Below are 57,671 nucleotides of genomic sequence, written 5' to 3' on the forward strand. Positions count from 1 at the left end.
CCGATGGTGCCGACGTTGACGTGTGGCTTTTTGCGTTCAAACTTGGCCTTTGCCATGGGTATTTCCTCTTTTTTTGGTGAATAATCAATAGAAGCTCTTTTATGACTCATAATAGAATAAAACCATTATGAACTTAGAGCTATCAATCGTACGAACCACTATTTAAAAAATGCTTCGAACTAATTTTTGTATCCGTTATTATACGCTGACTTCGATTAAATAGTCATACATCTCTCAAACGAAATCAATTTTCTCTATTATCTTGATAATCAGAGTTCAACCAATTACAACATTACTTACAATCAATTCAATATATAGAGCTTACTGAATTAACTGGCTGGCATCATCAAACAATCTGTAAAATCAGTTAACATATGAAAAAGCAAACCAGTGCCAATAATATTAAAAGGCTTACGAAAAAAGAGTAAAACAAAATACACCAGCATCGCATAATACGTATGTAGCGGATGAAAATTAATGCTACACCTATTTGCTTGAAAGATTGGGTTTGCAACTAAATGGTCTAAATCCACCAACATCGTCGCTAACAAAATCAGATATGCTTTTTTCCACTCTTTTTTAAAAAATATTAACGCAATCACAAGAGGAAAGCCAAAGTGCAAAAAATAATGTATGAATGTCTGCATCTTCGCCTACCAGTTTCAACTCTTTTTATATGAAAGTATCAAAACCACTGTTTTCTTAATATGCTGACAGCACTAAAAGGCAACACCTTGGTGTCACCTTCAAATCATTACTTGCCACACTATACTTCTATTTATAATTTTCAATATTTTATAATTTCAATGCAGAGTTGTGTAAAAATAGCAATACAAACACAAAAAGCTTAAATAATAAATGGAGCTCATATTGAGAATTGAACTCAAGACCTCTCCCTTACCAAGGGAGTGCTCTACCGCTGAGCTATATGAGCGTATTCTAGTCAACCAGTAGATTGCACTAAAAAAAATATCACGATACAGCAATAACAAACTGACTGTCGTGATGTATTATTAATGATTTTCGCGATGGTGTATATATGGAGCGGGTGGCGGGAATCGAACCCGCGTCATTAGCTTGGAAGGCTAAGGTGTTACCATTATACCACACCCGCAATTGCTCTTATTCAAAGAGACTCTAATCGAGAGTCATCAAGTATATAGAGCATGCTTGGCGCTATGACAAACTTAGAAAATATGGTGGTGGGAGAAGGATTCGAACCTTCGAAGCTTTCGCGACAGATTTACAGTCTGTTGGGTTTGACCGCTCCCCAATCCCACCTTAGGTTGCTTTTAACAAAAATGACTTTTGTTTAAGACAAATTCATAAAAAGCTACTTTGAAAGAGATGGTGCCGACTGCCGGGATCGAACTGGCGACCTACTGATTACAAGTCAGTTGCTCTACCAACTGAGCTAAGTCGGCTTGTTCTCTCAAAGTGGTGGCTATTCTATCAAATATCTTGCGAGACGCAAGCTCTTTTTTACCTTTTTTATGATTATTTTGATGAAAATTTTCAAACACTTGATTATATTGCTATTTTTTCTGAAAGAAATATGGTTTTTCCACTTATGATAGTTCGCATTTTTCTTTATGCAATATTTAATACATGCCCAAGCTATTTTTGCTGCTAGGATAATTTTTCACGCTTGCTCTCCTTGTGCAGGCAAAAGCTATGAAAACTCATCTTAGCAGTATAGTATTCATTTTATAGCGCCTTAACTGTAGCACGGCACCTAGAAGCAAATATTGACTACACGCCGCCCATGTTAAATAACCATAGCGCCAATCCGATAATAAGAATGGCAAGGAATACCCATATAAACCAACCGCCACTGGGCTTTTTCTCTGCCTGTTCTGCATTCGCTGGGTTAGTGATTGCCTGATCCATCGCATTGTTGCCTTCAGTACCAAGATCACGAGACTGACCTAGATTGGCCGTTCCCGAAAATTGCGCAGTGGCAGCCTGCTTAGCACGTAAGACATCAGGGTCAGCTTCTTCTTGTAGTTCCGTTCTTGTCGTCTTGTCATGTTCGGGCGCAACCACCGGCTCCTTCTGTACTGCTGGCTCTTTCACCGATGGCTCACTATCAGCGGAGTCTGTCGGGGCAGTCTCAGTCGCTATTGCAGCTTCATGCGGCATTTCTGGCGACGGCGTCTGTGATGCGGTTGGGTTTGTAGCCACTGTATTATCTATTGTAGGTAATAGCTCTTCGATATTGGTTTTTTTCACGATAGTTTCCTCAATGCCTTGTTCTTCAACAACGTGTTCTTCAACAGCATGTTTCTCGACCGTCGATTTAGCCATGACTGTTTCAGCGTCAACATTAGTCTCAGCCACTGGCTCCTCTGTCATCACTGGCGCTAATGGCTCATTCTCCGTAGCATCACTAGGCGCATTCACCTGAAAGCTAAAACTTGCAAAAGCAAGCGTGTCATTCACTTGTAAAAGACTCGACTTATTGCCCTCGATACGTTGCTCATTGATAAACGTACCATTTGATGAGTCTAAATCCTTCACATACAACTGACCATCCAATAGGCTGAGCACTGCATGATTGCGCGATACTTGCTTGCTTCCAAGCACCACATCATTATCACTGCCACGACCGACCGACAAGCTTTCAGTAACGGTCAATGTGAGGTCACCGAGCGCCTCTGTTAACGCATTAAGCTGCCAATTATCTGTTTCTACTGTCGTACGCACACTATCTGTTTGGTTCATCATCCTGTAACTCCTTGATTTTATATCAAATTTTAAATACTTTTAGGCAGTCATTGCCAATTTTAAGGGATTTTACGGTTATTTTAATATTTGCCATCATAGGTTATATCATACCTGTCTAAGCTATTTCGGTATAAAGCGCGGTTTTATAACGCCTTCAAGCTTACTATAAGGGATGCTAAGCGTGGGCATACCATAGGCATAAGGGCCGATAGAGTAATGCTGATAACGAATATCAATGCCTTTATCCGTCAATGTCACATTATCACTTAAGGTAAAGGGCCAGTTTTTCTCATAGCTGTTGACGTCTTCATCAACCGTTTTGACCCACGTTTTATAGGCATCATAAGCGAGTGCTTTAAAGCGAGGCTTTTGCCCTACTATCAGCATATCATCGAGTTTTACTTGGGTTTTAGTAGTGATATCAAATATAAAATGCTCACTGTAAGACATACCATGAGCACCGCCCGTATATGAATAAGAGTCGATTTCAAACAACTCAAACTCGTTGACATGACCCAAATAGTTAGGTTTTACTATCAGTTCATATGGCCATTGCCTGTCTGCTGGTTGCTCGACAAATTGTGAATGAATAAAACCATTAATAGCAGATTCGACGTCTGCTTGATTGTTTTTTTTCTTGATTGGTGCTGATTCAGTTGGTTTGCTATTAACGACGAAGTCATTGATACGCGTATTGATAATATTGTTTATCGAGTCATGATTGGTCTTAAGATATTTAACTTCAATGACTGGACAGTTTGCACGCTCAGTACAGACTTTTTGTATGTTCTCGGGCAACTGATACTCAAGATAAGTGGTGGTACTAATGACACTGTTTGCATTTGTGGTCATGCTGACGGCTCCTACCAGCAAACCACTAGCCACGAGCTCCATCAGGCGCATATGACGTCCTCTCATTGATAAAGGTGTCGCCATTAATGGCTTATTGATATCGGATTGATTGGCCGCGTCCATATACCCTCTTTTTTTAAAATAAAATGTTACTTAGGGCGTGTTTGATAATTCAACCATGGCACTGACAGAGACTATTTTTTAGGCGATTCGAAGATAAAAATAGTGAGTATAGTCATTCTATACGTCTATTTTTAGCAATGAAGTGGCAAAAAAGAGTCCTGTCCCCTGCTTTTATTATTGGGGCTGATGCTAAAACTGCCCCATACGGTGTTGCAAGTCTCGCTAAGGTATTAACATTATCGTCGACTTGCGCCTTGTCTGGAACAGTTTTAGATATCAGCAGTGCCTATTTGTGAATATCAAACACGCCCTAATATTCTACCGTAACCATTACGACCTATTGTAGGAACACTGTTCGTGTTTTTAAGAGGGTAGTCTCTACTGAACACATCCCCTCATATTATTGATACGCAACGTTTAAGACGTAAATTATAGCCAACAAAAAAGACACGGCTGGCGTGTCTTTTTGTTAATATACTGTGCAATAGTGGGTTTTAATGCTCACGTGTACTGCTAAAAGTCACTTCTGGGTAACGGTCTTGCATCAACTGCAAATTCACCCGCGATGGCGCAAGATACGTTAAGTGACCACCGCCATCTAGCGATAATTGGTCATGCGCTTTTTTCTTAAATTTAGCCAGCACCACTTCATCATCACAGTGAATCCAGCGTACTGTGGCAATTGAGACTGGCTCAAAGATACATTGTACTTTGTATTCTTCTTTGAGACGATGGGCGACCACTTCAAACTGTAGCACACCGACTGCTCCCAAGATTAAATCATTATTAATCTGCGGCATAAATACCTGCGTGGCACCCTCTTCACTTAACTGTTGTAGCCCTTTTTGTAGTGCTTTGGACTTAAGTGGATCTTTTAAAACCACACGGCGGAACAACTCAGGCGCAAAATGCGGAATACCAGTAAAGCTCAACTCTTCGCCTTCAGTGAAGCTGTCACCGATAGAGATGGTGCCATGATTGTGCAAACCAATAATATCACCCGGATAGGCTTCTTCTAGCGCCTCGCGGTCACCTGCTAAGAAGGTCAGAGCGTCGGCAATACGTACGTCTTTACCCAGACGCACGTGCTTCATTTTCATGCCCTTCTCGTACTTACCAGAGCACACGCGTAAAAAAGCAATGCGGTCACGGTGACGTGGATCCATATTGGCCTGAATCTTAAAGACAAAACCCGTAAAATCAGCCTCGGTTGCTGCAACCTCACGCTCTTGCGTGGGATGTGCTTTTGGCGGTGGTGCGTATTTAACCAATGTATCGAGTACCATGTTGACACCGAAATTACCCAATGCCGTACCAAACAAAACTGGTGTCATCTCGCCAGCCAAAAACGCCTCAACGCTGAACTCTTCTAGCGCCATCTGTACCAGCTCAAGCGACTCCTCAAAGGCGTCAAACATCAGCTGTCCTAGACGTTCACGGATATCTGGATAATCATAGCCCCCGCGGGTCTCAGAGACGGTCATTTTGCCGCCATTACCTTTTTCATAAAAGTAAGTTTTATTTTCGGTCAAATGATACACACCAACAAAATCTTGGCCCATACCGATAGGCCAAGTCACTGGGATACATTTGATTTTTAGCACCGCTTCGATCTCACTGAGCAGCTCAAGCGGTTCACGAATCTGACGATCCAACTTGTTAACGAACGAGATGATTGGCGTGTCACGCATGCGACAAACTTCCATCAATTTAATGGTTCGTTCTTCGACGCCTTTTGCACCATCCACCATCATCAGTGCACTATCCACTGCTGTCAAAGTACGATAAGTATCTTCGCTAAAATCAGCGTGACCTGGAGTATCTAATAGGTTTACCATGTGGCCTTGATAAGGAAACTGCATGACAGAAGTGGTGATAGAAATACCACGTTCTTGCTCCATACTCATCCAATCTGAAGTAGCATGACGATCAGTCTTACGGCCTTTTACTTCGCCCACTACCTGAATCGCCTGTCCCCATAACAAAAGCTTTTCGGTCATGGTGGTTTTACCCGCATCAGGATGCGAGATGATAGCAAAGGTACGGCGTTTGGACACTTCTTTGGCTAACTTTTTTGGATCTACGCTCATAGTTTTTGGCTTCAACGGTTGTGTCATTTAGAAGTCAATCTAAATAAATAAGATAAATAATGGACGTATTGTAGCGGATTTAGCGTAACGGTGCAGAATTAGCGCATAAAAAAACACTCTCTATTTATCCAATAAAGAGTGTTAGTGGCTTTTCTGAGGTCAATAATAGCGTCTGATTTGCTCCGCTAAGAAATCTCCTGCGACTTCATTGACTATCGTACAATCCACCACACCACGAATACTGTTGGTATTTGGATCTGTAGTACCTTTGGCAACATAATTCGCCTCATAAATATCATCGGCATATTCGACACCATTGTATTGATAAGCAGGCTGATTTTGGTATTCAAAGAACGTCACTTGTGCCGCTTTTTGCTGGTTGCCAAATCCCACACTTAACTCAGAGGTTCTATGATCTCTATCGTCACTAAAGCGTTGTTTGGCAGCATCAATCCATTTATTGATCGAGTCATAACCTGTTTTGTTTTTTTCATTGAATGCTAAAAACGAGCGGGCACTTGTGACCACTGGAATATAACAAACAGAGCCTGCTGGAAACGCTACATTGGTCGGAATATTAGGATACTTGTTCAAATCCGTGAGTATGCCTCGACTGTTGTCTATATTGGTGCCTGCCTCATAACTGTTGGCCCGCCGTCCCGATAGATTAATCGTTTTATACGTGGTTTCGTAGTTTAATTTATTATTGCTATTTTTTTCATAGATAGGACGTTCAACCGTACGGCCATTAACCTCAATATCTGTATTGGCCAGTTGTCCTTCAAAATTATCTGCCAATACTATTTTGTCCAAGGTATTCAGATTTTGATTTCTATAACTATTAATCATGTTTCTTATTTTAATCTCATGCTCACCAGTACGGAAAGTCTCATCAATACGCGCAATCGCACTAGTGTTCGCTTGACTGTCATAGCTCTTATCAAAGCTGGTCAGCGTAATATTATTACTATTGCCAGAACCATAAGAACCGTCCTCTTCGCCGCAACCCACCAGCGCAAAAGCCACCAAAGAAAATACACTTGGTATCACCATCAATCTATTCATCGAACACTGTCCTTATGGTTATTAGTATCTGTTGTCATCTATTCTGATGATTGTAGTATCAGCCACTGTCAATATAAGCCTTTGTTTGGTTAGTTTACCTTAATACATTTATGGTTAATACCTAAACCTAAGGGCAAATACCCATTTATAAACATAATTCTGTACACATCACTTACACATTCATAGTATATAATTACGACTGGCCTATATAGCAAATGCGCTGGTTTGTTATGCTAAGTGCCACATTAGATCGACCGATCAACTATAAAAACTCAAAACAACTAAAGGATATTTTATGAAAACATTATACTCTACTAAAGCCACTGTCACTGGTGGACGTGCAGGCTCAGTTAGCTTAAACGACAGTGATCTTAGCATCAATATGGTACCACCGGGTTCTGGCAAAGAAGGCAATAATCCAGAACAGCTTTTTGCCATGGGCTATAGCGCCTGTTTTGATGGCGCGCTTGGCGTAGTCAAGCAAATGGAAAAAGCAAAATTTGATTCAACCACTTCAATTGAAGTAGACCTACTTCAAGGCGAAGGCCATGAATATAAACTGGCCGCTAAAATTCACGTCGTTGGTGAGAACACAGACTTGTCAGCTGAAGAGTTTCAGGCACTGGTCGAAAAAGCGCATCACGTTTGCCCGTATTCAAAAGCCACGCGTGGCAATATCGATGTCGAAGTTACTTCAGAAGTAAAATAATACAAAACCAATAATTATTTCAGCAAAAAAGAATTCAGCCAGCGCTGGGTTCTTTTTTTATGTCTGATTCACTATAGAACATCTCTTAACTTTTAAGCAGTTCGGCACTCACGGGTTTTATCGTTATAATAAGCGTATATTTTTATCTAATAGCTGATAAGTGACTTTTATGACCGACAATATGACCGACGCCATTACAGACAGTGACCATAACTCTCATCAAGCAATTGACCCTCAAGCTTTACCGAACTTTGATACTATGCCCAATGTAGCCACCATGGACACCAGTCATGTGGACAAAGACCAACCCCCTTTTATCTTGGTTGATGGCTCCTATTATCTGTTTCGCACTTATCACGCTTTGCCCAAAACCATGCAAAATTCGCAGGGATTAATCACCAATGCGATTCGTGGCACCTTGAACGCATTATTAAAGCTGATGCGTCGCTATCATCCGACCCATATGGCGGTCTGTTTTGATACCAAGTCACCGACGTTTCGACATCATATGTCTGCGGACTATAAGGCGGCTCGTCCACCCATTGATATCGAGCTGGTAGAACAGATTCCTTACATTCATCGTTTGGTGACCGCCTTAGGTATTCCGCTATTGCGTATTGAAGGAGCGGAAGCCGATGATATCATCGGGACACTGGCGCACCGTGCGGTTGAACAAGGTCATCATGTGGTCATTTCCACAGGCGATAAAGACATGATGCAACTGGTCAATGACTGCGTCATATTGGAAGACAGCTTTACGGGTAAAATAACAGACACCCAAGCAGTGATCGACAAATTCGGCATCAATCCAAATCAGATGATCGACTTCTTAACCTTAATGGGTGATACCTCTGACGGTATCAAAGGCGTTCCAGGTATCGGTAAAAAAACCGCAAAAGACTTGCTTGTTGAATATGGCACTATCGACAATATGATCAAGCACATTGGCTTTATCAAAGGTCGCGGGGCAAAAGGCTTGATTGAGCATGCAGACGACATTCCGTTTAATGCAAAGCTCGCCACTATCGTCACGGATTTGGAAATCGGTCAAGACTGGAATGATTTAAAAATCAATACCGACCCGTGTGCTCATATCGATGAGTTACGCGAGCTATATACTGAGCTTGAATTTAGAAATGAGCTTGCATCACTCGACCACCCGAATCATCCAGCAAATGGATCACAAAGTGTCGCTGATAGCCAAGCCGATGCTGAGTCACAAGCACAAGTGGCGAAATACTTACAGTCGACCAAAATCACAGACACCAAAGACAGTAAAAGCCATGACAAAGCATGGCACACGGTTTTAGATGAGCCAGCGTTTGACAGTTTAATCAAAGTATTGGAGGCGGCTCCGCATTTCGTGATTGATACCGAAACCACCAGCGTCCATTGGCGCGAGGCACAGATTGTCGGTTTGTCATTTGCCGTTCAAGCACACGAAGCTTACTATATACCGCTCACGCATAGCTTAGAAGGTGATGAGCTGACCGTCAAGCAACTCGACCGCGACACAGTATTGGCTCGCTTAAAACCACTTTTAGAAAACCCCAATATCGGCAAGATTGGTCAGCACCTAAAATACGATGCCCACATTCTCAAACATTATGACATTGACCTAATCGGCGCGCTCCATGAGCGTCCGAACAACTGGGCGATGGATACCATGCTTGCTAGCTATGTGATTAACGCGGCTGTCACTCGTCACGGCATGGATGATTTGGCACGGCATTACCTACAAACACAAACCATCAGCTTTGAAGATGTTGCGGGTAAAGGCGCAAAGCAAGTCACCTTTGACCAAGTCGCCATCGATATCGCCAGCGACTATGCTTGCGAAGATGCCGATATCACCTATCAATTGTTTGAGGTGTTCAGTGTCGAGCTGGCTAACGATACCAATAATGCCAAACTGCTGCATGAGCTTGAGATTCCAACGGCCCAGATACTTTGTCAAATGGAAGCCCACGGTATTCTTATCAAGCGCCCATTTTTAAATGAGCTATCAAAACGCTTTGATGAAGAGATTATTGCCCTAGAAAAACGCGCTTATGAAGTCGCTGGCGAAGAATTTAACCTAGGCTCACCCAAGCAGCTTGGTGAGATGCTGTTTGAGAAGCTCGGCGTTGCTGGTGGTAAAAAAACCAAGTCAGGTCAATACTCAACGGGCGAAGCAGTATTGTCAAATATTGACCATCCGTTGGTAGAAATCGTCCTTGAATATCGCGGCCTCTCTAAGCTAAAAAGCACTTATACCGATGCGCTTGATAATGTTGCAGATAGCGAGACCGATCGCGTTCATACCAGCTATCATCAAGCACTAACCAGCACTGGCCGACTGTCCTCCACTGACCCTAACTTGCAGAACATTCCGATTCGTACCGCCACGGGTCGCTTGATTCGCCAAGCCTTCATCGCGCCAGAAGGTCGCGTGATTTTAGCCGCGGATTACTCACAAATTGAATTGCGTTTGATGGCGCATTTTTCAGGCGATAAGAACTTAACGCATGCCTTTAATGAAGGGTTAGATATTCACGCAGCGACTGCCGCTGAAGTACTTGGTAAAGATGTTGCCGATGTCACGCCAACTGAGCGCCGTAATGCTAAAGCCATTAACTTCGGTCTACTCTATGGCATGAGTGCCTTTGGACTTGCCAAGCAATTACAAATGAGCCGCGGCGAAGCGCAAGACTATATCGATATGTACTTTGAGCGTTATCCCGGCGTCAAAAACTATATGATTAATACCCGTGCTAGCGCTTATGAGCAAGGCTATGTCGAGACAATATTGGGTCGTAAACTCTACACGCCCGATATCAATCACAGCAACCGTATGGTCAAACAAGGTGCTGAACGCGCGGCGATTAATGCGCCACTGCAAGGCTCAGCCGCTGATCTGATCAAACTTGCCATGATTGCCGTCGACAAAGTATTGCCGAAAGATCAAGCCAAAATGCTACTACAGGTGCATGATGAATTGGTGTTTGAAGTCGATGCCGATAAAGTAGACGCGGTTAGCCAATTGATTACGGATGCAATGCAAGATGTCTTGACGACAACAGCGGTAGATAAAGGTTGGAATGTCGACTTTGCTGTGCCGTTGTTGGTTGAAACCGATAGTGGTCAGAACTGGGATGAGGCACATTGATTGCTGACCTAAATTGATATAGATGTAAATTGGGCGAATTATTTTAACTTCTCATAGAGTATAGAGATAAAACAAATCTGCCCTTTTTTAAACTGTATTGCCCACATTAACAATCACTTGTGACCAGTTAGATAAATTAACTAAACACATCATGGTAAAATCGGCGTTATAATAGCCTATTATTAAATTGTGTGTGGTTGGACTGTACCTAGTTGTGCTGTACATGGTTAGATAGTATCGATCTATAGTGAGCCTTAGCGCTCACTTTTTTGTTTTGTAAAAACGAGGAGTTTCGTATTCCGATTTCAGAGGGCATCACAGAAATCCCCAGCATGCTGATTTTGTTCGCTTGTCTGCTACGTTGCGGGCAGTATGAGCTGCAGAATTCGATCAAACACGTGCGTGCCTTTTGGTTAGCAGCCGTACTGGTATTTTTTACTGTAATACGCCGAGAATTAAACTACCTACCAGATCTGTTTGTGCCCAGTGATTTTATGTTGCTCAGCCATTCATATAACTGGTGGGAAGACGCTGTTCTTACGGTTGCTTACTTACTGACTGTAGGCTTGTTGGCTTATTCTCGACATTACCTGTGGGCAGTATTAAACAAAGTACCTGTGGCTCTATATTTGACTGTGGCCGCATTGGCCTTGTTGCAGTATATGGGTGAGAACGCGATTGTTTTTCCAGAAGCGCTCGGCGTCATCGTCGAAGAGCTGGCAGAAACTGCTGTTTATGGTATTGCCTTGGTATATTTATGGCGATTTAATTTGAGCGATTATGACTCCTATATGTTGCATGAACCAAATTATGAATGTAGCCACTCCAATCATTAAAACCAGTCTAATATTAATCGTGAATTAATGACTATAATCGGTCAAAATCAATATCGATACAATACGTACTGCTGGTGCAAATTTTTCTTGCTTGCTGTGCCTTCGCAGACAGAGGCTGCAAAAAATTTACACCAGCAATACTGTAACGACTTTAAAGTATTTCAAATATAGAGATACTGCTATTACATTGTTTGAACATGCTGTGACACCTTATCACTATTAGCAGCGATCAGAACGCGTCACACTAGCCTTGATAAACAAAATCAACAATCTATGAATAATAATAAGGAATCCATTATGGACAATTCAAAAAGCCCATTACCAGAAGAGATGGATCGTGTCGATGGCGATACGCGTAGTGATGAGGGCTTTGACAATCAAGACAACCAGCTGGTCGATTTGGATAACCCTATGTTACACACCATTGATAATAATGATGTGATTGACAATAGCGCCGGATTTGATAACTCAGAAGTCGGTACAGATGCGACCCAAGGCTTGACGCCGATGCATCGTCAAAATATCGATGAATCACGGGTCGATGAAGTACTGGTGCAAGACAACCTTGATGACAGTCATTATCCTGATATTTTGGATATTGCAGACAGAGAAGCGGCAGAACGTAGTAACGATGATGATTTTTAACCAAGCTCTCTCACAATAAAAAAGCACGCCCGTTATATCGAGCGTGCTTTTTTATTGTGAGAGAACGCTTCTAATACGAGAGTCTGTTAAGCAACCAACTATATCCCTGACAATGGCTGATCCGTCCAAACATCTCGGTAACTGGTGTAGTAAGTAATCATACCTATTGGAAACAGCGCTAAAAGACCTAGTCCTAGTGTAAAAACTACCATCAATATCATTATTATAGGAGCAATCAACCAAAAAAGTAAAAATGGTAAGATGTTTTTTAAACACCCTTTAAAACTCATTTTCATTGCCTGAACGGGCTCAATGTTGTGAAGCACAATTAAGGCAGGTGCAAACCAGATAGCCATAAGTACAGGAAATAATAGTATAAAAAGTAGTAAAGAACCCAATACTATACCTACGATAGCAACGTCACTTGACTCCTGACCTAACGATAAAGCCATACCACCGAATATAATCAGCATAGGTATCATTACAACAATAATAGCCACTAAATACAATATGAATAAAATAATTAATGGTTTGAGATGCGTATAAAAGGCTGAAAAAAGATGATCAAACTTCAGCTCGCTGCCTACAACTTGAACGGCGCAGCCTTTTATTATTCCACCAACAAAAACAAAAGAAAGAAAAGGGAAAATGAAATTTATCACGGGTATGCTACTGCCAATTATAGCAATAATTAAATAAGCAACCCCTATAGCTAACCATAATAAAAATTGATCTTTAAATATTACAAATGATTTGGTAATCCAACTTATGCCCCATCCTGCTTGGCACATTCGAGGTTCTGCCAATAACTGCGGTAATAGGCCACCATATTCGTCAGTTGGCGGTAAGTTCGGTGGTTGGCCGTGAGGTTTTTGTAGAGACACAGAAGGTTGTGAACCATTAGAGCTGGACATGTTTATTCTCAAAAATAAAGTTAAGCAAAAGTAACAATGATAATAAAACAAAATTTTGTTTGGCTTATTTTTACATATCAGTCACAAAAAATCCCAACTTTATTCTATTTTAATAAACTTCATTAAAATCATTTAGCCAAAAAAATACCGAACATGATGTCCGGTATTTCTTATGATTTACAAATACAGTCAATTACGCCCAGCCGTCCAACGTTCCCGCCCAACCTTTCACTAAAGGCGCACTCAACGCTTCAAGCAAATCAATATGCGCGTCATCTAAGTTCAATGCAGGAATATAGTGATATTCTTGTCCACCCGCGTGGAGAAAGTTTTCACGATTTTCAATTGCCAGCTCTTCTAGTGTCTCTAAACAATCAGCAGAGAAAGCCGGACTAATGACTTGTACTGAGCGCACACCTGACTTACCCCAGTCCTCGAGTACCACATCGGTATATGGCTTGACCCACTCTTGTTTACCAAAGCGCGACTGAAAGCTGATAATCCATTCATCTGCACCAAGACCCAATGCGTGGGCAACTTGCGCCGCCGTACATTTGCAGCGTTTAGGATACGGATCTCCTTTATCAGCATAAGGCTGTGGAATACCGTGGAAGCTAAACATCAGCTTTTCAGGCTTACCATGCTCTGCTTGAAAACGACGTATCGAATCTGCCAGCGCTTGAATATACAGCGGATGCGCAAAATAGTCTTTGACGATTGTATAGTTTGGCAGATTGCGTTGTTTTAGCGTCCACTTAGTCAGCGCGTCATAGACCGCACCACCTGAAGAGGCAGAATATTGTGGAAATAAAGGCAAAACGACAAAATGATCAACGCCTTCACTACGCAAGTTATCCATCACGTCAGGTAAACCAGGATTACCATAACTCATCGCTGAATGCACAGAAATACGAAATGGCGCTGCTGTATTTGCCAAGCGCGGCTCTAGCAACTCCACTTGGCTCTTTAGTATCTTGCGAATCGGCGAGTCACCTTCCCAAATGCTGGCATAAGCTTTTGCCACGCGTTTCGGACGGCTTGGCAAGACAAACAGGTTCAGAATAATAGCCCATAAGAATTTTGGGATTTCAATCACCCGTGGGTCTGACAAAAACTGTTTTAGGTAACGACGCACCGCAGGCGCGGTCGGCTCGTCTGGCGTACCAAGGTTGACTAATAGGACGGCAATACGTGGGGGCAGTTCAGGTTTCATAGCAGCACTATTTTATGAGTAAGTTGAGAAAAGACATAAGATCATGCCAAACAATATCAGATAAAAGATTATTAAGACATGATTGAATAAACGGCTTGTTAGTGTAGCATTTTATCCATTCATAACGCATGGTAAAAGTGCACTTATACAATTTGATACTCAGCGGTTATTCTCTATTACCCACCATTATCTATCGATTATACAGTCCCTATAAAAACTAGGCTCAAAAGATATCTCCCGAAGGTTGTACTCATATGCGCATCACCATACAATAGGCAAACATAGCGTGTCGGCATATTGCCATACTGCTTTTATTTATTGATGATTGTTGTCTTGCGAGGTAGCTTTGAACGCACGCCCTGATAATACCAGTGACCAGTCCCCCAAAGACAAACCGCATTTGACTGGCTCAATAGGCTCAGTTGGAATTGTCACGCCCCAAATTTTTCATTTCGCTGAGCCTTTGACCTTAGAATGTAATAGAACCTTGCCCTCGTTCGATCTAATAATCGAAACTTACGGCACGCTCAATAGCGACCAATCAAATGCCATTCTGATTTGCCATGCCTTATCAGGCAGTCATCATGCGGCAGGCTTTCATAACGCCGATGAAAAAAAAGCGGGCTGGTGGGACAATATGATTGGCCCGAATAAAGCCATCGATACCAATCAATTTTATGTGGTATGTGTCAACAATATTGGTAGCTGTTTTGGCTCCACAGGGCCAACGACCATCAACCCAGAAAGCGTAAAATCAGACGGCTCTGTAAATGCGCACAGCGAGTCTGCAAATGAGCGCAGTGAGCCACAAGTCTATGGCCCTGATTTTCCTTTAATTACCATCAAAGACTGGGTAAAAACCCAAGCCATGTTATCAGACCGCCTTGGTATTGACGTGTGGCATGCTGTCGTTGGCGGCTCGATGGGCGGCATGCAAGCGCTACAATGGTCAGTTGACTATCCAGCCAGACTGAAACGCTGTGTGGTCATCGCTAGCACGCCTAAGCTATCCGCGCAAAACATTGCTTTTAATGAAGTGGCACGTCAATCCATTCTTTCTGATCCTGACTTCAAAGATGGACGCTACTTACAAGCAGGTACTTACCCTCGTCGCGGTCTGATCTTAGCGCGGATGGTTGGACATATTACCTATTTGACCGATGACGCAATGAAAGCCAAATTTGGTCGTGATTTAAAATCAGGTAAATTTATGTATGGCTACGACGTCGAGTTCCAAGTCGAGAGTTATCTGCGCTATCAGGGCGAACGCTTTAGCGAAAATTTCGACGCCAATACTTATTTGCTGATGACCAAAGCACTAGATTATTTTGATCCAACACGTGATTATCCATCGGCATCGACAACAGAAACGACAGAGCCATCTATACAAATTGAGAGCTCCATCGCCGCGTCCGTCAATGCTACCAAAGAAGCGTCTGAAAGTGAGCTAGAGGATACGATAACGTCTCTAGATGAGCATACGCATGACCGCCAGCAAGAACTGACAGCGCTCAAGGCGGCTTTTGCCCATACTCAGTGCCAATACTTAGTAGTGTCATTCACCACTGATTGGCGTTTTGCGCCCGAACGCTCACAGGAGATTGTCGATGCACTGATGGCCACTGGCAAACCAGTCAGCTACATTAATGTCGATGCACCACATGGTCATGACTCATTCTTATTTGATATTCCCCGTTATATGGGTGCTGTAAAAGGGTTTTTGACCGCGCCATTTATGGTGAATAGCCAATCAAAAAGCAATCAGGAAAAATCAGGAGCGCGCTCATGAGAATGGATCACCAATTGGCTGAGCGCTGGATTGCCCCGCAGTCACATGTATTGGATTTGGGCTGTGGTAATGGTGAGCTGCTGGCACACTTGCAACAGAAGCGCGGCGTGACGGGCTACGGGCTTGAGATTGATGAAGAAAAAATCAATGATGGTATTGCAAAAGGCCTCTCTATTATTGAGCAAGATCTCAATGACGGTTTAGCGCGTTTCGCCGACAATAGCTTTGACACCGTCGTCATGGCGCGGGCGTTACAAGCAGTAAAAGCACCTGATGTGCTATTGCTCGATATGTTACGGGTCGCCCGCGAGGCCATCATCACCTTTCCTAATTTTGCTCATTGGCAAAACCGTCTGCATTTAGGGCTAAAAGGTCTGATGCCCGTCTCAGAAGCACTGCCTTATGAATGGTATAACACACCCAATATTCATCTATGCACTTTTAAAGACTTTGAGCAGCTGTGCGCCCAGCATGACATACATATCATCAATCGCTTTGCAGTCAGTGACTCTGAAAAAGTTCATAGTCCACTGATGACAGCGTTGATACGACAAGCGCCCAACCTATTGGCAGATGTCGCTATTTATCGCGTCACCAAACAAAAAACTGACTCATGTTAAGTATTGTTTGCCCTTTATAAAAGGTCGTCTCAGATCTGCTAAGGATGATTTTTAACCTTAATGCCATGTTAAGCTATCCTTACAACCAAGTAACTCTATGATTTTATTCAGGACATAGCGGTATAAGTAAGCATTAAATCGTGTAATTAGTATTTGAGTTTCGTAAGTTTGGGTGTTAAGCTAGCGAGATAGTGTCAACCGCACACCTATAGCAACCGTTCATCGGTTCAATTAGGTCTCGTTGCCACCCTACTATGATGAATGATATTGCTAATGATTAGGTAAGTTGATATTGCAAGATGTCACCTAATTGTTATTGCCGCCTAAACTGATTTCGCGGTACAACTTTTTCTTTTGCTTATTAACTGCCTCATTCTGGAGCTGCTATGAAATTATTGAAAGCTGCGTTGTTCACCGCATTATTTTCTTGTGCGGGTATCGCCAACGCTGAGTTAATATCAAATGTACCACTTGATACTTCTCGTTTTGAGCTAATGCCTGTCAGTGAGCTGTCTGCTAGAGCTGCCCAAGGCAACGATCACGCTCAGTTTTATTTGGCCAAACGCCTACAAAAGGGTGAAGGTATAACCCAGAATACTCAACAAGCCATTCAGTGGTATACCAAAGCAGCTCAGCAAGGCGTTGCCCCTGCTCAGTTGAACCTAGCGATCATGTACTTGCGTGGTGAAGGTGTTCAACCAAACCTACAACAAGCCCGTGGTTGGTTAGAAAAAGCCGCCATGCGTGGTGATAACCGTGCTAGCTATACGCTCGCTTTGTTAGATGAAAAACAAAAGAATTTGGTCGATGCCTATAAATGGTACGACTTGGCTGCCCGTGACGGTATGCTCGATGAAAAAGTCCGTAACAAAGCACGCGGTAAAATCGGTCAGTTGGCATTGAACTTATCAAGCGCAGATATCGCTAGTGCTCGTAGCAAAGCCGATACCTGGTTTCAGAGTAAATAAACTTTAATTTTGAATTTACGCAGTGAATAGAAAAAAGCTCAGTATTTTACTGGGCTTTTTTATTTTTTACCATTCTGTCAAACCAGTCCAATTTTATACGACATTTCAATACAGCCCATTCAAAACCTTCTCAAAATTTGCTACACTACGCGCGCCTTAGCCAATTCCACAATTGTGTTAATGTTATTTACTTATCTATTCTTTTATTACTATTGCACTGGGTTTACGACTCAGCCAGCAGGAGACTTACATGACCACCGATAACCCCACAAACAGTACCCAACACGCCACCGAATACGATAGCATTACCAATAACATAGTCGTTGCTGCGCTATATAAATTCACGCGCTTTGCCGATTTTGAGCAGTATCGTGAGCCGATTTTTAATACCATGCTCGACAACGATGTCAAAGGCACTTTATTAATTGCCAGCGAAGGCATCAATGGGACGATTTCTGGCACACGTCAAGGTATCGATAATGTCCTTGAGTACCTACGCAGTATCGAAGCGATTGGCAGTTTTACTTTTAAAGAGTCTTATACCGACGCTCAGCCATTTTATCGTACTAAAGTAAAACTTAAAAAAGAAATCGTTACCATGGGCGTCGAGAATATCGACCCACTACAGTCAGTCGGTCGCTATGTGAAACCCAGCGAGTGGAATGCGCTGATATCAGATCCAGACGTTATCTTGATTGATACCCGAAACGATTATGAAGTAAAAATCGGTACGTTCCAAAACGCGGTTAATCCAAATACAGAAACCTTTCGTGAGTTTCCAGAATACGTCGCCAAAGAGCTGGATCCGGCTAAGCATAAAAAAGTTGCGATGTTCTGCACTGGTGGTATTCGCTGCGAAAAATCCACTGCCTATATGCGCGAACAAGGGTTCGAAGAGGTTTATCATTTAGAGGGCGGAATCTTAAAATATTTGGAGGAAATTCCAGCCAGCGACTCTATGTGGCAAGGTGATTGCTTTGTTTTTGACAATCGCGTGTCAGTCAATCACAATTTAGAAAAAGGCAGCTATGAGCAGTGTTTTGCTTGCCGTATGCCCATTACTGCTGATGACATGCAAAGCCCCGCTTATATCAAAGGCGAGTCATGCCTACATTGTATCGACAAAGCAACTGACGAACAAAAAGCCAGATTCCGTGAGCGTGAACATCAAATGCAATTGGCGCAAAAACGTGGTGAAGCTCATATCGGTAGTGATGTAATGGATGTGATAGAAAAACGTAAAGCGGCGAAAATCGAAACGCGTCGTCAAGCTGAAGCTGCCAATAAAGCCAACGCTGAATAAATTTACGATTGATAAAAGCACACAAAAGAGAGGCTCTAGTGAATAGAGCCTCTCTTTTTTTATATAAATATTCAGTGCAAATTAAAACAATCAGCGCTGATATTAGAACAAGATGCGTACACGGATAGTTTCTTCTACGTCTTTGAGCTGGTCTAGCGCCGCATCTGAATCGTTATAATCAACATCCATGACCAGATAACCGACATCGCCTTCCGTCATTAGGCTCTGCGCTAGGATGTTAATCCCTGCTTCAGCGAACAAACGGTTGATCTGTGATAGCACACCCGGTACGTTTCTGTGAATATGTAGCAGACGATGTGAGTTTTCTTTGAACGGCACAGAAACCTCTGGGAAGTTTACGGCAGTCGCGGTGTCGCCTTGATCTGAGTATCTGACAAACTTATCGGCAACTTCCAGCCCGATATTGGCCTGTGCTTCTTGCGTTGAGCCACCGATATGCGGGGTCAAGATGACGTTGTCAAACTTACGCAATGGTGATTCAAACTCTTCGTCCGCAGATTTTGGCTCTTTCGGGAACACGTCGATAGCCGCGCCCAATACTCTACCAGACTCAAGCGCCGCAGCAAGATCATCAATCTCGACGCACGTACCGCGAGCAGCGTTGATGAAGTAGCTGCCTTCTTTCATTTGTGCAAATTGTTCAGCTTTCATCATGTAGCGTGTGCTTGGCACATCAGGCACATGCAACGTCACGATATCGGCCGTTGATAATAGCTCTTCTAAACTACCTACTTGTACAGCGTTACCTAATGGCAATTTGGTCACTGCATCATGATAGATGACTTTCATGCCGAAACTTTCTGCCAACACAGACAATTGTGAGCCGATAGAACCATAACCGACGATACCGATGGTTTTGCCACGCACTTCATGTGAGTTGGTCGCAGACTTGCCCCAGCCGCCACGATGCACGGTTGCATTTTTTTCAGGAATACCGCGATACAGCATAATGGCTTCGGCCAATACCAACTCAGCCACTGAACGGGTGTTAGAGAATGGCGCATTAAAGACGGGAATACCGAGGTCGCGAGCTGCATCTAAATCTACTTGGTTGGTACCAATACAAAAGCACCCAATACCGATAAGCTTGTGCGCATGCTCAAGTACTTCGCGCGTCAACTGAGTGCGCGAACGAATACCAATAAAGTGAGCATCTTTGATTTTCTCAATCAGCTCATCTTGATCCAAGGCATGACTGATATTCTCAATGTTATGATAACCAGCGCCTTCCAATACTTTTAAAGCATTGCTATGTAGACCTTCGAGCAATAGAAAACGGATTTTGTCTTTTTGTAGTGATAACGCCATGTGAGAACTGTCCTATAATTGTCTTATTAAATTATCTAAGGGATAATCTATGATGGATGAAACGAAAACAGTCTAGATATCTTACACAAAATCCGACGTCGATGTTAGCAGATTAGATGAATTATTGATTATCAAGCCTGAAAAAATTTTATGCTATAGTGAACCATTCTGTTCAAAGCTGCTTAAACACTTTTTTATTATTTATAATTCACATATGCACAATTATATCGTTGCCATATTAACCAAACTTCTGGTTATACCCACACAAATATATAAACACCGTTATATATGCTTAGTGACACATGCTTAGTGATGTTCATTTGGCTATATAATAATCCCTTTTATGCATAGCGCTTACGTTTATACTGAGACTTGACCATGACTTCTTTATCTAGCCAGAGCACATCTGAAACAAATACAGCCGCTGTCCAAACTGTCTTAAGCACACTGCTTGATATCCATCAATTTGACCCGAGCCAAATCAAAACCGACGCTGAGAGCTTAGAGCATTGGGGCAAAGATTGGACCAAGCATTTCACGCCCAACGCTGCTGCCATTGTCTTTCCAAAGACTACCGAACAAGTACAGTCTATCGTGTTACTTGCCAATGAACACAACGTCGTCATAACGCCAAGTGGCGGTCGCACAGGTCTATCAGCAGGTGCCGTCGCCGCTAACGGTGAAATCGTCGTCAGCATGGATAAAATGAACCGTATTGGTCAGTTTTATCCTGCTGATCGCATGGTCGAGATTGAAGCTGGCGTAGTCACTGAGCAATTACAACAGTTCGCTGAATCAAAAGACCTCTACTATCCTGTCGACTTTGCCTCAGCAGGCTCTAGCCAAATAGGTGGCAACATCGGCACCAACGCAGGCGGCATCAAAGTCATCCGTTATGGCATGACCCGTCAATGGATCATGGGGCTGACCGTCGTTACGGGTAAAGGCGATATCTTGCATCTCAATCGCGGTATGGTAAAAAACGCCACAGGTTACGACTTACGTCAATTGTTCATTGGTAGTGAGGGCACGCTCGGTCTGGTGACTCATGCGCAAATCAAACTTGAGCGTCAGCCACAAGACTTAAACGTGATGGTGCTCGGCATGGACAGCTTCAACGATGTGATGAATGTCCTATCTGCTTTTCAAGCGCAAATTGATTTGACCGCATTTGAATTTTTTGATGATATCGCGATTGATAAATTGATGGCACATGGACAAGTACAAGAGCCGTTTGAGTCACGTACCAAATTTTATACCTTGCTAGAGTTTGAAGCACCATACGAGCCTATCATGGATAAAGCCATGGCAATATTTGAACATTGCATGGAGCAAGGCTGGGTCATCGATGGTGTCATGAGTCAAAACCTCACCCAAGCGGCAGAGCTTTGGAAACTGCGTGAATATATATCTGAAACCATCTCGGTATTTACCCCTTACAAAAACGATGTATCCGTACTCATCAGCTATGTGCCTGAATTTATCGCTGAGATTGATCATATCGTCAGTAGCAATTACCCTGACTTTGAAGTTTGCTGGTTTGGACATATTGGCGATGGTAATTTGCATCTGAATATCTTAAAGCCTGAAAATATGAATAAGGATGACTTTTTTGCAGAATGTCAGACCGTCAACAAGTATGTATTTGATACGGTGCAAAAATACGGCGGCTCCGTGTCGGCTGAGCATGGGGTTGGTATGACTAAAAAACCCTATCTCCACTATAGCCGCAGCGAAACTGAGATTGACTATTTGCGAGACATCAAAAAAGTCTTTGATCCCAATAATATTATGAACCGTGGCAAGATTTTTGATATGTGATTGACTGATTTTTTATCATGATGTTTAACTAAAAAAGACGCTAACCTGAACAGGCTGGCGTCTTTTTTAGTTGTTTTAAAAAGTATGCACTTTATAAAAATATGAGAGTGACGCTTTTTTCGCTTATAAGTACAACACGATCAATCCTACTACAAGCAACAAACTTAAAAAACCCTGAACGATTAAAAAGGCTTGATGCGGTGCCACGATATGTCGAAACATATTACCTAGCGCGTTATAAGTAATGCCTGCTGCCTGAATATGCGGTGGACTATCAAAGGTTTTGATAATTTGCAAAAAATGCTCGGTACGATCAGGCGACCACCCATGTGGGAAAAAGGGTAAATAAGGCGATAGCTGCGCAGCTTGCTTTTTGCTCGCTGGAGACCACAACCAACGCTCTAAAAACAGTAAGCGCATGCGCCAATCCGCAAAGCTACGCTCGTCTATGGTTTGCAACAATAACATCTCGACATTTTTATGGCGGCTGTCCGCAAAGATACGCTGTTTTAAGGCAAATACATCTGCTTTCTCACCTTCGACACATTGCAAAAAATGACCATTGCCATAACATAGGATACCTGTAATACCATGCTGTTGATTATAATCACGCGCATGGCTTTCTACCTCATCAAATATAGTGGTGCTCAAACGTGAGCCAAGCGTCAGACTGCTAACATAGACCAATTGAACCAGTGCTGAGTCTTCTATTTCATCAAACTCACTGATTCTGTGGCTATAATCTAAGGGCATAATACATAATCCTAAAAACCGCTCGTGGGCGGTGAAATTAAACAAGTAAAATAAAACTATGCCCGAAAGAAAAAATACCGACTCACAAAAACGTAGCAAACAGTTACCACGTTAGACTGTCATTGATGAGGTAGCTTGTTATGATAGCGAACAAAACAAAAGGTACTAAGAATGAAGGGTACTAAGAAATGCTATGTAGAAATGATATCAGGCAACTATGAGAAATTACTCATACCATCAGTTTGAAAGCTGTCGTAAATATTCAACTTATTTAACTTTTGATTAATATTTTGATCAAATCAGATTCAGTTAAATTAAAATCGATAAACGAGGTAAGATAGAATATCCATCCTAACCTATTGTAAATACAACAATAAATTATCGTAACAGTAATATTTCATTATTGGAATATTTTTATCGATTCTGTTACACAAAGACTGGTTAGCTTGCACGCTGCACCATATATATTTGCTACCACCAAAATCAGTAGATATTCACAACAGGAAAATTATGAGTAAAATAGAAAAATTAGATGACCTTCATCTTACAATCGCTGAGATTAAGAAAAAAGATTATCCTCAATTAAAAGAATTGATGGATCGCGTCTATGTAAACTTAGGCGGCGCTTGGTCAAAGACGACCATTCATACCTTGATTGACGCCTTCCCTGAAGGTCAGATCGCTTTATTTGACCATGACGAACTGATCGGTATTGTGCTGTCCATGCGCGTCGATTATGCTAAATTCTCAAATCCGCATACTTATGAAGACTTGATCGGTCAAAAAGAAATCATCAGAGACAATCCAGAAGGCGATGCGATCTATGGTCTAGATGCCTTGATTGATCCTGAATATCGGGGTTATCGTCTAGGCCGCAGACTTTATGATGCCCGTAAAGAGTTGTGCCGCCAACTGAATTTCCGCGCTATCTTGGCAGGTGGGCGTATTCCTAACTATCATAATCATCAAGACCTTACGCCTGGCGAATATATTGATGCGGTGGCGGCTCGTGAGATTCATGATTCTGCGCTATCTTTTCAATTATCGAACGGCTTTATCGTCAAGCGCATTTTGACCGCTTATCTGCCTGATGATGCACAGTCCAAAGGTTTTGCCACGCTGCTTGAGTGGGCAAATATTTATTATGAGCCACAAGATTATAAGCCTAATACGCGCAAGTCCGAAGTGCGTATCGGTGGTATTCAATGGCAAATGCGTGAGGTTGAGTCCCCTGAAGAGCTGTTACAACAAGTCGAGTTTTTTGTCGATGTCATGGCTGATTACAACTCAGACTTTGCCTGCCTGCCAGAGTTTTTTAACGCGCCATTAATGGGTCTATGTGAGTCAACGGATCAAAACGTCGCTATTCGCTTTTTGGCAGGTTATACCGAATGGTTCAAAAATGAAGTCTCTCATCTGGCGGTCAGCTATAACGTCAACGTTATTGTAGGATCGATGCCATTGCTAGACGAAGACGACACACTATATAACGTCAGCTATCTGTGTCGCCGCGACGGTACGGTGGAAGAGCAGCGCAAAATTCATATCACGCCGCATGAGCGTAGCGCTTGGGTCATCGAAGGTGGTGATGAGGTTAAAGTATTCGATACGGATGCTGGTCGTATTGGTATCTTGGTCTGTTATGATGTTGAATTTCCTGAGCTTGCGCGCTTGTTGGCGCTTGACGATATGGACATTTTGTTCGTACCTTTTTGGACTGATACCAAAAACGGCTATTTGCGCGTGCGCCACTGTGCTCAAGCGCGAGCCATTGAAAACGAATGCTATGTGATGATTTGCGGCTCAGTGGGTAACTTACCGCAAGTTGAGAGCTTAGACATTCAGTATGCGCAGTCTTCTATTTTCTCTCCGTCAGATTTTGCCTTCCCGCATGATGCAATTATGGCAGAAACGACGGCCAACACTGAGATGGTCTTTTTCTCAGATGTGAATTTAGATAAACTCACTCACGTTCGTAACGAAGGCTCGGTACATAATCTGATTGACCGCCGTGATGATTTGTTTAGCTTAAAATGGAAACGCAAAGCCAAAGTGCCAGCCAGCAAATTAAGTGATGAAGAACGCCGTGAAAACTCAGGTAGTGTATTGACTGGTGATCCACTGCAAAATCGGGCACAAAAACCTTAATTGCTTATAATAAGTATCATGTAACACAGTAATTCGGTAATACGGCTGACCACTCAGCCGTTTATTTTTATCTGTAGTTGATCCTAAATCAAAAAAGCACAACCATGACCACGTACTGCTAGGATAATATTTTTTTGCTTGCTGTGCCTCCGCAGACAGATGCTGCAAAAATTTATCCTAGCAGCACTGTATTTTTTATAGTGGATTGGCTATATCAAAAATATCTAGAGTAAAAAAGCAGCCATTATGACGACTGATATTGAAAGCGATAAAGTAAGTGCTCAAAAGCCTAAAAAAACACCAAAACAAAAAGTGTGGTCTGTTTTTAAAACCGTACTGTTATATGGTCTGATATTTGCCGTGATATATACGGCGATTAATTGGTGGCGACAACCCGTCATGCCAGCCAACCCGCAATTGCAATTGACAGACTATCAAGGGCAAACGGTTGATTTGGCAGCATTGAGTCATGAGCAGCCCACGTTGGTATATTTTTGGGGCACTTGGTGTTCAATTTGTAGCATCACCTCACCGACTATAGACAAACTGGCAGCGGCAAGTAATTATCCCGTCGTCACTATCGCTATTAAATCAGGATCTGACCAAGCGCTGCAAGGTTACCTGAATGCAAACCGTTATGATTTTACGACGATAAACGACCAAGAAGGCCTGATCTTTGACGATTGGCAAGGACAAGTCACGCCATCGTATGTGATTTTAAAAGATGGCGAGATGACACAAGGTCTGACCGGTATTCAGCCACTTTGGTCATTAAAACTACGGCTATGGTTGTCATCGGTTTTTTAGCGTTTGGTCAGCCCTTTTTACCCTATCCTTTTTGTCATATAATAGCTGAGTTATCATCGTATCTTTTTTATTTATTCTTATGCCTGTATTTTATGGCTGATAAACGTATTTTATGTTGCATTCGTCTCGTTAGCATTTATTATTGACGTCACTGCCTTTATAAATAGCGTATACATCGAACATCGACATTTCAGTAATGAATCCAGTATCATCTTAATTTTTGCAACCGACTTTGAACCGATATTTTAATCAAACTACCTAACCTCTAAAAAAGACACCTTCTATGACTGATAAAAGTACTGATACACCAAGCCATGACTATAAAGACACCCTAAACCTTGCCGATACGCCATTTGCGATGCGTGCAAACCTTGCCAAACGTGAGCCTGATTGGTTGGCTGCTTGGGAAGCCGATGATGTGTACGGTAAAATTCGTCAAGCGCGTGCTGGTGCGACCAAATATATTTTGCACGACGGCCCTCCGTACGCCAACGGTCAAATTCACTTAGGTCATGCAGTGAATAAAGTCCTAAAAGACATTATCGTTAAGTCAAAAACGCTGTCAGGTTTTGATGCGCCTTATGTACCCGGTTGGGACTGTCATGGTCTGCCTATCGAGCAAAAGGTTGAGGCCAAAGTTGGTAAAGTCGGCCAAAAAGTCTCTGCGACTGAATTTCGTGGACTTTGCCGTGAGTATGCCAGCACACAGATTGAACTGCAAAAGGCAGATTTTAAGCGTCTAGGCGTGTTTGGCGATTGGGACAATCCTTATCTGACCATGAACTTTCACCAAGAAGCCAACATCGTACGCGCCCTTGCCAAAATTTATGACAATGGTCATGTGACTCGCGGCATGAAGCCCGTTAACTGGTGCTTGGACTGTAGCTCTGCCCTCGCGGAAGCCGAAGTCGAATACCAAGACAAAGTATCTGATGCGATTTACGTCAGCTTTGATGTGCTAGACATCGATAAAGTGGCTGCACTGGCTGAAATAAAAGACAACGTTGCTGCTGTTATCTGGACCACGACGCCGTGGACACTGCCTGCCAACCAAGCCATCTCGGTACATCCTGAGCATCACTATAGTGTGGTCGCGACCGAAAAAGGCAACTTGCTATTAGCGACTGATTTGGTTGAAACGGCACTGACTGAACTCAAATTGGATAATAAAGGCATCCTTGCGACTGTATCAGGCCGCGAGCTTGAAGGTTTGCGCGCCCAGCATCCATTGATTGCAGACCGCCAAGTGCCGCTTATCTTAGGCGATCACGTCACTACCGATAGTGGTACTGGTTTGGTTCATACTGCGCCTGGTCATGGTTTAGACGATTATATCGTTGGTCTTAAGTATAACTTGCCTGTTGAAAATCCAGTGAGTGGTACGGGCGTTTATCTAGAGAGCGCAGCCGTATTTGCGGGTGAGCATATTTATAAAGCCAACCCAAAAATCATCGCGGCCCTGCATGAGAATGGTCATTTAATCAGCCACACAAAAATTGAGCACAGCTATCCACATTGCTGGCGTCATAAGTCGCCTATTATCTTCCGTGCCACACCGCAGTGGTTTATCAGTATGGAAACCAAAGGATTGCGCGAGCGCGCACTTGCTGATATCCCTAAAGTCAACTGGACGCCAGCATGGGGACAAAACCGTATCGAAGCGATGATGACAGGTCGTCCAGATTGGTGTATCTCACGCCAGCGTACATGGGGCGTGCCAATCACTTTCTTTACGCATAAAGAAACGGGCGAGCTACATCCAAACACACTTGAGCTGATGGAAACGGCTGCACAAAAAATTAATGAGGGCGGTGTAGAAGCGTGGTTTGATGCTAGCTGTGAAGATTTCTTAGGAGATGAGGCGGCTGATTACGACAAAGCGACCGACACGTTAGACGTATGGTTTGATTCAGGTACGACGCACTTTGCCGTACTTGAGCAGCGTGATGAGCTAACCAATCCTGCTGATATGTATTTAGAAGGTTCAGATCAGCATCGTGGTTGGTTCCAGACATCCTTACTCACGTCTGAAGCCATGTACGGTCGTCCACCGTTTAAGCAAGTATTGACGCACGGTTTTGTCGTCGATGAAAACGGTCGTAAGATGAGTAAATCACTTGGCAACATCATCACCCCGCAAGAAGAGATCAATAAAACGGGTGCAGACATGCTGCGTCTATGGATTGCGTCTAGCGATTATCGTTATGAGATGAGCGCTGGTAAAGCATCATTTAAAGGTGCAATAGATCAATATCGCCGCATCCGTAATACCTTGCGTTTCTTACTGGCCAATACTGACGACTTTGATCCAGCGACGGACAGCGTTGACGTTAATGAGTTGGTCAGCCTTGATAAATTCATCATTGAACGTGCGCAAACCGTACAAGCACAAATCATCAGTGCCTATGATGCGATGGACTTTCACCAAGTCACTCAGCATGTGACGGCGTTTTGTTCGCAAGACTTGGGTAGCTTCTATTTAGATATTATCAAAGATCGTCAGTACACCACGCAGGCGGATGGACAGCCTCGTCGCTCTGCACAGACAGCTATCTATCATATCACTCATGCGCTGATCCGCTGGATCACACCGATCTTGTCATTCACCGCGCAAGAAGCGTGGGAAGTATTGCATGGTGCTGATAGCTATGTGTTCACTGAAGAATGGTACACATTCCCAACTTTTGAGCTAAGCGCTATTAGCAACGATGACTGGCAACGTATCATGCTGGCTAAAGACATGGTCAACAAACACATCGAAACGGCACGTGGCGAAAAAATCATCAATGCCAACTTATCTGCCGATGCAAACCTATATGCTGACGGTGCGATGTTTGAAAGCCTAGCCAAGTTGGGTGAAGAGCTGCGTTTTGTATTGATTACCAGCAATGCAACCTTAAAACCAATGAGCGATGCACCTGCTGATATTACCAAACAAACTGACGAGCAAACTGAAGTCAGTACAGAAGAGCCAGTAGAATTATTAGTGAATGTGAGTGCGGCGACTGGTACCAAATGTGTGCGCTGTTGGCACATCCGTGATGACATTGGTACCAATAGCGCGCACCCTGAACTGTGCGCTCGCTGTGTCACCAACGTCATTGGTAAAGGTGAGGTGCGCCACTATGCCTAACTCACAAGAGCCTAACTCAACGAATTCATCTGACAATAAACAGCCGCATACCGAGGTCGATCATTCACCTACGCCTGCTCATGCGACTACAGGTAGCTCATCAATTCCTAAAGGTCGGCTGAATAAGACCCCAAAAATTATCGCCAATGGCAGTCGCGCGTTTATGTGGTATCTGTTGTCACTGGTCGTGATTGTCATCGACCAGTGGACGAAGTGGTTGGCTGAAACCAATCTGACCTTTCATGAGCCAGTACCAGTGATTGAGCCATTCCTTAATTGGACCCTCGCCTACAACTATGGCGCGGCCTTTAGCTTTTTGGCGGATGCAGGCGGTTGGCAAAAATGGTTCTTCTCAGGTTTGGCGCTGGTGATGTCGCTGTTTTTAATCGTGTATTTGCTCAAAGCGCCGCGCCAAGCCAAATTACTCTCTACTGGTCTGGCTTTGGTGCTTGGCGGTGCCATTGGTAATTTAATCGATCGCTTATTACATGGTCATGTGATTGACTTTATCCATGTACACAATGCCGATGTTTGGCATTATCCGATTTTTAATATTGCTGATATGGGTATTAGTATCGGTGTGGCATTGATTGTCATTGATATGCTATTTTTAGAAAAGAAGCGTGAAGTACCACAGTCATAACATTAGATAATTTTATAAAAAAGAAGGCGGGTTACGTATCAGTAATCCGCCTTCTTTTTGTCTGTTGTTTTTTATTCAGTTCTAAGTAAAACAGAACCATTATACTCCAACGCTGAACTGGTATAATTTTTTCTGGCTTACTGTAACGTTGCTGCCAGAGGCTACGAAAAATTCATTCTTTTATACTAAACTCACTATAACGTATTGCTGTTATGCTTATAGCAGCCCTGATAATAAACTGGCCAAAGTCTCCAACCCACCACCCGCCATCACAAACAACAAGCCTGCCATATTAAACACGACGGTCAAATAATACGCCACCCGAAACTCCGGCTTTTGTGATTTGTGGCGCAGATACGTCTGCGCCACCATCGCTCCTACCCAGCCGCCAAGTGCGCTAAGCACGTGCAGCGTGGACTCAGGCGTACGCCACTCACCACTTTCGGCAGCGGCTTTGTCCTTAGCATACATCGCATAAGTGATGACGCCTAGTGCCGCATACCAGCCTACCACCAGCCAGCTCAATTTACCCGTCGCCGCCAATAAAATCAACACACCATAAAAACCAATACCAAGGAACAACCGCTTTTTTTGTCCATCTTCAAAGTCCGCTTGGGCGCTACGCTTGGCATTGCGCTGACGAATTTGCTGATTCTTTTGTGCCATTTTTTGCTGCACAAAGCCCAGCTCTTGTACCTCTTTTGCCTGCTTGCGGCCTTGGCTGTCTTGCCCAAGCGTAAAAACCACTTGCTCACCAACATCAGGGCGACGGCGCGCTTTGAACTCATTAATATGAAAGAAGACGGACTCGCCACTCTGCATTTCGATAAAGCCAAAGCCTTTGTCATCTTGCCATTTTTGAACGTGGCCTTGTTGTTTGTTTGCCATATCTACCTACTTTTTTATCATTGGTGACTGTTATAGATAGTATATCTTGTTAACTAACTCATAAAAAAAGCCAAGAGTAAACTCTCAGCTTTTTTGGATCAGATAGGAAAGCATTCTAGACATTTATCATTAAAACAAAGGCATTAACGGCACTTCTTTTGTGCATATAGATTGGTCAAATTGGCACGGCGTTCTTTTGCAGCTTCAATAGCTTCTTCTGTATTAGAGTAAGTACCAATCAATGCTGGCCAAAACAATACTGCGGCGGCTACATTTTTGCCAGTAACTTTACGCTCAGCACGAGCGTCTTTTTCAAACTGCTCAGCTTCTTCAATTTCACTAAGAATTTGTGTGCATGACAAATTGACGTCACTTACTTTTTTAGTTTGCACGACATGAGGAGTCGCACAACCTTGTGCCAATAATGCAAATACACCAATTACTAAAATCGCCTTTTTCATAGTCATCTCAAAGTTGTTAAATGGAGGTTAGTAGACACAAGTCATTTTATTAACGAATCGAAAACACTTATATACAATATAGAAATATAAGTCAACTTAAATTTACCTTTGATAACCACAATTAAAATTTGGCTGAGCATTTAAATATCATATATCTACGTTTTCACACTGTCCTAATGATATAGCAGTATGTTACATACTGACTATGCTAGACTATTTATCTGCTATAAAAACAGCTGCTCATACTGATTCATTGACCATAATTTATAAAAGAAACGACAACTATGACCGACTCGCAATTTATCACTCCTAATGAAGACATACGTATTACTTACGGCAGCCTTGTAAAGCTGCATTTTGAGGTATCGCTAGAAAACGGCACGATGATTGACTCTACTTTTAGTCGCGATGCACCAGTGACATTGACGATTGGTGACGAGAGTCTGTTACCGGGCTTTGAACAAGTGCTCATGAATCTGCGCGCAGGCGACACTCGCACCGCCCATCTCGAACCAGAGCAAGCGTTTGGCGAATGGAATCCTGATAATATCCAACATTTTAGCCGCACCCAGTTTGCACTTATCGCTGACAATCCTGAGATCGGCATGATGGTTGAGTTTGAAGACAAAGGCAAAAATACCTTGCCCGGCACCATTAGCGCAATCGATGATGACGAAATCGAAGTGGATTTTAACCACCCGCTTGCTGGCCAATCCGTCCTATTTAAAGTGAAAGTTTTCAAAGTTACCCCGCCTGGCGTCACTGGAATCAAACTAATGTAATCGCTTAAAAAACTGTCAGCTATAGTAAGTTTAGTATAAGAATGAGTCAGCGGGACTGGAATGCTTATCTTTAAACGAGAAGTTTCGTAGCATCGAAACTGCATAGGCACAGCAAGCAAGAAAAATTGATACCAGTTCCGCGTTAGAATTTAATGATTCTGTTTTATTTATAATCACCTATATAAAAACACATTTAAAAAGGACACTCGCATGCAATATGAAATACTGCCACAACTCGATGAAAAAGTTTCTAAAATTTGCCTAGGTACGATGACATGGGGACAGCAAAATACAGAATCTCAAGCACACGAACAAATGGACATGGCACTCAGTGAAGGCGTGAACTTTTGGGATACCGCTGAGATGTATCCGTCGCCACCAGATAAAGACAAGCAAGGCGCTACCGAACGTTTTATGGGCACATGGTTTCATAAAACCAAACAGCGTGACAAAGTCATTCTTGCCAGCAAAATTTCACCGATGGATTTTTTACGGGATGGTCAGACACGGTTCAATGCTGAACATATCAGTGGTGCGATTGATGGCAACCTTGAGCGCTTGCAAACTGATTATATTGATATTTATCAGCTGCATTGGCCTGAACGCCAAGCGAACTTTTTTGGTCAACGTGGTTATACTGAAGCGATGGCAGCACAGTCGCTGGATGATTTAACACCATTTTTGGAGACCATTCAGGCGTTAAATGATGAGATTAAGAAAGGCCGTATTCGTGCTTATGGCTTGTCAAATGATACCGCTTGGGGCCTGATGCGCTACCTTTGGGAAGCGGACAAAAACGGCTTGATTGCGCCCATCACCGTCCAAAATCCTTATAGCTTACTGAACCGTCTATACGAAGTGGGCATGGCAGAGATGGCGCATCGTGAAAACGTTGGCCTGCTTGCATATTCGCCGCTTGGATTTGGTGTATTATCTGGTAAATATCTCGATGGCAAACGTCCTACTGGCGCGCGTCTCACGATGTATGATCGCTTTGCCCGTTATACCAATGAGCAAGCTGTATCAGCCACTGAGCAATATGCCAAAATCGCAGCAGATGCAGGTTTGGACATGGCGCAGATGGCATTGGCCTTTGTCAATACGCGTCCGTTTGTCACCAGTAACATCATTGGCGCAACGACGATCGAGCAGCTTAAATCCAATATCGATAGTATCAACGTACAACTAACCGCAGATGTATTAGACGCAATTGAAGCGGTACATACACAGTATCCCAATCCGTCACCTTAGGTTAATATGTATAGTTGATAGAAAATAAAATCGATACACGAGATTATGACGCGAGACTGGCACAAATTTTATTCTGCTTGATTATAGTAAAAAGAAAAAGGCACAAAGCGCTAGTATGATCACTGCGATTTGCGCCTTTTTTATGTCTATTTATACGTTAATTCACATAAAAATTTATGCTTTCGGGGCTTTAGTTAACACTCGCGCATGCAGTTCAGCCAGACCTTCTTGCATACGTGCTTGTAATAAATTGGTCAGCGCACTTTTATTCAATCCCTTGGGATCTATTGGCTCAAGTGGTAGAACATAAGCGGTGACATCTTTACTATCGAGTACCTTTTTTAGGCTTTCTTTCATCGTAAGCTTGCCGTAATAGGGTAACGCTTCACTTAACGTGCCGTCTTTATTGACATAAGCAATAACCAGCGGGCGAACAGGTACATCAGCGTCTATCGCTGCTTGTAACAATGTGCCATGAATACGCTTGATTTTTTTGCCGTCGGTCGTGGTGGCCTCTGGAAAAAATATCACCGAAAACCCTTCGGTTAAAAAGCTGGCAATTTGCGCGGCCACCGAACCTGCATCACCGGAGCCACGTTCAATGAAAACCGTGCCCGCAGCCTGAGCCAACTTACCAAATATCGGCCACTCGCCAATTTCTGCTTTGGATAAGAAAAAAGCGGGGCTGAGGGTACCGACCACAGGAATATCCATCCATGACACATGATTGGATACCCATAGACCATGATGCTGCTGTACTGGCTCAATGGCGACGACTTTTACGCCGAAAGAGCCTGCCATTTTGCGACAAAAGGTTTGGATATAGCGGGGTAAAGTTTCGCGCGGCGGCTGTCTAAATGCGCCAATACGTTGAGCGGCGCGCATGCCACCAGCAATCGTCGTGGTCATACCAGCAATTTGTCTGCCGCGACCCAATTGCCGTTTGAGTGAAAAGCCTGACTTAGATTGGCTCATCTGTGTCCCTCGTGGTTAAAAACGTATGATTATATATCGTAAACAAGCGCCATGAGTATAACAAAATTCGTCCAGTGAGTGACGATTTGTGCACTGAGTGGTGAACAGCTTTTGTTACCAGTTTGAATCCGTTAGCGATTGCCCAATTTTACATTTTATATCATCGAAAAATCCCACGATGTGAGTAATTTTTTTAATGACAGAACATGTAATCATGAATGCTGTAACATAAAATCATCAATAATCGTGCTAATACGCTTTAATATCAAGTGATAAGGCCACATATAAATGGTCATCTGAACGCTATGTTGGCGCTGAACTTAATGAGATTAAATATTTATTTAACAGCACTCTACCTTTAAGTACTGGCCTCGTAGCGATTTATTTACTTTATTGAATAGGTGATACTCTTTGGATTATTTTGAACGACATGAAGGTGGCGAACGCGCCATTATAGTACATTTAGACATCCGCCAGATTCAAGATCCTGACGATTTAGGCGAATTTGAGCTATTGGCTGATTCAGCAGGTGCCGATCGTTTGGCGCTCGTTACAGGTTCACGTCAAAGACCAGATGCCAGATATTTTGTTGGTAGCGGTAAAGCCGAAGAAATAGCAGAATTGGTGCGCGAACATGATGCGGATATTGTCCTTTTTAACCATAGCTTGTCGCCTTCGCAAGAGCGTAATATTGAAGCATTAGTGAAATGCCGCGTGCTTGATCGCACTGGGTTGATTTTAGATATTTTTGCTCAGCGTGCACGTACCTACGAAGGTAAGTTGCAAGTAGAGCTGGCACAGCTGAATCATTTATCGACACGTTTGGTACGTGGTTGGACGCATTTGGAACGTCAAAAAGGCGGTATTGGTCTACGTGGACCCGGTGAAACCCAGCTTGAGACGGATCGTCGCTTACTACAAGTGCGAGTCATGCAGCTCAAAAGTAGAATCGAAAAAGTCAGACAGACACGTGCGCAAGGTCGAGCTCGCCGTCAAAAATCAGATGTGCCGACTATTTCACTTGTGGGTTATACCAATGCTGGTAAGTCTACTTTGTTTAATCGCTTGGTCGATGAAAATATTTATGCGGCCGACAAATTGTTTGCGACGCTCGACCCAACATTACGCCGCTTAGACTGGCAAGGTGTGGGACGTGTGGTATTGGTCGATACGGTCGGTTTTGTTCGTCATCTACCACATGAATTGGTTGAATCTTTTCACGCGACGCTTGAGGAGACACTAGAAGCCGACTTACTGCTACACGTCATCGACTCATCGAGCGCAGACATGCATGAGCAAATTCAGGCGGTGAAAGACGTACTGGCTGAAATTGATAACGATGTGCCTGTGCTCAATGTTTATAATAAGATCGATTTGACCGATGAGCCTGCGCATATTGGTTATGCCAGCGAAGGTCAACCCAATCGTGTCTATGTTTCTTCTAGAGAAAACTTAGGCATGGAAGAGCTGTCATTGGCTGTGCAGCAGTTACTGACTGGCACACTGACTACCTTTGATTTGACACTACCTTATAATGCAGGGCAGTTAAAAAATACTTTGTATGAGCTCGGCGTTATTCAAGAAGAAAGCTATGACGACAATGGTCATGAATGCTTAACCATTCGTTTGCCAAGTGACCGATTAAGACAACTGCTCGGCCAAGCGGACTTAAAGCCTGTAGATGTATTGCCATTAGCACAAGCCACGCTACTGATGCCAGTACTTGAAGAGTTCGAGCAGCCTGAGGACGATGAAGAGCAGACGCTAACTGAAGCAGAAGAAAAAGCGTTTGATGAATTTGATGCGCTGAATACGGCAGCAACAGATTCAGAGCCGTCAACTGCGCAAGAAGTCCACAACTCTGATTCACAGATTTAAATAGCTTATTTCTTAAAGTAGCTTTATAAGTCATCAATAGACGGTATCAATCGATATCGTCTTTTTTTGTATGGTATATTTTATTAGTTTGCCTGCGCTCTATATAATCGCTTATGGTATGTTCCATAAATAGTGATTTATAAGACATCACTCTCAGCCTATGATTGCTTATCATGCAACTGCCCTATCTCCCTGACTTGGCCAAAATTTCTTATGAAATCTACTCATTCCGCTCATTTACCTCTATGGCTGGCGTTAATCCTAACTTTAGCCATGGTCATCTTTGTCCGTGAGTCTGCCGTTATCATCTGTCAGTGGGCAGGTATCGAAAAAGCGGCAAATATTGTTGGGCTGGTCGCTATGTTTGTGATTTTGATGATATGGCGACTGTTAAAAGGTCTGCCTAACTGGCTCACCCAAGCCAGTAATACGCTGTTGGTCGATAGCGGTTTTGCTTTTTTACCTGTCTCTGCTGGGGCCGGTTTATTGCTGTTTGCCTTGGGCGATGAGCTGTGGGGTGTGATGCTAACGATAACTGTCAGCACACTCATCCCGCTTTGGGGGCTGGCGATACTTGCCCATCGCTGGTTAAATCATGATACTGGTAATGACAGCACCGTCATTCATGAGCCAAAGGTCAATGGTATGAATAAGGATCGCTCATGAGTTTTGATAGCGTATTTACAGCAACCCTTGCGGCAATATTATTGACCTTAGCAGCACATGTGATTGCTCGAGTACTGGCACGCAAGCTCTCATGGTTGCCAATGGTCATTACCGCGCTAGGGTTGGTTCTTGTATTTTTGTTCATTCTGCAATGGGATTACAACCATTATTATCATGTTGCCAAACCTGTATTTGATCATCTACTAGGATACGTCACGGTACTATTGGCCGTACCACTGGCAGCGATGAATTTCAAAGGGTTGCCTATCAAAAAACTCACTTTAATCGTCGTCATTGCCAGTATGGTTGGGGCATTATTACCGATGTCATTGGCGTATTTATTGTCATTAAGTCATGACACTATATTGGCCTTTGCTACGCGCTCAGTGACGACGCCCATTGGCCTGAGTGTCGCAGATTTGATTAAAGCGCCCTTAGCGATGGCAAACTTGATCATTATTGTTTCAGGGCTTTTGGGTGGTACGTTAGCACGCTTTTTGTTTCGCGGTATTGATGATGATCGCGCCAAAGGCTTGGCACTTGGTTTGGCGGCTCATGCCTTTGGTACAGTAGAAGCGTGGCAAATCAGTCACACTGCAGGACGTTATGCTGCGTTTGGACTGGCCGTGAATGGCCTCGTCACTGCGGTTTGGGTACCTGTCTTTATCAGTGCGCTCAGTGGTTAGACGAGTTAACGTCGTTGTGTTAGCCTTACATCTGAAAACAATAGCCTATTGATTTATTTACAGTTATGTAAGAAATGACGGTCATTTTTGGATAAAATTTTGACAATCAAATGCGCTAAAAAGTTATTATATGTTATAGTAAGCAACTATTATTTTTTGTATCTATTGCAAGTGGTTTTTAGTTAGATGTGGTTTTTGCTAAGTTGTTGTCACGCCAGTGGCAGTTAAATCCTGCGAGCCCAATAACCGCTTAAACGCGCAAAAAGACGCGCCTATAGGCAAAGCAATTTGCTATTACTCGATAAAAAGTGATGACCCCATGATGAATGTTGCAACCTTAGTTACTCGCTGCATGTCTTCCGCTTTCCTCACCGCCATCGCCCTATCCAGCTTGCCTACTATTGCCGCTCAAGCAGGCAATATGTATATCTATAAAGATAAAGGCGGGCAAGTTCTTTTGACCAACGTCAATCCAAGTGGCAATTTTGATAAATTTACTAAAAAAGTAAAAGTCACTTATTATAAAAACTCAAATACGTATGACGATAGCAGCAGCAGTAATAATAATTACGGTAGTAGCGCTGCCAGCAATAGCGGCAGCCGTAACGCTTATGACAGCTATATTCGTGCCTCTGCTGAGCGGCATGGCGTGGATCCTGCACTGATGAAGGCGATGATGCATACTGAGTCAGCATTTAATCCCAATGCACGCTCGCCAGTCGGCGCACAAGGTCTGATGCAGTTGATGCCAGCAACAGCTCGTCGCTTTAAAGTAAGCAATCCTTGGAACCCTGCGGACAATATCGAAGGCTCAGCCAAATATATCGCTTGGCTGATGCGCCGTTTCAACAATAACGTTGAACATGCCATTGCAGGCTATAATGCAGGTGAAGGTAATGTCGACAAATACGGTGGCATCCCACCTTTTAAAGAAACACGCAATTATGTCCAAAAAGTGATGAGTCGCTATCATAGCCTATATAAGAATGACGCAGGGCTTTCTAGTGCCAGCATGAGTGCCAACAATCAACCAGCGAGAGCTAATAATAATGGTGGTTTACAAAATGTCAGCTACGGCACTAGCAGTAATAGTGCCAGCTATACTAACTCAGCCTATGCCGCATTACGCTAAAAAATAAGACCCTCTTTCAAGCAGTAAAACCCAGACACAAAAAAGCCCGCTAATTTATTAACGGGCTTTTGCATATTTGGCGGTTTCATCTTTTATGTTACACTATCATTAGTGAAACCAAACGATGAATATTAAAAACTTAGTCAATATTCATCGCTGTTTCCAGTATTTTCTAAAACTTACTTATTAGCCGCTTGCGTGGCAGCAACTTCAGCAGCGAAATCTTCTTTCTTTTTCTCGATGCCTTCACCAACTTCTAGACGTTTAAAACCAAGAACTTTTACGCCTTCAGATTTTAGTACATCACCAACTTTTTTCTCGTTGTCCATGACGTATGGCTGACGTAGTAAAGTAACTTCGTCTAGGTACTTACGTAGGCCGCCTTCGATCATTTTTTCAACGATATTGTCAGGCTTGCCAGACTCACGAGCTTTCGCTTCAATGATGTCTTTTTCGCGTGCTAATACATCAGCAGCCACGTCTTCATCATCGACAGCAACAGGGTTGAACGCAGCGATATGCATAGCAAGGTTTTTGCCAGTGTCTGCGTTGCCGCCTTCATAAGAAACCACTACACCGATACGTAGACCATGACGGTATGATGCGATATTATTGCCTTCTAGCGTTTCGATACGGCGGATTTGAATATTTTCACCGATTTTTTGTACAAGAGAAACACGTGCTTCTTCAACAGTTTGACCATCGCCATAAGGCAATTCAGAAATAGCAGCCACGTCAGTTACGTTATGCTCTAATGCAAGATTGGCCGCTTTTTCTGCAAACGCAGTGAAGCTGTCATCTTTTGCAACGAAGTCAGTTTGGCAGTTAACTTCTAACAAAAAGGCTTTGTTGTCACCTTGAGCGATGATGATAGCACCGTCAGCTGCAATGTTACCTGCTTTTTTAGCGGCTTTTGCTTGACCAGACTTACGCAAGTTATCAATGGCAACTTCAACATCACCGTTTGATTCTTCTAATGCTTTTTTACATTCCATCATGCCGAGACCTGTACGGTCGCGCAATTCTTTTACCATTTTGGCAGATACTTTTACTTCTGACATAAGAGTCACCTTAATATAGTTATGTATAGGAGTACTTAGTTCATATTCGATATTTTAACGCTGATTGAGCGCTAGCAACACCGCTCGTTTTACATGATTATTGATATAAACATAGAGAGTATGAATCACATAATATCTTTGGGGAAATAGAGATATGGTCGATAATACTCGCCCAATGGCTATACGCTCATTCACAGTGATATCATCAATAGAGGCTTATTCAATAACAAGGCATGACGAGTAAAACTACATCATGCCTTTTACGAGCTTATATGCTATTGACGACATTATAGGAATGCTGATAAATAAACTATCAAAGCATCCCTACAGATAAAGCGCCAATGACTGAGTCTTATAGATCAGTTTGTGCTTCTGCTGGGTTTTTTACAGCAGGTGCTTCTTCTGGTTGTTCAATAGCAGCTGGTGCTTCTTCAGTAGCTGGTGCTGCTTGTTCTTGCTCAGCTTTGCCGCCAGCTTGAGTCTGAGCGTATTCTTTACCAGCGATAATCGCATCAGCCATAGAAGTGACATACAAAGACACAGCACGGATAGCATCGTCATTAGCTGGGATGATGTAATCAACGTTGTCTGGGCTAGAGTTTGTATCTACGATACCAATAACTGGGATACCTAGGTTTTTGGCTTCTTTGATAGCAATCGCTTCATGATCAACGTCTACAACGAAGATTGCGTCAGGTAGGCCGCCCATGTCTTTGATACCGCCCAATGAACGCTCAAGCTTTTCCATATCACGAGTACGCTCTAGCGCTTCACGTTTGGTTAGCTTAGCGAAAGTACCGTCTTCTGCTTGCTTCTCAAGCTCTTTTAGACGATTGATCGACTGACGTAGTGTTTTCCAGTTAGTCAACATACCACCTAACCAGCGATGGTCTACGTATGGCATGCCAGCACGAGCAGCTTGCTCACGGATGATACCGCTTGCCGCGCGTTTAGTACCAACAAACAATACTTTGTTCTTCTTAGCAGCTAAACCGTTTGCGAAAGTCAACGCTTCGTTAAAGGCTTTTACTGTATGCTCTAAGTTGATGATATGAATCTTGTTACGGGCACCAAAAATATATGGACCCATTTTTGGATTCCAAAAACGTGTTTGGTGACCAAAGTGAGCGCCTGCTTGTAGTAAGTCGCGCATTTCAATTTTGGTTGGATTCTTTGTAGCCATGTGAAAATATCCTATTGGTTGGGTTATGCCTCCACATCACAAAAACTGCCTATTTAGCGACACGCATCTGCTAACGGTTAATGTCTGTTGAAAATGTCCCTTGAGACTGCATTAACGCCTTTGCAAATTAATCAAGTCGCCAAACACCCAGCAATTTTTTGCCATGATGTGTGTGTCATTGGTTGGTTAAAAAAGAAGCTATTGTCAGATTTGAGCAAAATGCTCAGACCGAAACGATAAAGTGAATTATAAATATAGCTGCGCTGTATTTTATCATATAAGTGATTAAAACCTCTAGTAGTTTATTAGCAGGGTCTTATAGTTGATTATAAATAAAAAGGTATGTACGTTGATTGTGTTCTACTGGTATAAATTTTCCTCGCTGGCTGCTTACAAGCGTGACAGATGCTTCATAAAATTCACACCAGCAGAACTGCGACCTCTTTAAGGTAAATCGACTGTATTCAGATAACCGCAAAATAACAAGCTACTACCAGACAAAAAAAAGCGACACCATTCGTGTCACTTTTTTTAATTTATACTTTGGGCTTAAATAGCCTCATCATTAGATGAAGGAGTCTTTAAATCATCCAATGGTTGGACATTTTATCTTTTAGATAATTGACTTGCGATTAAGCAATACAAATCCCTATCACTGCTTTATAACCACGCCATGTAAATGGCGTGATATAGCTTTGGCGATCTTTGGGCAAATAAGACACGCTTGGCGCACTCTCAACGATATGCGGTGGCGAGATTATAAACTCAGAGCCAAATTCAGTGCGAGCATTACCAGAAATCGTGTTGGCCATCTCGCCCAACAAGTCTTTCATCATTGTGATTGAGGAGTCAGGCTCCCCCATCACTTTTATAACTTCTCGCAACATAGCACTTGGCGCACTCACATACACGCAGCCTTCAAGAGGACCTGATATCTCGATGACACCACTATAGTCATAACCAACAGCACTTCGGTTATTATTTAAATAAGGAGTGTCGATCGCCACTGTCGAGCCATCTATTTGGGCAAAAAATGCGTTAATCGAACTGAGAAACACGCCAAATTTTTCTACTTTAACCATAATATATTAATATCCATCTTTATTACGTGGCAGCAGCACTTTTAATCCTGCAAACATACCACAATCTCGCCAATCTGCGAGTGCCAAGTGATGGGAATGATAAAAGAACGCTCGTCGTTTGGTAACACAATACTTTGCGGAGCGCCTTTGAAGACGAATGGTACAGAGATATGAAACTCTGAACCAAATTCTTTACGCGCATTTCCCGAGATAGTATTGGCAACTTCGCCAGCCAGATCTATATAATTTTCATCGCTTTTATCGGTTTCACCCATACTATCTAATATAGAAGACAGTAACTGACGTGTTGCCGAAAAATACACCACACCTTTTTGTTCACCAGATATACCGATCACACCAGTATAGTCGTGGACTTTTGGCTGCTTGTTCTCTAATAAGTATGGAGTATCAGCGACGAGCTCTTCTCCCCCAAACTGATTAAAATAATTACTAATAATGCTTAAAAAAATCTGTAGTTTTTGTTCTTTCATAGTGACATCTACTTAAGTCGTTGAATGGTATTAGTCTTGCATCAGCTCATACAAAGACTCTACAAGTTCCTCTTCCGAGAAGGGCTTGCACAAAAATCCGCTGGCACCCAACGACAACGCTTCAATACCAGTGGCTTTGTCAGACAATGCCGACACCACCAAAATGCGTACATCAGGGTCAATGGCAATGATCTTTTCAATACATTCAAGACCATCCATTTGTGGCATGGTCAAGTCCATAGTAATCACATCAGGACGATGTATATTAAACTTTTCAATCGCTTGAACACCACTGGTCGCTGTAGCAACCAGCATAAATTTCCCGGAATCGTACGCGCGCTGAATACGATTTCTAATAATATTTGAATCATCAACAATCATTAACTTATACATAACCTATCCATTACCTTTAATGAAGTGTTTGTCGTCCTTGACAATATACCCACTGTTGTTAATTAAGCTTTAGGCAGAGTAATGACAAACCGTGTCATCTGACCCAGCTCGCTATTTACATTTAGCTCACCATTATACTCTTCTACTTGCGCTTTGATGATATCAAGACCGACGCCGCGGCCGCCATCTTCGTCTGCGCGTTCTTTGGTAGAGAAGCCTGAAGAAAACAAATGTGTTAGTAGCTCACTTTGGCTAAGCTGGCTCGCCTCTTCAACACTAAAGCGGCCGTCTGTGCTCAGTTTAGTACGAATACGCTCGTAGTCGATGCCTTGACCATCATCTTGTACAGTCAGTATGATACTTGAACCGTTATCTTGTACTTCTAAATCAATCGTTCCTACGGCATTTTTGCCAGTCGCATAACGGACACTTGGTTTCTCGATACCATGTACCACAGCATTACGTAATAGCTGAATACTAATCTCTTTGATCGGCTTTTCCAGCTGTGCTGGTATGGCCACTTGTGTCAAAGTATCACTTTTTAGCTGTACTTGCTTACCTTGTCTAGCGGCGATGTCTTTTGCAAACGCTTGGTAGAAAGACAGTCGATCATCATCTGCTTCACCAGCTATGCTCATGTTATCGACTAAAGGGTTTGATGTCATACCCTCAGTCACAGCAGCTTTTGACACGCCGCTTTTTACAATACTCTCATTCAACACAGCTGACGTTTGAGTGGTAGCAGGTTTAGCACTTGCCGGTGCAGCGCGGTTGATACGTTCACCCAAGGTGGCAATGGTATTTGAGAGACTTAATAAGTCATCTAAATGTACCGCCAATTGCAAGAAATCATTGCCCGATAGCTGACCTTGATTTTGTAGTGCGTGTAGCTTGTCTTCCGCATCTGAAGCAATTTTCGTAAAGCTGTGTAGTTTTAACGCAGATGCTTCCCCTTTCAAGCTATGCATTTCACGATAAATCGCTTTTAGCTTAGCTTCAAGCTCATATTGTGAGCTACCAGGGTTCTTCAAGATATTGTTCATCTTCTCGATATGCATCTGAGTATTGTCAATGAACTCATTGATGATTTTCGGATTTACATTCAAGATCGTTGTTAACATCTCAATCTGCATGTCATTTTGCGAACGCTCTTTTTCTAAACGCTGCTCTAGATAAACGGCATCTGATACGTCATTTACGTTGACCAAAATACGGGCAATGTCTTTATTGTCATAAACACGCGAGAATTTAAAATCCAAGTAGCGATTATTAGTTGCTTTATTGCCAGAGTTGTTGTGTAGCATCACTTTGTGCAAAGGATTGAGTGAATCCACCAACTTTTCTTTGACGCGAGGATTATATAGCTGATCAATAAATTGCTGTGTGGTTTTCAAATCTTTATCAGAGATACGACCACGTAAGACATTGGTGAAGTTCTCCCCTGCCAATCTGTCCTCACCGATAATATCATTCAGTGCTCGAGAATGCTGCTGACCAATATTTAAGTCTTTATCAAGCAAGAATAGACCTGTATTTACCGTTTGCATAATTTCTTGTGTTTCACGGCGAGCTGCTAGAGCCTCTGCATCTGTCTCACGCAAACGACGTACAAAGAAGAATACGAAGATCAAGAAGTACGCAAAGATCGCAAAAACACCAATTGCCTGAATCAGACGAATCGTAGACGCTTCACGCTCTGCCGTGTTAAACACGTCATCAGTAAGGTTATCTAATGAATCGTTAATCAATAGACTTGATGTTTTTGCCTGCTCAACCGCCTGAGTCAACTCATCGGCAGAAGGAACCATAACATTATCAGCATCTTTGAGATATGCCTGAATTTTAGGTTCTAGCGCTTTCCACTGCTCATTAGCTGTGGCCATATTTGCTTGTGCATCACTATCAAGCCTCGGTAGATCGTAACTTCTGCCTTCGGTATCAGTAATCGTGCCACCTTGCTCAATAGCAGCAATAGAGCTGGTAATTTCCGCAGTATTTTGCTCTAAACGCTCTAGTACTCGTTGTATGTGAGGGGAATTGGTATCCTCACCATAACTCGCATCTAAGTCGAATAGGTCTTTAATCACCGCCTGCGCGTTGTTAGCAACTTTGTTGGTTTGATCAATTAGAGCCGTGTTTCTTTCTAATAGACTTGAAGTATAAAACGTAAATGCTAACAAGGCACCAATTAGAGATAGGAATAGTGCAATTGAAATAATTAGACCTTGATAGCGCTTATTATCAATATTATGCGAGGTTGCCATCTTCAGAATTCCTTAGTTCAATTGCGTAGTAGTAGTGTCAGCAGCGCTCTTCTCGGTAGAGGTGTCTCCGCCCAACCAGCGCGCCTCAATCTCTTTAAATGTGCCTTTCGCTTCGAGCTTGGCAATACCCTCATTCACTTGATTGATAAGTGTATTATTGCCTTTCGCCATCAATATTACTTGCTGCGCTGATGGATTGTCTTCGCCCTCGTAAGGAACAATAGTGACATCATATTCTGGATGGTTTTTTGCTGTGTATTGCAAAATAGGCAAATCATGCAAAATAGCATCTACCTTGCCTTGTACAAGATCTTCATACAATAAAAAAGCAGTGGTTTTGGTCGTCATTTGATTATAGGTTCCCATTGCTTTGAGCTGGTCTTCCTGCTTTGATCCTTCCATAGCCGCTACATTCATACCCTGCAAACTTTCTATGCCGTTGATGGTCATATTACTTTTTGCATACATAATAGAAGATGGATTAAAAAAGTAAGGGGTAGATAAACCATATTTTTCGGCACGGTCATCTTTATAAGAAATACCTGAAATGGCTAAATCGCGACCACCTGACGCCACAGTATCAAACATATTCTGCCAAGTCTCTTTGTAAAACTCGACTTTGAAGCCTTGTTCTTCACCAATAGCACGAATGGAGTCAATATCAATACCCTGCATGTTGCCATAATCATCTTGGAACGAAAACGGAGGCATCGTGCCTGTTGTCGCCACTTTTAAAGTTGGTGCGGTATCAGGCAATTTGCTGACAAAACTGTCTTTAGTTTCTGCAGCTGGTGTGCCCGTTGCGTTAGCGTTTTCTTGAGTGGCAGAGTTACCGCAGCCAAATAGGCCCACACTCAATACCATTGGTAACACTCGATATAACTGCATCATAATCTACCCTTTAAGCTTAACGTTGTTCCAAAATCCATTGGATAATAATTTAGTGAGGTGAAGTAATATCTTCACAACATTTAATTACAGAAAGTTACGTTGGATAATACTTATCTAATTTAACTATTGCAATAATTATGTTTAGTTTTTACAAAAAATTTGTATAGTCAAAATAAAGCACTAGACATAAAAAAGGCATTGATACAGGGAGAGAGAGTATCAATGCCTTTTCAATGTAGGGCAAAAAAGTGCAGCTTAGAATTTATTCAGCATCATCAAGATTTAAATTACGGTCTATCTGCCAAATTAAAAAGGTACCAAGGCTCATCAGGGCAAACATAGCAATACCAATTTTGAGGACGGGGTTGACCGGAAACAGATTTAACAACAAGCCACCGAATATACCGACCGAAAACATGAGCGAACCTTGCAGCGCACTTGCCATACCAGCACGGCGTTTTTGAAAGGCGAGCGCAATGGCAGAGGCATTCGGCTGGGTCAGACCCAAACCTGCAATACAAAAGAAAATACAGGCAAGCACCAATGGCAGCCAAGCATCAGTCCCCAAAAATAAACCTATAAAAAACAACACGCCTGCCGAAATAACCTGCATCATCGCCCCAAAGCGTAGAATACTTAAAATACGAAAGCGATTGGTAAGCCATTGGTTCAGCTGGGTCAGACCCACGAAGCCCGCTGCATTCATTCCAAACAACCAGCCAAAGTGTGTCGCTGATACGCCATAAGTGTCCATAATCAACTCAGAGGCTGAGCTGATATAAACAAACATCGCGCCCATCAGCAGACCGCCCCCAATCGCTGGATAATTAAAAGTGGGATCTTTTAATAGCTCCCAGTACTGGCTTAAGACTTCTTTGGCAGGACGCACATTACGATTTTCTTCAGTCAATGTTTCAAAAAAGAAAAACTTAGTGAGCAACAAATTAAGCGTACCAAAGGCTGCCAAAAACCAAAAAATCGAATGCCAGCTAAAAAATTGTAAAAATATCGCACCAAGCGAGGGGGCCAATATAGGAGCCAAACCCATAACCAAAATCATGATAGAAAAGGCTTTGGCCGTTTGTTTGGCAGTCAGACGATCACGAATCGCAGCCCGAGTCACCACTGCCCCCACACACGCGCCAAGTGCTTGCATGGTACGCCCAACAAACAATACATATTCATTATTAGTGGTGGCACAAATAATGGAAGCGATAACATAGAGCGTCATACCGATATATAAAGGCTTCACTCGACCAACGCGATCACTAAATGGCCCATAAAACAGCTGACCAAATACCAAGCCCAAAAAGTACGCTGGCACAGAGTTCGCCATAAACGCAGTTGATACCCCAAAATCATCTGCCATAGATGGCAACGCTGGCAGATACATATCGATAGATAATGGCCCTACCGCCACAATAAGCCCAAGCATCATAATCCATGCAACAGGCAAATCGGCCGAGCGCACTCGCTCAGAAGCGATGGGTTTATTGGGTAGGGAAGATTTTGGAGCAGACATATTTAGACCATTTTATATAGTAGACTTCTTGCAAAAGCATCATTTTATTGACTGCTACAAACAGCGCTTTAAAGACTAGCGACGACTTATTACAAGAAGTCTAGTGACTGTTATTTTATTATTCTTGCTTGTTTTATTTTTGGCATTTATTCAACGTTGAAAAACGCCTCTCTGATAATAGCGTATGTTGGCATGCATTTGTGCTGGCGGACAGTGTTATATCGTAATACCTGCCTGCATTTCAAGAGATGTATGACAGTAATAAAACAAACCCCAACAACCAGACACAATCACCTAAAGTCTCAAAATATAGTCCATCCAAAAAAATATCTTAAATAGCTCAATCTTTTGTAATAGCATTCACTTTTTTTAAAGTGAATCGACTATACACTTAAACACGTTAAACAAACATTTTTTAACAAAAAGTCGATTAGCCGAATTGACGCTTGGCAAACGCTGTACTGGCTTGTTTGGCTTTTCTGAGCGCCAGCTTACGATTGCGACCAAGCATCATTTTAATCTGCCATAATTTTTCTTTATATAGCGTTGTCGCAGGCTGCTGATACATGGCGTTAATCACACGTTTACTCGCCAACACAGCATCAGGAGAACGCTCGGCAAATTCGGCAGCCAGTTGCTGTGCCTGTTCGAGTGGCGTCTCACTACAATGACTGATTAGACCCAGCTCATGGCCTTTATTGGCATCAATAATACGAGCGCTCATTGCCAGCTCTTTTAAGATATCCTCTCGTACAACCCCAAACGCTGATTGGGTCAAACCCATATCCGGTACCAAGCCCCACTTGGCCTCCATAATAGATAACTTGCAATCAGGGTGGCTAATTCGCACATCACAAGCGAGTGCCAATTGGAGACCTGCCCCAATACAATAACCTTCTAAAACCGCAATAACAGGGACAGGCACATCACGCCACACAAGACAAACGCGTTGAAAAGCACTCTGCCAAGGCTTTATAAGCTCCCAAAGGGCAAACGCTTGATTTTTTGGATGGTTTAAATCACCCAAGTCGATGCCCGCACAAAACGTCTTTTCTGCGCCATTTAAAATGACTGCTCGTATGGTTTTGTCTTTGCTAACGCGACCAGCCACGGCAATCAGCTCATTGATGACCTGAAAACTCATGGCATTTTTTTTATGAGGACGGTTTAAGGTAACCGTTAAGATAGTATCGGTGATACTAACTTGTAGGGTTTCATACTGGTAAGTGGCAACTGTGTTCATAACCATCCTTATGAGAGAATAAATATATAGTCGAAGTCGTAACGACTTATAGGTACGTTAACTATAGCGTTGATAGTCGCAATATTAACAGGCTTACCTCTGTTCTACTTCAGCAACAACTGACTGCCACGGCATTCTCTACAAGATTGCTAACAACTATTTTTTTCAATTTATATCATTTTCCACGTCATATCATTTTCACTTAAGCGGTGATAATTGAGCTGAGGATAGAAAGACAAATCTAGCATTTGTAAGTTATTTAACGCTATTAATAATGCCTCATAGTAAGGTTCAAGCATCGCAAACTGTGCCGGTGTGGTGTGCTGGACATTCAATAAGCATTTATCTTCTAAATCTTGGCTGGCTTGACGTAATTGCGGCACACCAGTGTAACGACTGCCGCCCAATATACGATGGGAGATTTGTGCCAACATATAACGATCTCGTGTTTCCCACGCTTGCGTCAATGCATGCTTTTCATTGTCAATGGTATCAAGCATCATAATGATAAGTTTGGCTGCCAGATCCGGTTTATTCGCGGAGCGAGTGAGCGCGTCTTGCCAATCTAAAATATCTAGAGTATTACTATAACTAACACTTAAATGATTGCGACTAAGCTGGGTTGCGCCGCTTGCCTCTGCTGTAAGCTCATCATGAGAGCTGTCCACAGAGTTTTTAGGCGGATGCAATAGTGACGATGACCCCTGTTTTTGCAAGCGTAGACTTTCATAGCGCGGCTGAGTATTGCGCGGCGTTTCTCGTCTATAGTCCTCACGAGGCTGGCTATCACGCAAGTAATCATCCCGAATTTTTTTCAGTGATAAAGGTCGAGTAGTTTTTGGCTGATTGGTTATATCAGAGGCGCTGGTGCGATTACTCTCATTATTTTTAACCATAGGATACGCAATGACGGTAGAGTCTGAAGGCCAAGTTGAATAGTTTTCAGCGTCGCTATTTTGCAATACCGTGGTTGATAAATCGTTCAAGTCAATCGCTTGCGGATCAGTGCTGTGTAGAGTGGAGTCAGGTAGCGCCAACTGTGCTGTGGTCGTTGTGCGACCAAGCCATTTTTGTAGCACTTGCAATAACTGAGGCTGGCTAATGGGCTTACCCACATAGTCATTGATACCACTAGCGATAAGCTTGTCACGCTCGTCAGCCAAACCATGCGCAGTCAAAGCAATGATAGGTATGCGGCTGTCATCGTTCTCAATGTTGCGGATTTGGCGTGCCGCTTCATGACCTGACATACGTGGCATTTGAATATCCATAAATATTAAATCAATATTATTTTTATCCTGAGTCGCGCCTTTGTCATCCACGCTCGCTTCTTCATAAAGCGTACTATTTGCTTTTTTACTGACCTCATCACGGGTTTCAGCTTTAGAAAGTTGGGTTTTATTTGAGAGACTTTGTTTGTCGTTTTTAGTGGTTTTGAGGTTTTTGGTTTGTTGTTTGCTGATAATCTCTATGGCATCAAAACCACTACTCGCTGTAATCACCTGAATCCCAAGCTCGCTCAGCAACGCATCAAGCACCAGTAGATTGGGTAGATGGTCATCTACTGCTAGTACAGTCACTCCTTTCCAACGAGGTTCTTGCATGCTCTTTGGAATGCTGCGATTTTGGGTATCCAGCATGGCGTAGAGCTGTCTTTTGTCTAGTGGCTCATACAGTATATTGGCATGATAACGATTCAATAGTGCTTGGTCAGCGGCTACTTGATAGCCAAACACCGCAAGCTTGCCTTGATAATGGAGACGAATCTGTTTGAGTAGCGCCATCATGTCGTCTTGCGTATCATCGTCAACGATGACCCAATCCCAATAGTTGCCATGCTCTTTTAGTGACTCAAGCACTCCGGGCAGTGAGTTGGCTTGGGTCAGTTTAATCGGTAAATACTGTAAGCTGGCTTTGAGCACTTGGATAGACGCGGTGTGATTGATCCACACCAAAACATTGAATTCATCGGTAGCACTCGCCAGTGGCGCTAACACTGGCAGATCAATGGTTTGACCAGTGTCGGCTTCTAACACATCAACGTGCGCTGGCATACGAAACCAAAAAGTCGCGCCTTGATTGGCAATGTTTTCTTGAGCATTGTCATGAAAGCCAATATCGCCGCCCATCAACCGCGTCAATTGCTTAGAGATGACCAGACCCAATCCTGTACCACCGTATTGACGAGTGATTGAGGGGTCGCCTTGGCTAAAGCTTTGGAACAGCATTTTTTGATCCGCTAAAGAGATCCCTTTGCCGCTGTCTTGCACACTAATCATCAAGTAATTGTCTCGGTGATCGTCCAAGCTGACGCGCACCACCACATCCCCACTATCAGTAAACTTAATCGCATTACCGACAATATTGGTCAATACTTGTTTGAGACGTAGCGCATCGCCATTGATGCGCATTGGCACATCGTTGTAAAACAATACTGCCATGCGTAGGCCTTTTTCAGCCGACACCGGTGAGAGCATATCGACCACATCATAAATGGTGTCATAAAGGTCAAACTCATGGCGATCAAGTACCAGTTTACCCGCCTCAATCTTAGAAAAATCCAAGACATCATTTACCAAAGCAAGCAAATGGGCAGAGGACTTGCGGATAGTCTGTACGTACAAGTCCTGTTCAGGATTCAACTCTCCATGGCGTGCCAGCAAATTAATAAAGCCATCAATACTGTTGAGCGGTGTGCGCAGTTCGTGACTGATATTGGCCAAAAACGCAGATTTGGCTTGGCTGGTGGAGATGGCGGCATCACGCGCATTACGAATAGAGATGTTTTGCATTTCCATCTCGTCAAACGCAAGGCGCAAATCATCTTCCGTTTGTTCGGCATGATCCTTAAGTTCTTGAAAACTTCTGTGCAGACGACGTAACGTTTTGACCAAGTCTTGCTGCAATAAATTCAGTTCACCATCCGACTCAACGGGAATGGGCTGATACAGATTGTCGACATGGGTACGTTGCAGCTGCAAACGTAGCTCATAGATTGGGGCTATCCAGCGTTTTGAATAAATATTCAAGCTCAGTAATAAAATCAAAATAGTGAACAAACCCGTAATCACCAGTGCCATGGCAATACGATAACGCGCAATGTAGAGTGGCTCGTTGTCCATATCGACGAGCAGCCACAGCTTTTGTCCTGCATATTCTCCTAGCACACTGCCATAGGCAGTACCAATAGGGGTTGGTTTTTGTGATAAAAAGTCTTCTTCTACATTTATTAAAGGCCATGCTTCACTCAGTCCATAGCCTACTGTTGCCAGTATTTGATTGTCCTCGTTAATGATTGCGATACGCTGTACATGTTGCTCAGACTGCATACGACCTAGCTTATCTTGCACACTTTTCAGCTCAGTTATTTCTACTGTCGGTGTATCATCTGCATTCACTTCACTGTCAGCTGGCTGACTCGCTTGCTCTAATAACTCAGGAATCAGCTCAGCAATTTCGGGAGCATAACGAATGAGCACCGCTTCGGCCAGCACCTCTTGCTCTGAATTGCTAGCGCGCATGGTTTCGTAAAAAACCAAAATACCGCCGACCGCTGCCAACACACAAATGGGCAAAAACACCAATATGATGAGCTGACCGTATGCACTACTGGTATCAAAACGTTTTTTGTGTGCCATGCTAGCGTTACTCTCTACTGGGGTTTGTGCTAGGTATAAATAACAGTGACAAGCTGCTAGTCATCGTTAAACTCTATCTATTTTGGGTATTTTAACAGCATTTATACGCATAGAGGTCATCATCACCGATCATTACTAATAAATGAATTGCTAACAAATGAGATGACTCGAACGCATGTCAATTGTCTGGCCATGTTTAGATACCTCTCATTTACCAAAATTTCTGCATGCCCTCAGCGTAGCCAAAAACAAAATGATATAATGACGCAACCTCTTACTTGTCACCAGTTTTTGTAAAAACCGTCAGCTTATGTTGATATAGTCTATTCACAGTATAAAAATAATGCGAAAAACATATTACTGCTATAAAGCCGTTATTTAGAAATCAAAACTCTATTTAAAAAATACGCCTTTACCCGACAATCAATTTTGGAAACCCATAAGGATACCCTATGTCCGCTACGGCCATGTCAAACGCCAACTTTATCACTCAAGTCACGACCCTTGCTGATTGCGTCGGTCAAACGCCATTGGTCAGATTACAGCGCCTACCTGAACAAGCCCACGTTACCAATGGTGCGGCATTATTGGCCAAACTTGAAGGTAATAATCCAGCTGGCTCTGTCAAAGACCGTCCTGCCTTTAATATGATTTATCAAGCAGAACAACGCGGTGATATCAAACCTGGTGACATGTTAATCGAAGCCACCAGCGGCAATACGGGCATTGCTTTAGCCATGGTAGCAGCCATGCGTGGCTATCCAATCACATTACTGATGCCAACCAACTCAACCCAAGAACGCAAAGATGCGATGATTGCTTATGGTGCCACGCTAATTGACGTAGATGAAGGCATGGAAGTGGCACGTGATTTGGCTTTACAAATGCAGGCGAATGGTAAAGGCATCGTTTTAGATCAATTTAACAACCCAGACAACAGCAAAGCCCATTACCTGACCACAGGCCCTGAGCTATGGGCACAAACTGACGGTAAAATTACGCATTTTATAAGCTCCATGGGTACTACGGGTACTATCACGGGTGTTTCACGATACTTAAAAGAACAAAATCCAGACATCAAAATTATCGGGCTTCAGCCTGACGAGGATGCCTCTATTGCTGGTATCCGTCGCTGGCCTGCCGCCTATATGCCAGGCATCTTTGATGCAGATTTGGTCGATGAAATCATGGATATCGATCAGCACATTGCAGAAATTTATATGCGCAAACTGGCCAAAACCGAAGGTATCTTTGCGGGTGTGTCTTCAGGCGCAGCGGCATGGGCAGCACTGCAAGTGGCTAAAGAAAACCCTAATGCCGTTATCGCTTTTATTGTTTGCGATCGTGGCGATCGTTACTTATCGACAGGTCTCTATAGTATTGATGACAGCAATGTTGATGATAGCGTAGACGAAGCAGCACCGTCATTTCATAAAAAGTAATGTTAATCTCAGAAATTAAAGTAGCAAGAAAAACGAGTGCAAGTACTACACATGGTAGGCTAAGCGAGTTTGACGCAGCTAATCGTTATTTTCTGAGTTTGGTATAAGATTTTAAACAGTCAGGACTACCTATGCCACAAGCTCTACCATCCGACCCTATCTTAGTCTTTGATATTGAGACCGTCGCTGATATTGATGCAGCTCGCCGTATTTATCCGCAATTGGCGGATCTAAATGATACGGATGCATTAAGTGCATTGACTGCGATACGCACACAAGAGGCTGGACACGATTTTATGCGCTTGCCATTACAGCGCATCGTCTGTATTTCTGCCCTTTATATCAAAGATGGCAAATTATCGTTATTTTCGTTGACAGCAGATAAGTTTGACGAAAAAGACATTATTGCCAAGTTTTTTCGAGCATTTAGTGATCTTGAAAAGCTGCCACAGCTCATCAGCTGGAATGGCTCAGGTTTTGATATTCCGGTGCTCATATATCGTGCCATGCAGTATGATTTGTCCGCACCGTGGTTGTTTGAAGAAGGCGCGCGCATCAAAAACATGCGCTTTGATAATTATGTCAATCGCTTCCACACGCGCCATCTTGATTTGATGGACAGATTTAGCCAATACGGTGCCAGTCGCCGCGAAGCGATGGATGTGGTTGCAAGTTTATATGGCCTACCGGGCAAAACAGATGTCGATGGCAGTATGGTTGGCGATCTCGTTAGCAATGGCGACTGGCAGACGCTATCGATATATTGTGAGTCTGATGTCATGAATACTTGGCTGATCTATTTGCGCTGGTTGCGTTTGACGGGAGAGCTGTCTTCCACAGATTTTGATGCTTGGCAACAGCAGAGCTATGATTATCTGGCAAAGTATACCCAAGCAGATGGCAGTCCACGCCATCAAGAATTCATTGCAGATTGGTCGTCTGCACCCAAATCATAAAACACCGTATTACCAATAATGGCTGTTACCCTTATTACCCTATTTTTAGTTATTTATCATTTATTATTAAGGCAGGTTTATGCAACCCACCGATTCAAAAACATCACCAACACTTGATTCCACGCAAGATGCCGTGCAAAAAGCCAACGATACTCAAGCCATTGTTATTCCACCTAATAAGAAAAAATCCAAACCCTCACCAAAGACGCGTCGTCGTCTAAAAGATGCAGAGCCGATTCCGTTTAATATTGATGGCTTATCGCACGATGGTCGCGGCGTTGCCATCTATGGCAATGGCTTTGGTATTGACGATGGCCACGCTGAAGACAAGCATGGCAAAAAAATCTTTGTCAGTTTTGCCCTACCGGGTGAAAGTGCACTAGTTAAAATCACCAATAGCCGTGCGAGCTTTGAAGAAGGCGATGCCATTAGCATCACTGCCAACCCTAACCCTGAACGCGCCGTACCACCCTGCCCGCATTTCGGTGTTTGCGGTGGTTGTAATTTGCAGCACTGGGAGCCTGCAGGACAAATCAACTTCAAACAATCTGTACTGGCTGAAATGCTTATGCATCAAGCCAATGTAGCACCAGATCATTGGCTTGAGCCGGTAGTTGGCGACCGTTTAGGTTATCGCACTAAAGCTCGATTGGGCGTCCGTTATGTCGTCAAAAAAGAAACGGCGTTGGTCGGTTTTCGTGAGCGCTCAAGCAATTTTTTAGCCGAGCTAAACGAGTGTCATATCTTAGACCCACGGATTGGTTTTGAGATTGAAAACTTAAAAACGCTGATTAGCACATTAGAGAGCCGTGACAAGATTGCCCAGCTTGAATTGGCCATGGGTGAGCAAATACCTGAACTGCCCGATGGTAATCAACCTGTTGCTCTTATTGTGCGCAACTTGGAACCGTTGTCAGATGCTGATATCGATAAGCTAAAAGTATTTTTTGCTGCCCGCAATTGGCAACTATATTTACAGTCTAAGGGCGTTGATAGCATTCAGCGTATTGCCTTAACAGATGATGATGACATGAGCCAGCAGTTTGGACGCTTGTATTATCAATTGCCAGAGTATGATCTCACTTTTGAGTTTATCCCTACTGACTTTACGCAAGTCAACTTGTCTGTAAACCGTCAAATGACCAAACTTGCTTGTGACTTGTTAGACTTAAAAGCAGGTGAACGCGTACTGGATCTGTTTAGTGGACTGGGCAATTTTAGCTTGCCGTTAGCGCGCTTGGTTGGTGAAACAGGCTCGGTTATTGGTGTTGAAGGTAGTGAAGCCATGACCGCACGCGCCGCTGATAATGCACGTCGCAATGGCATAAACAATACTGAATTTTATAGCCAAGACTTGACGCAAGACTGCACTGACAAACCTTGGGCCAATCAAGGCTTTGATGCGCTATTGATTGACCCACCGCGTTCTGGTGCGTGGGAAATTATGCAGTATTTGCCTAAATTCAATGCCGAGCGCATCGTTTATGTGTCGTGCAATCCTGCAACACTTGCCCGCGATACAAAAGCATTGTTAGAGCAAGGCTATCGTTTGACTCATGCGGGCGTGATGGATATGTTTTGCCATACGGGTCATGTTGAGTCAATTGCTCGTTTTGAGAAAATAGCCATTTAATTTTTTCTTTGTCAAACGAGCCATTTAAAATAAAAAATAGCCGTATTTATAGTCATTGATGCTTACTGAAAATTTCGATTAAGCGCTACTAATAAATAACGGCTATTTATTCTGACTAACGACAGACATTACAGAGCCTCGCTTGATTTGTCCCCTCAAAATGAGATAATAATGAACAATCTTCCTATATTTGTTCAATCAAAACATAGTGAATGTTTACACTTATAACTTTACATATTGTATACGCATTTTATAGCTGCCAAAAATAGACATTTTTAGCAGTTGTATTGGTTTATAACTGACACTTTAAGAGTCATCAATTCAAAGTGTGTACATATCAGATAGGGTTATAATCAACTCATAATAGCTAAGAGGAGTCGGCTATGGTAAAAATTCGTGAAGGATTACCGCTAGTGGATGGACAGACCACGCAAGCCGATAGTGCAGCACTTGCGGCGCAACTAGTAGCGAGCCAACGCTCTCATCAGTCTGCCAACAGCTATGCCCAAATCCCACTCGATATCAAATACCAGCTGTCCACCCACAAGCTACACACCACTTTTGATCGCTCAGCGTTGCATGCTTTTCACAGTCATGACCCAAAGCTTGAGAACGAATATTCTGACAACCCGCTTCTAGACGAAAACCATACTCTCTCTCAAAACGAGCTTGAAGAAGTTGATTTAGATCAAGTGAATATTGATATTCCCACTTGGTTAGACAATGTAGCCAAGCGTATCGGGCAAGACTCCGTACCTGACCTATGTACTGCTTGTGAATTTATTCGTAGTCATATGAATACCAGCGAGTCTGAGCGTTCAGGCGCTTATGTGACTGGTATTGGCATGACTGATATCTTAACCTATCTTTATCAAGATGAAGATGCTCTTGTCGCGGCAATGTTATATCGCAGCGCGCGCAAGTCAATCATAAGCCTCGCCGAGATAGAAAAAAACTTCAGTACAGAAATCTCGACCCTTGTCAAAGACACGTTGGCCATGGGTAAGCTGTCTGAGATTATTGAAAGTAACAAGCGACTAGAAGATCATTTCGTCAATAATCAACGTGACCAGCTATCCAATATTTATAGCATGCTCATCTCTGTCACCAATGATGTCCGCGTGGTGCTTATTAAACTTGCTGAGCGCACCTTTGCCATGCGCGAACTGACCTTCTCAAATCAAGAACGTCGAACTCGTGTCGCACGTGAGGTCATGACTATTTATGCTCCATTGGCTCACCGACTCGGTATCGCTCAACTGAAGTGGGAACTAGAAGACTTGGCGTTTCGTTATCTAGCGCCTGAGCGCTACAAAGAGATTGCCAAACTGCTATCTGAAAAACGCAGCGAACGTGAGTCTTATATTCAGCGTGTGCAAGACAAGCTCAATGAAGCACTGTCAGCAGCTGGTATCGAAGCTGAACTTTCTGGACGCGTCAAGCATATCTATTCTATCTACCGAAAAATGAAACTCAAAGGCTTATCCTTCGATCAGCTTTATGATATTCGTGCGCTG

The 57,671-nt window shown here is 43.0% G+C and carries 45 protein-coding genes and 4 tRNA genes (1 of these 49 running past the window's edge); 23 read left to right on the forward strand and 26 right to left on the reverse strand.

What is annotated here, in order from left to right; all coding sequences use genetic code 11:
* Window positions 1-329: 329 nt before the first annotated feature.
* From JMY02_RS11090 to JMY02_RS11130, 9 genes are all read right to left on the reverse strand, one after another.
* Complete coding sequence (locus JMY02_RS11090) at window positions 330-647, reverse strand: DUF6122 family protein (RefSeq protein ID WP_227678489.1); 318 nt, start codon at window positions 645-647, stop codon at window positions 330-332.
* A 212-nt stretch (window positions 648-859) separates the two neighbouring features.
* Window positions 860-934: transfer RNA gene (locus JMY02_RS11095), tRNA-Thr, on the reverse strand.
* A gap of 106 nt (window positions 935-1,040) precedes the next feature.
* Window positions 1,041-1,114: transfer RNA gene (locus JMY02_RS11100), tRNA-Gly, on the reverse strand.
* A gap of 83 nt (window positions 1,115-1,197) precedes the next feature.
* Window positions 1,198-1,281: transfer RNA gene (locus JMY02_RS11105), tRNA-Tyr, on the reverse strand.
* A 67-nt stretch (window positions 1,282-1,348) separates the two neighbouring features.
* Window positions 1,349-1,424: transfer RNA gene (locus JMY02_RS11110), tRNA-Thr, on the reverse strand.
* A 328-nt stretch (window positions 1,425-1,752) separates the two neighbouring features.
* Window positions 1,753-2,727 (reverse strand): FHA domain-containing protein, encoded by a 975-nt coding sequence (locus JMY02_RS11115; protein ID WP_227678490.1) that lies wholly within the window; start codon window positions 2,725-2,727, stop codon window positions 1,753-1,755.
* 120 nt (window positions 2,728-2,847) lie between these two features.
* The gene (locus JMY02_RS11120) at window positions 2,848-3,702 is read right to left on the reverse strand and encodes an RsiV family protein (RefSeq protein ID WP_201598234.1); all 855 of its coding nucleotides are present in this window, start codon (window positions 3,700-3,702) and stop codon (window positions 2,848-2,850) included.
* Between the two features lie 494 nt (window positions 3,703-4,196).
* Entirely contained in the window at window positions 4,197-5,792 is a 1,596-nt protein-coding gene (locus JMY02_RS11125; RefSeq protein WP_201598235.1) for a peptide chain release factor 3, read from the reverse strand.
* Between the two features lie 159 nt (window positions 5,793-5,951).
* A complete protein-coding gene (locus tag JMY02_RS11130) occupies window positions 5,952-6,857 on the reverse strand; it encodes a hypothetical protein (protein WP_201598236.1) in 906 nt (301 codons plus the stop codon).
* Window positions 6,858-7,152: 295 nt separating this feature from the next.
* Between JMY02_RS11130 and JMY02_RS11135 the strand changes: the two genes are divergently transcribed.
* From JMY02_RS11135 to JMY02_RS11150, 4 genes are all read left to right on the forward strand, one after another.
* Complete coding sequence (locus tag JMY02_RS11135; RefSeq protein WP_201598239.1) at window positions 7,153-7,566, forward strand: organic hydroperoxide resistance protein; 414 nt, start codon at window positions 7,153-7,155, stop codon at window positions 7,564-7,566.
* Window positions 7,567-7,735: 169 nt separating this feature from the next.
* On the forward strand, window positions 7,736-10,714 hold the full coding sequence (gene polA / locus JMY02_RS11140; protein WP_406947759.1) for a DNA polymerase I: 2,979 nt from the start codon (window positions 7,736-7,738) through the stop codon (window positions 10,712-10,714).
* Window positions 10,715-10,983: 269 nt separating this feature from the next.
* Window positions 10,984-11,550, forward strand: coding sequence for a hypothetical protein (locus tag JMY02_RS11145; protein ID WP_201598242.1), 567 nt, complete (start codon window positions 10,984-10,986; stop codon window positions 11,548-11,550).
* A 297-nt stretch (window positions 11,551-11,847) separates the two neighbouring features.
* Entirely contained in the window at window positions 11,848-12,195 is a 348-nt protein-coding gene (locus tag JMY02_RS11150; protein ID WP_201598244.1) for a hypothetical protein, read from the forward strand.
* A gap of 98 nt (window positions 12,196-12,293) precedes the next feature.
* On the opposite strand, the gene JMY02_RS11155 is transcribed toward JMY02_RS11150, so the two are convergent.
* Window positions 12,294-13,109 (reverse strand): BPSS1780 family membrane protein, encoded by an 816-nt coding sequence (locus tag JMY02_RS11155; protein ID WP_201598246.1) that lies wholly within the window; start codon window positions 13,107-13,109, stop codon window positions 12,294-12,296.
* Between the two features lie 193 nt (window positions 13,110-13,302).
* Window positions 13,303-14,322, reverse strand: a complete 1,020-nt coding sequence (gene hemH, locus JMY02_RS11160; protein ID WP_201598248.1) for a ferrochelatase — start codon at window positions 14,320-14,322, stop codon at window positions 13,303-13,305.
* Between the two features lie 400 nt (window positions 14,323-14,722).
* Here hemH and metX point away from each other — a divergent pair, with 400 nt between their 5' ends.
* The 4 genes from metX (at window position 14,723) to trhO (ending at window position 19,002) form a co-directional block, all read left to right on the forward strand.
* The gene (metX, locus tag JMY02_RS11165) at window positions 14,723-16,111 is read left to right on the forward strand and encodes a homoserine O-acetyltransferase MetX (RefSeq protein ID WP_227678493.1); all 1,389 of its coding nucleotides are present in this window, start codon (window positions 14,723-14,725) and stop codon (window positions 16,109-16,111) included.
* Window positions 16,108-16,731 carry a methionine biosynthesis protein MetW gene (metW, locus tag JMY02_RS11170; protein WP_201598253.1) on the forward strand — a complete coding sequence of 208 codons (624 nt, stop codon included), beginning with the start codon at window positions 16,108-16,110 and terminating at the stop codon, window positions 16,729-16,731. Before metX ends, metW begins: the two co-directional genes overlap by 4 nt.
* Before the next feature lie 386 nt (window positions 16,732-17,117).
* Window positions 17,118-17,699: a tetratricopeptide repeat protein gene (locus tag JMY02_RS11175; RefSeq protein ID WP_201598255.1), complete on the forward strand. Its 582-nt coding sequence runs from the start codon at window positions 17,118-17,120 to the stop codon at window positions 17,697-17,699.
* A 250-nt stretch (window positions 17,700-17,949) separates the two neighbouring features.
* Entirely contained in the window at window positions 17,950-19,002 is a 1,053-nt protein-coding gene (trhO, locus tag JMY02_RS11180; RefSeq protein ID WP_201598257.1) for an oxygen-dependent tRNA uridine(34) hydroxylase TrhO, read from the forward strand.
* A 102-nt stretch (window positions 19,003-19,104) separates the two neighbouring features.
* On the opposite strand, the gene serA is transcribed toward trhO, so the two are convergent.
* Entirely contained in the window at window positions 19,105-20,331 is a 1,227-nt protein-coding gene (serA, locus tag JMY02_RS11185) for a phosphoglycerate dehydrogenase (RefSeq protein ID WP_201598260.1), read from the reverse strand.
* 378 nt (window positions 20,332-20,709) lie between these two features.
* Here serA and JMY02_RS11190 point away from each other — a divergent pair, with 378 nt between their 5' ends.
* Window positions 20,710-22,152: an FAD-binding oxidoreductase gene (locus JMY02_RS11190; RefSeq protein ID WP_201598263.1), complete on the forward strand. Its 1,443-nt coding sequence runs from the start codon at window positions 20,710-20,712 to the stop codon at window positions 22,150-22,152.
* Between the two features lie 123 nt (window positions 22,153-22,275).
* Here JMY02_RS11190 and JMY02_RS11195 read toward each other — a convergent pair whose 3' ends face one another.
* A complete protein-coding gene (locus JMY02_RS11195; protein WP_201598266.1) occupies window positions 22,276-22,905 on the reverse strand; it encodes a BLUF domain-containing protein in 630 nt (209 codons plus the stop codon).
* Window positions 22,906-23,415: 510 nt separating this feature from the next.
* Between JMY02_RS11195 and JMY02_RS11200 the strand changes: the two genes are divergently transcribed.
* The 4 genes from JMY02_RS11200 to lspA all read left to right on the forward strand — a co-directional run bounded on the left by JMY02_RS11200 (window position 23,416) and on the right by lspA (window position 29,636).
* Window positions 23,416-25,053, forward strand: coding sequence for a carbon-nitrogen hydrolase family protein (locus JMY02_RS11200; protein WP_201598269.1), 1,638 nt, complete (start codon window positions 23,416-23,418; stop codon window positions 25,051-25,053).
* 246 nt (window positions 25,054-25,299) lie between these two features.
* Window positions 25,300-25,860 carry a protein disulfide oxidoreductase gene (locus tag JMY02_RS11205; protein WP_201598272.1) on the forward strand — a complete coding sequence of 187 codons (561 nt, stop codon included), beginning with the start codon at window positions 25,300-25,302 and terminating at the stop codon, window positions 25,858-25,860.
* Window positions 25,861-26,143: 283 nt separating this feature from the next.
* Window positions 26,144-28,993, forward strand: coding sequence for an isoleucine--tRNA ligase (ileS, locus tag JMY02_RS11210; RefSeq protein WP_201598288.1), 2,850 nt, complete (start codon window positions 26,144-26,146; stop codon window positions 28,991-28,993).
* A complete protein-coding gene (gene lspA, locus JMY02_RS11215) occupies window positions 28,986-29,636 on the forward strand; it encodes a signal peptidase II (protein ID WP_201598291.1) in 651 nt (216 codons plus the stop codon). The genes ileS and lspA overlap by 8 nt, the downstream gene beginning before the upstream one ends.
* 216 nt (window positions 29,637-29,852) lie before the next feature.
* Here lspA and JMY02_RS11220 read toward each other — a convergent pair whose 3' ends face one another.
* Together JMY02_RS11220 and JMY02_RS11225 are read right to left on the reverse strand one after the other, a co-directional pair.
* Window positions 29,853-30,524 (reverse strand): DUF1294 domain-containing protein, encoded by a 672-nt coding sequence (locus tag JMY02_RS11220; protein WP_201598293.1) that lies wholly within the window; start codon window positions 30,522-30,524, stop codon window positions 29,853-29,855.
* A gap of 143 nt (window positions 30,525-30,667) precedes the next feature.
* On the reverse strand, window positions 30,668-30,985 hold the full coding sequence (locus JMY02_RS11225; RefSeq protein WP_201598295.1) for a hypothetical protein: 318 nt from the start codon (window positions 30,983-30,985) through the stop codon (window positions 30,668-30,670).
* A 284-nt stretch (window positions 30,986-31,269) separates the two neighbouring features.
* Here JMY02_RS11225 and JMY02_RS11230 point away from each other — a divergent pair, with 284 nt between their 5' ends.
* A complete protein-coding gene (locus JMY02_RS11230) occupies window positions 31,270-31,767 on the forward strand; it encodes an FKBP-type peptidyl-prolyl cis-trans isomerase (protein WP_201598296.1) in 498 nt (165 codons plus the stop codon).
* A gap of 210 nt (window positions 31,768-31,977) precedes the next feature.
* Window positions 31,978-33,018: an aldo/keto reductase gene (locus JMY02_RS11235; protein ID WP_201598297.1), complete on the forward strand. Its 1,041-nt coding sequence runs from the start codon at window positions 31,978-31,980 to the stop codon at window positions 33,016-33,018.
* Window positions 33,019-33,192: 174 nt separating this feature from the next.
* Here JMY02_RS11235 and JMY02_RS11240 read toward each other — a convergent pair whose 3' ends face one another.
* Entirely contained in the window at window positions 33,193-33,993 is an 801-nt protein-coding gene (locus JMY02_RS11240; protein WP_201598298.1) for a lysophospholipid acyltransferase family protein, read from the reverse strand.
* A gap of 411 nt (window positions 33,994-34,404) precedes the next feature.
* On the opposite strand from JMY02_RS11240, the gene hflX reads away from it, so the two are divergent.
* The 4 genes from hflX to JMY02_RS11260 all read left to right on the forward strand — a co-directional run bounded on the left by hflX (window position 34,405) and on the right by JMY02_RS11260 (window position 38,355).
* Window positions 34,405-35,871, forward strand: a complete 1,467-nt coding sequence (hflX, locus tag JMY02_RS11245) for a ribosome rescue GTPase HflX (protein WP_227678491.1) — start codon at window positions 34,405-34,407, stop codon at window positions 35,869-35,871.
* Between the two features lie 213 nt (window positions 35,872-36,084).
* On the forward strand, window positions 36,085-36,537 hold the full coding sequence (locus JMY02_RS11250; RefSeq protein ID WP_201598299.1) for a CidA/LrgA family protein: 453 nt from the start codon (window positions 36,085-36,087) through the stop codon (window positions 36,535-36,537).
* Entirely contained in the window at window positions 36,534-37,223 is a 690-nt protein-coding gene (locus JMY02_RS11255; protein WP_201598300.1) for an LrgB family protein, read from the forward strand. The genes JMY02_RS11250 and JMY02_RS11255 overlap by 4 nt, the downstream gene beginning before the upstream one ends.
* 319 nt (window positions 37,224-37,542) lie before the next feature.
* A complete protein-coding gene (locus JMY02_RS11260) occupies window positions 37,543-38,355 on the forward strand; it encodes a lytic transglycosylase domain-containing protein (protein WP_201598302.1) in 813 nt (270 codons plus the stop codon).
* A 179-nt stretch (window positions 38,356-38,534) separates the two neighbouring features.
* Here JMY02_RS11260 and tsf read toward each other — a convergent pair whose 3' ends face one another.
* From tsf to JMY02_RS11310, 10 genes are all read right to left on the reverse strand, one after another.
* The gene (gene tsf / locus JMY02_RS11265; RefSeq protein WP_201598304.1) at window positions 38,535-39,416 is read right to left on the reverse strand and encodes a translation elongation factor Ts; all 882 of its coding nucleotides are present in this window, start codon (window positions 39,414-39,416) and stop codon (window positions 38,535-38,537) included.
* Window positions 39,417-39,768: 352 nt separating this feature from the next.
* The gene (gene rpsB / locus JMY02_RS11270) at window positions 39,769-40,599 is read right to left on the reverse strand and encodes a 30S ribosomal protein S2 (protein ID WP_201598307.1); all 831 of its coding nucleotides are present in this window, start codon (window positions 40,597-40,599) and stop codon (window positions 39,769-39,771) included.
* Window positions 40,600-41,231: 632 nt separating this feature from the next.
* A complete protein-coding gene (locus JMY02_RS11275; RefSeq protein ID WP_201598310.1) occupies window positions 41,232-41,681 on the reverse strand; it encodes a chemotaxis protein CheX in 450 nt (149 codons plus the stop codon).
* A gap of 41 nt (window positions 41,682-41,722) precedes the next feature.
* A complete protein-coding gene (locus JMY02_RS11280) occupies window positions 41,723-42,172 on the reverse strand; it encodes a chemotaxis protein CheX (RefSeq protein WP_201598313.1) in 450 nt (149 codons plus the stop codon).
* 30 nt (window positions 42,173-42,202) lie between these two features.
* Window positions 42,203-42,565, reverse strand: a complete 363-nt coding sequence (locus tag JMY02_RS11285; RefSeq protein ID WP_201598315.1) for a response regulator — start codon at window positions 42,563-42,565, stop codon at window positions 42,203-42,205.
* Between the two features lie 62 nt (window positions 42,566-42,627).
* Complete coding sequence (locus tag JMY02_RS11290; RefSeq protein ID WP_201598318.1) at window positions 42,628-44,829, reverse strand: ATP-binding protein; 2,202 nt, start codon at window positions 44,827-44,829, stop codon at window positions 42,628-42,630.
* 12 nt (window positions 44,830-44,841) lie between these two features.
* Window positions 44,842-45,720 carry a transporter substrate-binding domain-containing protein gene (locus tag JMY02_RS11295; protein WP_201598321.1) on the reverse strand — a complete coding sequence of 293 codons (879 nt, stop codon included), beginning with the start codon at window positions 45,718-45,720 and terminating at the stop codon, window positions 44,842-44,844.
* Between the two features lie 262 nt (window positions 45,721-45,982).
* Entirely contained in the window at window positions 45,983-47,242 is a 1,260-nt protein-coding gene (locus JMY02_RS11300) for a multidrug effflux MFS transporter (protein WP_201598324.1), read from the reverse strand.
* Window positions 47,243-47,672: 430 nt separating this feature from the next.
* A complete protein-coding gene (locus tag JMY02_RS11305) occupies window positions 47,673-48,485 on the reverse strand; it encodes a crotonase/enoyl-CoA hydratase family protein (RefSeq protein WP_201598327.1) in 813 nt (270 codons plus the stop codon).
* 170 nt (window positions 48,486-48,655) lie between these two features.
* Window positions 48,656-52,123 (reverse strand): ATP-binding protein, encoded by a 3,468-nt coding sequence (locus JMY02_RS11310; RefSeq protein WP_201598328.1) that lies wholly within the window; start codon window positions 52,121-52,123, stop codon window positions 48,656-48,658.
* Window positions 52,124-52,590: 467 nt separating this feature from the next.
* Here JMY02_RS11310 and cysM point away from each other — a divergent pair, with 467 nt between their 5' ends.
* The 4 genes from cysM to JMY02_RS11330 all read left to right on the forward strand — a co-directional run.
* Window positions 52,591-53,565, forward strand: coding sequence for a cysteine synthase CysM (gene cysM / locus JMY02_RS11315; protein WP_201598355.1), 975 nt, complete (start codon window positions 52,591-52,593; stop codon window positions 53,563-53,565).
* Between the two features lie 131 nt (window positions 53,566-53,696).
* On the forward strand, window positions 53,697-54,521 hold the full coding sequence (locus tag JMY02_RS11320; protein WP_201598329.1) for a 3'-5' exonuclease: 825 nt from the start codon (window positions 53,697-53,699) through the stop codon (window positions 54,519-54,521).
* Window positions 54,522-54,600: 79 nt separating this feature from the next.
* Complete coding sequence (rlmD, locus tag JMY02_RS11325) at window positions 54,601-56,154, forward strand: 23S rRNA (uracil(1939)-C(5))-methyltransferase RlmD (RefSeq protein WP_201598337.1); 1,554 nt, start codon at window positions 54,601-54,603, stop codon at window positions 56,152-56,154.
* Window positions 56,155-56,537: 383 nt separating this feature from the next.
* On the forward strand, window positions 56,538-57,671 hold the beginning of the coding sequence (locus JMY02_RS11330) for a RelA/SpoT family protein (RefSeq protein ID WP_201598340.1). 1,419 nt of this gene lie beyond the right edge of the window; only the first 1,134 of its 2,553 coding nucleotides appear in the window; its start codon is at window positions 56,538-56,540; the stop codon falls past the right edge of the window.

The organism is Psychrobacter vallis (genome assembly GCF_904846715.1).
Taxonomy (GTDB): Bacteria; Pseudomonadota; Gammaproteobacteria; order Pseudomonadales; family Moraxellaceae; genus Psychrobacter; species Psychrobacter vallis.

Coding starts and splice junctions, on each gene's coding strand:
- trhO (WP_201598257.1), top strand. CDS start 17,950: ATGACCACCGATAACCCCACAAACAGTACCCAACACGCCACCGAATAC.
- JMY02_RS11205 (WP_201598272.1), top strand. CDS start 25,300: ATGACGACTGATATTGAAAGCGATAAAGTAAGTGCTCAAAAGCCTAAA.
- JMY02_RS11285 (WP_201598315.1), bottom strand. CDS start 42,565: ATGTATAAGTTAATGATTGTTGATGATTCAAATATTATTAGAAATCGT.
- JMY02_RS11135 (WP_201598239.1), top strand. CDS start 7,153: ATGAAAACATTATACTCTACTAAAGCCACTGTCACTGGTGGACGTGCA.
- JMY02_RS11190 (WP_201598263.1), top strand. CDS start 20,710: ATGACTTCTTTATCTAGCCAGAGCACATCTGAAACAAATACAGCCGCT.
- JMY02_RS11130 (WP_201598236.1), bottom strand. CDS start 6,857: ATGAATAGATTGATGGTGATACCAAGTGTATTTTCTTTGGTGGCTTTT.
- JMY02_RS11250 (WP_201598299.1), top strand. CDS start 36,085: ATGAAATCTACTCATTCCGCTCATTTACCTCTATGGCTGGCGTTAATC.
- JMY02_RS11150 (WP_201598244.1), top strand. CDS start 11,848: ATGGACAATTCAAAAAGCCCATTACCAGAAGAGATGGATCGTGTCGAT.
- JMY02_RS11260 (WP_201598302.1), top strand. CDS start 37,543: ATGATGAATGTTGCAACCTTAGTTACTCGCTGCATGTCTTCCGCTTTC.
- JMY02_RS11175 (WP_201598255.1), top strand. CDS start 17,118: ATGAAATTATTGAAAGCTGCGTTGTTCACCGCATTATTTTCTTGTGCG.
- JMY02_RS11295 (WP_201598321.1), bottom strand. CDS start 45,720: ATGATGCAGTTATATCGAGTGTTACCAATGGTATTGAGTGTGGGCCTA.
- metW (WP_201598253.1), top strand. CDS start 16,108: ATGAGAATGGATCACCAATTGGCTGAGCGCTGGATTGCCCCGCAGTCA.
- serA (WP_201598260.1), bottom strand. CDS start 20,331: ATGGCGTTATCACTACAAAAAGACAAAATCCGTTTTCTATTGCTCGAA.
- JMY02_RS11300 (WP_201598324.1), bottom strand. CDS start 47,242: ATGTCTGCTCCAAAATCTTCCCTACCCAATAAACCCATCGCTTCTGAG.
- JMY02_RS11240 (WP_201598298.1), bottom strand. CDS start 33,993: ATGAGCCAATCTAAGTCAGGCTTTTCACTCAAACGGCAATTGGGTCGC.
- rlmD (WP_201598337.1), top strand. CDS start 54,601: ATGCAACCCACCGATTCAAAAACATCACCAACACTTGATTCCACGCAA.
- JMY02_RS11125 (WP_201598235.1), bottom strand. CDS start 5,792: ATGAGCGTAGATCCAAAAAAGTTAGCCAAAGAAGTGTCCAAACGCCGT.
- JMY02_RS11195 (WP_201598266.1), bottom strand. CDS start 22,905: ATGCCCTTAGATTATAGCCACAGAATCAGTGAGTTTGATGAAATAGAA.
- polA (WP_406947759.1), top strand. CDS start 7,736: ATGACCGACAATATGACCGACGCCATTACAGACAGTGACCATAACTCT.
- JMY02_RS11155 (WP_201598246.1), bottom strand. CDS start 13,109: ATGTCCAGCTCTAATGGTTCACAACCTTCTGTGTCTCTACAAAAACCT.
- JMY02_RS11115 (WP_227678490.1), bottom strand. CDS start 2,727: ATGATGAACCAAACAGATAGTGTGCGTACGACAGTAGAAACAGATAAT.
- JMY02_RS11290 (WP_201598318.1), bottom strand. CDS start 44,829: ATGGCAACCTCGCATAATATTGATAATAAGCGCTATCAAGGTCTAATT.
- JMY02_RS11280 (WP_201598313.1), bottom strand. CDS start 42,172: ATGAAAGAACAAAAACTACAGATTTTTTTAAGCATTATTAGTAATTAT.
- JMY02_RS11255 (WP_201598300.1), top strand. CDS start 36,534: ATGAGTTTTGATAGCGTATTTACAGCAACCCTTGCGGCAATATTATTG.
- lspA (WP_201598291.1), top strand. CDS start 28,986: ATGCCTAACTCACAAGAGCCTAACTCAACGAATTCATCTGACAATAAA.
- JMY02_RS11230 (WP_201598296.1), top strand. CDS start 31,270: ATGACCGACTCGCAATTTATCACTCCTAATGAAGACATACGTATTACT.
- JMY02_RS11275 (WP_201598310.1), bottom strand. CDS start 41,681: ATGGTTAAAGTAGAAAAATTTGGCGTGTTTCTCAGTTCGATTAACGCA.
- JMY02_RS11220 (WP_201598293.1), bottom strand. CDS start 30,524: ATGGCAAACAAACAACAAGGCCACGTTCAAAAATGGCAAGATGACAAA.
- ileS (WP_201598288.1), top strand. CDS start 26,144: ATGACTGATAAAAGTACTGATACACCAAGCCATGACTATAAAGACACC.
- hemH (WP_201598248.1), bottom strand. CDS start 14,322: ATGAAACCTGAACTGCCCCCACGTATTGCCGTCCTATTAGTCAACCTT.
- JMY02_RS11120 (WP_201598234.1), bottom strand. CDS start 3,702: ATGGACGCGGCCAATCAATCCGATATCAATAAGCCATTAATGGCGACA.
- JMY02_RS11320 (WP_201598329.1), top strand. CDS start 53,697: ATGCCACAAGCTCTACCATCCGACCCTATCTTAGTCTTTGATATTGAG.
- JMY02_RS11225 (WP_201598295.1), bottom strand. CDS start 30,985: ATGAAAAAGGCGATTTTAGTAATTGGTGTATTTGCATTATTGGCACAA.
- JMY02_RS11090 (WP_227678489.1), bottom strand. CDS start 647: ATGCAGACATTCATACATTATTTTTTGCACTTTGGCTTTCCTCTTGTG.
- JMY02_RS11310 (WP_201598328.1), bottom strand. CDS start 52,123: ATGGCACACAAAAAACGTTTTGATACCAGTAGTGCATACGGTCAGCTC.
- tsf (WP_201598304.1), bottom strand. CDS start 39,416: ATGTCAGAAGTAAAAGTATCTGCCAAAATGGTAAAAGAATTGCGCGAC.
- rpsB (WP_201598307.1), bottom strand. CDS start 40,599: ATGGCTACAAAGAATCCAACCAAAATTGAAATGCGCGACTTACTACAA.
- JMY02_RS11200 (WP_201598269.1), top strand. CDS start 23,416: ATGAGTAAAATAGAAAAATTAGATGACCTTCATCTTACAATCGCTGAG.
- JMY02_RS11235 (WP_201598297.1), top strand. CDS start 31,978: ATGCAATATGAAATACTGCCACAACTCGATGAAAAAGTTTCTAAAATT.
- JMY02_RS11305 (WP_201598327.1), bottom strand. CDS start 48,485: ATGAACACAGTTGCCACTTACCAGTATGAAACCCTACAAGTTAGTATC.
- cysM (WP_201598355.1), top strand. CDS start 52,591: ATGTCAAACGCCAACTTTATCACTCAAGTCACGACCCTTGCTGATTGC.